The sequence below is a fragment of the Paenarthrobacter sp. 4246 genome (assembly GCF_040546855.1).
Classification (GTDB): domain Bacteria; phylum Actinomycetota; class Actinomycetes; order Actinomycetales; family Micrococcaceae; genus Arthrobacter.
The window spans coordinates 1-57,671 of the sequence record NZ_JBEPOP010000007.1 but is presented as its reverse complement, the minus strand read 5'-3'; the positions used below and the strand labels follow the sequence as shown (position 1 = coordinate 57,671).

48 protein-coding genes and 1 pseudogene (1 of these 49 running past the window's edge) are annotated in these 57,671 nt (G+C 63.6%); 26 read left to right on the top strand and 23 right to left on the bottom strand.

Annotation, left to right across the window (positions count from 1 at the left end):
* Positions 1-1,345, top strand: the 3' portion of a protein-coding gene (locus ABIE35_RS14325) for a SulP family inorganic anion transporter (RefSeq protein WP_354515884.1). 953 nt of this gene lie to the left of the window's left edge; the window shows 1,345 of its 2,298 coding nt (coding positions 954-2,298); its start codon lies beyond the left edge, outside the window; the stop codon is at positions 1,343-1,345.
* Positions 1,346-1,537: 192 nt separating this feature from the next.
* Positions 1,538-2,134: a DnaJ family domain-containing protein gene (locus ABIE35_RS14320; RefSeq protein WP_354515882.1), complete on the top strand. Its 597-nt coding sequence runs from the start codon at positions 1,538-1,540 to the stop codon at positions 2,132-2,134.
* Positions 2,135-2,271: 137 nt separating this feature from the next.
* Here the strand turns inward: ABIE35_RS14320 and ABIE35_RS14315 are convergent, their stop codons facing one another.
* Positions 2,272-3,585, bottom strand: coding sequence for an ammonium transporter (locus ABIE35_RS14315; RefSeq protein WP_354515880.1), 1,314 nt, complete (start codon positions 3,583-3,585; stop codon positions 2,272-2,274).
* A 170-nt stretch (positions 3,586-3,755) separates the two neighbouring features.
* Complete coding sequence (locus ABIE35_RS14310) at positions 3,756-5,006, bottom strand: MFS transporter (protein ID WP_354515878.1); 1,251 nt, start codon at positions 5,004-5,006, stop codon at positions 3,756-3,758.
* A gap of 147 nt (positions 5,007-5,153) precedes the next feature.
* Between ABIE35_RS14310 and ABIE35_RS14305 the strand changes: the two genes are divergently transcribed.
* The gene (locus ABIE35_RS14305; RefSeq protein ID WP_354515876.1) at positions 5,154-5,885 is read left to right on the top strand and encodes a glutamine amidotransferase; all 732 of its coding nucleotides are present in this window, start codon (positions 5,154-5,156) and stop codon (positions 5,883-5,885) included.
* A gap of 199 nt (positions 5,886-6,084) precedes the next feature.
* Here the strand turns inward: ABIE35_RS14305 and ABIE35_RS14300 are convergent, their stop codons facing one another.
* From ABIE35_RS14300 to ABIE35_RS14285, 4 genes are all read right to left on the bottom strand, one after another.
* Positions 6,085-7,713, bottom strand: coding sequence for an FAD-dependent oxidoreductase (locus ABIE35_RS14300; protein ID WP_354515874.1), 1,629 nt, complete (start codon positions 7,711-7,713; stop codon positions 6,085-6,087).
* Positions 7,710-8,780 carry an alcohol dehydrogenase catalytic domain-containing protein gene (locus tag ABIE35_RS14295; protein WP_354515872.1) on the bottom strand — a complete coding sequence of 357 codons (1,071 nt, stop codon included), beginning with the start codon at positions 8,778-8,780 and terminating at the stop codon, positions 7,710-7,712. The genes ABIE35_RS14300 and ABIE35_RS14295 overlap by 4 nt, the downstream gene beginning before the upstream one ends.
* A gap of 9 nt (positions 8,781-8,789) precedes the next feature.
* Entirely contained in the window at positions 8,790-9,098 is a 309-nt protein-coding gene (locus ABIE35_RS14290; protein ID WP_354515870.1) for a YciI family protein, read from the bottom strand.
* Between the two features lie 112 nt (positions 9,099-9,210).
* Complete coding sequence (locus ABIE35_RS14285) at positions 9,211-10,107, bottom strand: LysR family transcriptional regulator (RefSeq protein WP_354515869.1); 897 nt, start codon at positions 10,105-10,107, stop codon at positions 9,211-9,213.
* A gap of 91 nt (positions 10,108-10,198) precedes the next feature.
* Between ABIE35_RS14285 and ABIE35_RS14280 the strand changes: the two genes are divergently transcribed.
* The 5 genes from ABIE35_RS14280 to ABIE35_RS14260 all read left to right on the top strand — a co-directional run bounded on the left by ABIE35_RS14280 (position 10,199) and on the right by ABIE35_RS14260 (position 18,634).
* Positions 10,199-11,002, top strand: coding sequence for an IclR family transcriptional regulator (locus ABIE35_RS14280; protein WP_354515868.1), 804 nt, complete (start codon positions 10,199-10,201; stop codon positions 11,000-11,002).
* A 247-nt stretch (positions 11,003-11,249) separates the two neighbouring features.
* Positions 11,250-12,638 (top strand): MFS transporter, encoded by a 1,389-nt coding sequence (locus ABIE35_RS14275; protein ID WP_354515867.1) that lies wholly within the window; start codon positions 11,250-11,252, stop codon positions 12,636-12,638.
* A 118-nt stretch (positions 12,639-12,756) separates the two neighbouring features.
* On the top strand, positions 12,757-13,896 hold the full coding sequence (locus ABIE35_RS14270; RefSeq protein WP_354515866.1) for a Gfo/Idh/MocA family protein: 1,140 nt from the start codon (positions 12,757-12,759) through the stop codon (positions 13,894-13,896).
* A 2-nt stretch (positions 13,897-13,898) separates the two neighbouring features.
* Positions 13,899-16,874 carry an FAD-dependent oxidoreductase gene (locus ABIE35_RS14265; protein WP_354515864.1) on the top strand — a complete coding sequence of 992 codons (2,976 nt, stop codon included), beginning with the start codon at positions 13,899-13,901 and terminating at the stop codon, positions 16,872-16,874.
* The gene (locus tag ABIE35_RS14260; protein ID WP_354515862.1) at positions 16,871-18,634 is read left to right on the top strand and encodes an FAD-dependent oxidoreductase; all 1,764 of its coding nucleotides are present in this window, start codon (positions 16,871-16,873) and stop codon (positions 18,632-18,634) included. The genes ABIE35_RS14265 and ABIE35_RS14260 overlap by 4 nt, the downstream gene beginning before the upstream one ends.
* A gap of 95 nt (positions 18,635-18,729) precedes the next feature.
* Here the strand turns inward: ABIE35_RS14260 and ABIE35_RS14255 are convergent, their stop codons facing one another.
* From ABIE35_RS14255 to ABIE35_RS14245, 3 genes are all read right to left on the bottom strand, one after another.
* The gene (locus ABIE35_RS14255; RefSeq protein ID WP_354515861.1) at positions 18,730-20,925 is read right to left on the bottom strand and encodes a transglycosylase domain-containing protein; all 2,196 of its coding nucleotides are present in this window, start codon (positions 20,923-20,925) and stop codon (positions 18,730-18,732) included.
* Between the two features lie 106 nt (positions 20,926-21,031).
* Positions 21,032-21,532, bottom strand: a complete 501-nt coding sequence (locus ABIE35_RS14250) for a sensor histidine kinase (RefSeq protein WP_354515859.1) — start codon at positions 21,530-21,532, stop codon at positions 21,032-21,034.
* Positions 21,533-21,730: 198 nt separating this feature from the next.
* Positions 21,731-22,318: a DinB family protein gene (locus ABIE35_RS14245; protein ID WP_354515857.1), complete on the bottom strand. Its 588-nt coding sequence runs from the start codon at positions 22,316-22,318 to the stop codon at positions 21,731-21,733.
* Between the two features lie 240 nt (positions 22,319-22,558).
* On the opposite strand from ABIE35_RS14245, the gene ABIE35_RS14240 reads away from it, so the two are divergent.
* A complete protein-coding gene (locus tag ABIE35_RS14240) occupies positions 22,559-24,931 on the top strand; it encodes a polysaccharide lyase 8 family protein (RefSeq protein ID WP_354515855.1) in 2,373 nt (790 codons plus the stop codon).
* Between the two features lie 49 nt (positions 24,932-24,980).
* Here ABIE35_RS14240 and ABIE35_RS14235 read toward each other — a convergent pair whose 3' ends face one another.
* A complete protein-coding gene (locus ABIE35_RS14235) occupies positions 24,981-26,174 on the bottom strand; it encodes a GntR family transcriptional regulator (protein WP_354515853.1) in 1,194 nt (397 codons plus the stop codon).
* Positions 26,175-26,327: 153 nt separating this feature from the next.
* Between ABIE35_RS14235 and ABIE35_RS14230 the strand changes: the two genes are divergently transcribed.
* Complete coding sequence (locus ABIE35_RS14230) at positions 26,328-27,776, top strand: sulfatase-like hydrolase/transferase (RefSeq protein WP_354515851.1); 1,449 nt, start codon at positions 26,328-26,330, stop codon at positions 27,774-27,776.
* Here ABIE35_RS14230 and ABIE35_RS14225 read toward each other — a convergent pair.
* Complete coding sequence (locus ABIE35_RS14225) at positions 27,773-28,798, bottom strand: Gfo/Idh/MocA family protein (protein ID WP_354515849.1); 1,026 nt, start codon at positions 28,796-28,798, stop codon at positions 27,773-27,775. The genes ABIE35_RS14230 and ABIE35_RS14225 overlap by 4 nt on opposite strands.
* A 244-nt stretch (positions 28,799-29,042) precedes the next feature.
* On the opposite strand from ABIE35_RS14225, the gene ABIE35_RS14220 reads away from it, so the two are divergent.
* The 3 genes from ABIE35_RS14220 to ABIE35_RS14210 are packed head-to-tail and all read left to right on the top strand — an operon-like array spanning position 29,043 to position 32,294.
* Positions 29,043-30,380: a sugar ABC transporter substrate-binding protein gene (locus ABIE35_RS14220; RefSeq protein ID WP_354515847.1), complete on the top strand. Its 1,338-nt coding sequence runs from the start codon at positions 29,043-29,045 to the stop codon at positions 30,378-30,380.
* Positions 30,380-31,378, top strand: a complete 999-nt coding sequence (locus tag ABIE35_RS14215) for a carbohydrate ABC transporter permease (RefSeq protein WP_354515845.1) — start codon at positions 30,380-30,382, stop codon at positions 31,376-31,378. The genes ABIE35_RS14220 and ABIE35_RS14215 overlap by 1 nt, the downstream gene beginning before the upstream one ends.
* Before the next feature lie 10 nt (positions 31,379-31,388).
* Entirely contained in the window at positions 31,389-32,294 is a 906-nt protein-coding gene (locus ABIE35_RS14210) for a carbohydrate ABC transporter permease (RefSeq protein ID WP_354515843.1), read from the top strand.
* 15 nt (positions 32,295-32,309) lie between these two features.
* Here the strand turns inward: ABIE35_RS14210 and ABIE35_RS14205 are convergent, their stop codons facing one another.
* Positions 32,310-32,669 carry a VOC family protein gene (locus ABIE35_RS14205; protein WP_354515841.1) on the bottom strand — a complete coding sequence of 120 codons (360 nt, stop codon included), beginning with the start codon at positions 32,667-32,669 and terminating at the stop codon, positions 32,310-32,312.
* Between the two features lie 64 nt (positions 32,670-32,733).
* On the opposite strand from ABIE35_RS14205, the gene ABIE35_RS14200 reads away from it, so the two are divergent.
* Both ABIE35_RS14200 and ABIE35_RS14195 read left to right on the top strand, forming a co-directional pair.
* Positions 32,734-33,048 (top strand): MmcQ/YjbR family DNA-binding protein, encoded by a 315-nt coding sequence (locus ABIE35_RS14200; RefSeq protein ID WP_354515839.1) that lies wholly within the window; start codon positions 32,734-32,736, stop codon positions 33,046-33,048.
* Between the two features lie 78 nt (positions 33,049-33,126).
* Complete coding sequence (locus ABIE35_RS14195; protein WP_354515837.1) at positions 33,127-33,420, top strand: hypothetical protein; 294 nt, start codon at positions 33,127-33,129, stop codon at positions 33,418-33,420.
* Positions 33,421-33,502: 82 nt separating this feature from the next.
* Here the strand turns inward: ABIE35_RS14195 and ABIE35_RS14190 are convergent, their stop codons facing one another.
* The 4 genes from ABIE35_RS14190 to ABIE35_RS14175 are packed head-to-tail and all read right to left on the bottom strand — an operon-like array spanning position 33,503 to position 38,612.
* Positions 33,503-34,315, bottom strand: a complete 813-nt coding sequence (locus ABIE35_RS14190; RefSeq protein WP_062071654.1) for a bifunctional allantoicase/(S)-ureidoglycine aminohydrolase — start codon at positions 34,313-34,315, stop codon at positions 33,503-33,505.
* A gap of 14 nt (positions 34,316-34,329) precedes the next feature.
* On the bottom strand, positions 34,330-35,592 hold the full coding sequence (locus ABIE35_RS14185; protein WP_354515835.1) for a DUF6986 family protein: 1,263 nt from the start codon (positions 35,590-35,592) through the stop codon (positions 34,330-34,332).
* A gap of 1 nt (position 35,593) precedes the next feature.
* Entirely contained in the window at positions 35,594-37,192 is a 1,599-nt protein-coding gene (gene aceB, locus ABIE35_RS14180; RefSeq protein ID WP_354515833.1) for a malate synthase A, read from the bottom strand.
* 19 nt (positions 37,193-37,211) lie between these two features.
* Positions 37,212-38,612 carry an NAD-dependent malic enzyme gene (locus tag ABIE35_RS14175; RefSeq protein ID WP_159733163.1) on the bottom strand — a complete coding sequence of 467 codons (1,401 nt, stop codon included), beginning with the start codon at positions 38,610-38,612 and terminating at the stop codon, positions 37,212-37,214.
* Positions 38,613-38,833: 221 nt separating this feature from the next.
* Here ABIE35_RS14175 and ABIE35_RS14170 point away from each other — a divergent pair, with 221 nt between their 5' ends.
* A complete protein-coding gene (locus ABIE35_RS14170) occupies positions 38,834-39,589 on the top strand; it encodes an IclR family transcriptional regulator (RefSeq protein WP_011776026.1) in 756 nt (251 codons plus the stop codon).
* Between the two features lie 65 nt (positions 39,590-39,654).
* Here the strand turns inward: ABIE35_RS14170 and ABIE35_RS14165 are convergent, their stop codons facing one another.
* The 3 genes from ABIE35_RS14165 to pucL form a co-directional block, all read right to left on the bottom strand.
* The gene (locus tag ABIE35_RS14165) at positions 39,655-40,122 is read right to left on the bottom strand and encodes a DUF2867 domain-containing protein (protein WP_354515830.1); all 468 of its coding nucleotides are present in this window, start codon (positions 40,120-40,122) and stop codon (positions 39,655-39,657) included.
* Positions 40,123-40,334: 212 nt separating this feature from the next.
* On the bottom strand, positions 40,335-41,843 hold the full coding sequence (locus tag ABIE35_RS14160) for a nucleobase:cation symporter-2 family protein (RefSeq protein ID WP_354515828.1): 1,509 nt from the start codon (positions 41,841-41,843) through the stop codon (positions 40,335-40,337).
* Positions 41,844-42,022: 179 nt separating this feature from the next.
* Positions 42,023-42,937: a factor-independent urate hydroxylase gene (pucL, locus tag ABIE35_RS14155; protein ID WP_261611726.1), complete on the bottom strand. Its 915-nt coding sequence runs from the start codon at positions 42,935-42,937 to the stop codon at positions 42,023-42,025.
* A gap of 370 nt (positions 42,938-43,307) precedes the next feature.
* Here pucL and ABIE35_RS14150 point away from each other — a divergent pair, with 370 nt between their 5' ends.
* From ABIE35_RS14150 to ABIE35_RS14135, 4 genes and pseudogenes are all read left to right on the top strand, one after another.
* A complete protein-coding gene (locus ABIE35_RS14150) occupies positions 43,308-43,484 on the top strand; it encodes a hypothetical protein (RefSeq protein ID WP_014922716.1) in 177 nt (58 codons plus the stop codon).
* A 239-nt stretch (positions 43,485-43,723) separates the two neighbouring features.
* A pseudogene (locus ABIE35_RS14145) lies at positions 43,724-44,658 on the top strand (endonuclease domain-containing protein).
* 427 nt (positions 44,659-45,085) lie between these two features.
* On the top strand, positions 45,086-45,484 hold the full coding sequence (locus tag ABIE35_RS14140; RefSeq protein WP_354515826.1) for a hypothetical protein: 399 nt from the start codon (positions 45,086-45,088) through the stop codon (positions 45,482-45,484).
* A 97-nt stretch (positions 45,485-45,581) separates the two neighbouring features.
* Positions 45,582-46,631: a hypothetical protein gene (locus tag ABIE35_RS14135; RefSeq protein ID WP_354515824.1), complete on the top strand. Its 1,050-nt coding sequence runs from the start codon at positions 45,582-45,584 to the stop codon at positions 46,629-46,631.
* A gap of 16 nt (positions 46,632-46,647) precedes the next feature.
* On the opposite strand, the gene ABIE35_RS14130 is transcribed toward ABIE35_RS14135, so the two are convergent.
* Entirely contained in the window at positions 46,648-47,991 is a 1,344-nt protein-coding gene (locus ABIE35_RS14130; RefSeq protein ID WP_354515822.1) for an 8-oxoguanine deaminase, read from the bottom strand.
* A 412-nt stretch (positions 47,992-48,403) separates the two neighbouring features.
* Between ABIE35_RS14130 and ABIE35_RS14125 the strand changes: the two genes are divergently transcribed.
* From ABIE35_RS14125 to ABIE35_RS14105, 5 genes are all read left to right on the top strand, one after another.
* A complete protein-coding gene (locus ABIE35_RS14125; protein ID WP_017200639.1) occupies positions 48,404-48,898 on the top strand; it encodes a nucleoside deaminase in 495 nt (164 codons plus the stop codon).
* 6 nt (positions 48,899-48,904) lie between these two features.
* Entirely contained in the window at positions 48,905-50,488 is a 1,584-nt protein-coding gene (locus tag ABIE35_RS14120; RefSeq protein WP_089596164.1) for an NCS2 family permease, read from the top strand.
* A 330-nt stretch (positions 50,489-50,818) separates the two neighbouring features.
* On the top strand, positions 50,819-52,087 hold the full coding sequence (locus tag ABIE35_RS14115; RefSeq protein ID WP_354515820.1) for an XdhC family protein: 1,269 nt from the start codon (positions 50,819-50,821) through the stop codon (positions 52,085-52,087).
* The gene (locus ABIE35_RS14110) at positions 52,078-53,016 is read left to right on the top strand and encodes an FAD binding domain-containing protein (protein WP_354515818.1); all 939 of its coding nucleotides are present in this window, start codon (positions 52,078-52,080) and stop codon (positions 53,014-53,016) included. The genes ABIE35_RS14115 and ABIE35_RS14110 overlap by 10 nt, the downstream gene beginning before the upstream one ends.
* Positions 53,006-55,813: a molybdopterin-dependent oxidoreductase gene (locus ABIE35_RS14105; protein ID WP_354515816.1), complete on the top strand. Its 2,808-nt coding sequence runs from the start codon at positions 53,006-53,008 to the stop codon at positions 55,811-55,813. The genes ABIE35_RS14110 and ABIE35_RS14105 overlap by 11 nt, the downstream gene beginning before the upstream one ends.
* Before the next feature lie 62 nt (positions 55,814-55,875).
* Here the strand turns inward: ABIE35_RS14105 and ABIE35_RS14100 are convergent, their stop codons facing one another.
* Both ABIE35_RS14100 and nboR read right to left on the bottom strand, forming a co-directional pair.
* Positions 55,876-56,343: a GNAT family N-acetyltransferase gene (locus ABIE35_RS14100; protein ID WP_354515815.1), complete on the bottom strand. Its 468-nt coding sequence runs from the start codon at positions 56,341-56,343 to the stop codon at positions 55,876-55,878.
* Positions 56,344-56,384: 41 nt separating this feature from the next.
* Positions 56,385-57,023 (bottom strand): nicotine blue oxidoreductase, encoded by a 639-nt coding sequence (gene nboR / locus ABIE35_RS14095; protein WP_354515813.1) that lies wholly within the window; start codon positions 57,021-57,023, stop codon positions 56,385-56,387.
* A 161-nt stretch (positions 57,024-57,184) separates the two neighbouring features.
* On the opposite strand from nboR, the gene ABIE35_RS14090 reads away from it, so the two are divergent.
* Entirely contained in the window at positions 57,185-57,376 is a 192-nt protein-coding gene (locus tag ABIE35_RS14090) for a YegP family protein (protein ID WP_354227971.1), read from the top strand.
* Between the two features lie 85 nt (positions 57,377-57,461).
* Here ABIE35_RS14090 and ABIE35_RS14085 read toward each other — a convergent pair.
* A partial coding sequence (locus ABIE35_RS14085; protein ID WP_354515811.1) for a hypothetical protein occupies positions 57,462-57,671 on the bottom strand: 210 nt, incomplete at its 5' end.

The following is a 57,671-nucleotide window of genomic DNA, read 5'->3' as shown; positions in this document are numbered from 1 at the left end:
TGTCCGCAGCGCCACCAACGTTGAAGCCGGCGCGAAAAGCCGCACCTCCGCCATCCTGCACGGCGTCTGGGTCCTCGTCTTCTCCGCCCTGTTCGCAGGGCTCATCCAACTCATTCCGCTCTCCGTGCTGGCCGGCCTGCTGCTGGTCATCGGCGCGAAGCTCATCAAGGTCGCCGATATCCGGACCAGCCTCCGCACTGGTGAGCTCCTGGTGTATAGCGTCACCTTGGTGTGCGTCGTGGTCCTCAACTTGCTCGAAGGCGTCATGATCGGCCTGGCCCTCGCTGCCCTGTGCGTGCTGTGGCGCGTACTCCGCCCGCAAATCCACGCGCATGCACCAGCCGGCTCGGGCCTGCCGTGGCGCGTCACCATCGCCGGATCGTGCAGCTTCTTCGCTTTGCCCCGGCTCAACCGCGTCCTGCACTCTGTGCCCGAAGGCCAGGACGCCGTGGTGGAACTCAATGCCGACTACCTGGACCACGCCTTCCGCGAAGCCTTGGTCGCCTGGCAGAAGCAGCACCGGAACACCGGTGCCTCGGTAATCCTTGAGGAACACGGCACCACCGCCTTCACCGATGCCGAGGATAACACCCCGCAGCGGCAGGACCCGCGCGAATTCCCGCTGCCCCCGCGCACGTCCTGGCTGCCGTCCGGCGACGGTCCAACAGCGGACGACGACGGCGGGCAGCCGCCGCTGCGGTCCATCCTCCTGGGCATCGACAAATACCATCGCCGGCACGCAGACAAGGTCCGCCCCCTGGTTCAGGGCCTCACCGAAAGACAGAACCCGGACACCCTCTTCGTGGCGTGCGTCGATTCCCGCGTCAACCCCAACCTGATCACCAGCAGCGGACCGGGTGACCTTCTCACGCTCCGCAATATTGGCAACGTGGTGTGCAGCGATGGCCGGGATGCCTCCATCGACTCCGCGCTGTCCTTTGCGGTCAAGGCGCTGTCAGTGGACTCAATCGTCATCTGCGGCCACTCCAATTGCGGCGCCATGAAGGCCGTCATTGCTGATGCTGAGGGCTCTGCACCGGCTCTGGGTTCCGGCTTCGATTCGTGGCTGGAGCACGCTCGGCCCAGCTACTCGGCGTTGCTCGCCGACCACCCCGTTGCCCGTGCGGCCGAGGCCGACGGCTACAGCAAGCTGGACCAGCTGAGCATGGTGAACATTGCGATGCAGCTCCGGAAGTTGGAGGACCACCCCGTCACTGGGCCGGCTCTCGCCTCGGGCAACGTGCGGGCCACCGGGTTGTTCTACGACATCTCAACGGCCCGGGTTGTGCTGGTGACTCCTGAAAGCATCGAACAGCTGGATCCGAGCATGGCGGTTCGTTCGTAGCCGGCGGCGCGTGCCCCCACCACCCACTTTGGGCTCCGCGGCCCCCGACACGCCCTGTTGGCGGCGCGTCGGGGGCCGTCGCCGTTTCAAAGCAGGTGGTGGGGGTACCTCCATTAACCACGCCAATGTGCGGAATACTGGAACCACGATGTCCGGCAGGCGAGGGCTGCCGGGCGAGGAGGTGGCAGATACGTGATTGCCGAGAATAACGCCTTCAGGCGGCGACTTGAGCGAGGTGCCGAACTGCGGGCCGTCCGGTCGTGGGGCGGTAACGCGGAGGAAGACGCAGAGCTCGAGGCCGCCGATGCCGAGGAACGCGAGAAACGCCGGAAGGTGGACGACGCCGCCCGGGTTGAGTACCTCATCCGGGACGCCATGAACCAGGGCAAGTTCGACAACCTCAAATACGCCGGCAAACCAATCCCCGGGTTGGGGGAGCACTACGATCCAGACTGGTGGGTCAAGGGCCTCATCCAACGCGAACGTCTCAGCGGGATCAGTCCGCCGGCCATTCTGCTCCGGATTGAGGACTCCGAACTCGATGCCAAGCTGGACCAGCAGTACACAGAGAAACAGGTCCGGGACATCCTTGAGGACTTCAACAAACGCGTTATCGAGGCCCGGCGACAACTCCAAGGCGGGCCTCCGGTGATCACCCAGCTCCGCGACGTAGACGCTGAACTGGAAAAGTGGCGGGAACGCAGGTCAGCCGCAGCTCCGCCGGAGCCGGAACCCGAGCAGCCGGGCAAGCGGACGTGGTGGCAGCGGATCTGGAACGGCTCCGGCTAGCCCAACTAAGTAACAGCACACGTCCCAGTCAGCCTCAGTGGGGCGTTTGCTGTTACCTACTTGGGTGGGCGCGCACAAACAGCAGCCGACGGCGGGACCCAGGTTCCGCCGTCGGCTGCTGTTTGGTGAGGGTGCCGTCAGGCGAAGCTGTCTTCCTTGGCCTCTTCGGGCTTCCGCCTGATCAAAGCAGACAGGTGCGCCTGCTGCTGGCGGAAGTGGCCGTGGGCGGTGAGGCCGAACTCGTAGGCGGACTCGGCGTGCTGGGTGAGGTCAACGCCGGTGACTTCGTGCTCGTGGGCCACGCGGAAGCCGATGGTCTTGTGGATGGCCCGGCCGATGACCAGCGTTCCCAGGCCGGAGAGCGCAATGGTGACCAGGACGGCCATGGTCTGGGCAATGAGTTGCTGCGGTCCGCCGCCGTAGAGGAGGCCGCCGGCCGTGCCCTCGGTGGGGAAGGCGATGAAGCCGAGGGAGATCGTGCCGATGACGCCGGCACCGAAGTGAACGCCCACAACGTCGAGGGAGTCGTCGAAGCCGAACTTGTACTTCAGGTCAACGAACACTGCGCACGCAGCGCCGGCCACGAGACCCAGGCCAAGAGCTGCGAGCGGGGTGATGTTGGCGCAGGACGGGGTGATGGCCACGAGGCCGGCCACCACGCCGGACGCCGCGCCCAAGGAAGTGGGGTGACCGTGGCGGACCTTCTCGACGACCAGCCAGCTCAGCATCGCCGCGGCCGGGGTGACCAGGGTGTTGACCCAGATGAGGCCCGCCTGCTCCACCGTGGCGGCGGCTCCGCCGTTGAATCCGAACCAGCCGAACCAGAGGATGGCTGCGCCGATCATGATGAACGGCACGTTATGTGGGCGGTGGTTGGGGTCCTTGGCGAATCCGTGACGCTTACCCACGATCAGTGCGAGGACGAAAGCGGCGGTTCCGGAGCTGACCTCAACCACTGCGCCACCGGCGAAGTCGATGACCTGGCCGAAGATCTGGGTGAGGGCACCCCCTGCACTCATCAGGCCGCCGCCCCAGATCATATAAGCCAGCGGGCAGTAAACCACCGTCACCCAGATCGGCACGAACAAGGCCCAAGCGCCGAACTTGGCACGGTCGGCGATGGCCCCGCTGATGAGGGCCACGGTAATGATCGCGAACGTAGCAGCGAAGCCTGCCTTGATGAGGTCCGGTGAACCCATGAGGTCCTGCAGGCCGAAGTGTGCAAATGGGTTGCCGAACAGGCCGAGGAAGCCGTCGCCGGTGGTCATCGAGTAGCCCCACAGGACCCAGACAACACCAACGATGCCTGCCGAGATGAAGCTCATCATGATCATGTTCAGAGCTGCCTTGGCGCGGGTCATGCCGCCGTAGAACAGGCCGAGGCCCGGGGTCATGAAAAGCACCATTGCCGATGACAACATCAGCCAGACGTGTTGCGCAGAGATCTCCACCTGCGTTCCCTTCAAGCTTGTCCGAAACGGGACCGCTGTTGCACGGCCCACACCAACCCCCCGATCAATATTCGGTGAGCTATGTTTCCGACTCAGAAGAGCTAAGTTGCAGGTAAGTTACAGAAATCCACCGTTCGTGAAGATCACGTCACTGGTGTGTTTCGGGAATGTTAACGGCGCTTCTCGCGACCCCCGGCTGGGTAACCGCCGCGACGGCTGGCAATGATGATCGCCAGCGCAATCGCAGTGGGAACCGCGGCCGCCAACGGCACCAGCGGCGCGCCCACGGTGGTGAGGGCGAAGGCTCCGTACACAGCACCGACGGCGATGCCCAGTTGGATGGTTACCACGGTCAGTCCGTTGGCAGCATCCTTGTGCTCACCGCCTGCACGGAGAATCGCCGCCTGGTTGTAGATGCCCACCGCACCGAACGCGATGCCCCAGAGCGTCATCAGTCCAAACGCGCCCACCCAGGTGCCGCCGAGCGCGGGGAGTAAGGCGAAAGCAAGGGTCAAGAGTCCGACGGCGGCAATCACCGAGGTGCGCGGGCGGGTGTCCGCGGTCATGCCGGCAATCCAGATACCCACCAGGCTGGCGATGCCCACCACGGAAAGGGACAGGCTCGTAGCGGATTCCGGCAGCCCGGAGGCGAGGAGGAACGGGGCAACGTAGGTGAAGAGTGTGAAATGGGCCAGCAGCAGGAGCGGCCATGCGATGGCGATGGCGATGACGCCGGGCAGTTTCATGGCTGCCCGGAGGGATGGGGTCTTCTGGCTGGCTTGGTCATGAGCGCCGGGGAGAAGCCAGAAAGCCAACACTGCCAGCAGGACACCGACCCCGGCCAGGACCAGGAACGAGGTGCGCCAGGTCATGAGCGAACCCATCAGCGTCCCGATGGGAGCACCGACGGCCAACGCGATGCTGTTGCCACTGAAGACCACAGCCATGGCTTTGCCCACGGAATGTGCGGGGACGATACGGGCCACATACGGTGCCATGCTGGACCACAACATGCCGTGGGCGATGCCGCCAAGGAGCCTCGCCCCGATCGCCCAACCCAAGGAGGGACTGAAAGCCAGGAGCACGTTGCTGAGGGCGAAGGCCAGCACGGTGGCAATGAGCAGGGTCTTCCGGGGAAGCCGTCCGGCGAGGAACCGGGACAGAGGGAGGGCCGTGAAAACGATGATGGCCGCATAAACCGCGGTCAGTGAACCCACCGCCGACTCGTCCACTCCGAGGTCGCGGCTGATTTGGGGAAGCAAGCCCGAGGGCAGGAGTTCTGTGGTTACAGCCGTGAACCCTGCCGCCGCCAGAACCAGAAGGCCACCCCACGGGATCTTCTTGGGGAGTTGGGCTGCAGCTGCTGACGCGTCGGGCGATTGCGGCGATTGCGTAGCGGCGACCAAAGGGTCCTGCTTCAAAGATTGCTCCTCAAGAGTGAGTCATGGCTGTTCAAGGGATTCCTACCAACGTTATGCAGCCACGGCGATGCAAGGGAGTCTCTGTCAGAAACCCCCTCCGGGCCAACACACTTTGTTCGTCAGGCATTCCTCGCGCAGACTGGGCCTGTGAAGCCCTTCCTTTTGCTGGCCACCCGCGCCGAAGACGCAGCAGCCGATGACGAGTACCAGGCCTACCTCAGGTACTGCGGCCTGAAACCGGAAGAACTTGTCCGTATCCGGCTGGAATCCGGGCCTTTGCCGCCCCTTGAACTGTCGGACTTTTCCGGGGTGATTGTTGGCGGCAGCCCCTACACGTCCAGCGATCCTGTGGAGGAGAAGAGCGCAGCCCAGATCCGGGTTGAGGCTGAACTCTCATCGCTCCTGGACCGAATCGTGGCCGAGGACTTCCCGTTCCTGGGTGCCTGCTACGGCGTCGGGACCCTGGGCGTGCATCAGGGAGCCGTCATCGATCGCCGCTTTGGCGAACCTGTGGGGCCTACGGAGATCACTCTCACCGTTGACGGGGAGCGTGACCCCATGCTCCGGGGTGTCCCGCGCACCTTCGACGCCTTTGTGGGTCACAAGGAAGCGTGCAGCGAATTACCCGATCATGCCGTGCTGTTGGCCAGCTCGGCGGCCTGCCCGGTGCATATGTTCCGCATCAAGAACAACCTCTACGCCACGCAATTCCACCCCGAACTGGACGCCGACGGGCTCATCACGCGCATCAACATCTATAAGAACGCAGGCTATTTCCCGCCCCACGAGGCCGACGAACTCATCGCCGCCGCCCTCGAATCATCCGTGACGGAGCCCATGCGGGTGCTCAGGAACTTCACGGAGCTGTACGCCCGCTAGCCCATCCGTTGTGGGGCCTGCTCTGCGTCCCATTTGGGGCGCGAAGCGGGCAGAGCGGGCCTGGCAACGATGGGGTGGGTGTGTTGTGGGGCCTGCTCTGCGTCCTTCGTTCAAGGGATGCCGCGCAGAGCGGGCCTGGCAACGCAAACGCCCGACGGCGTCAGTCGCCGTCGAGCGTTTCCGTCCCCCCAAGGGTCGGCTACTTCAGCCGGGCCGCGAGATCTTCCCCAACAGCGAAGGCACGGGTGATCGCGGAACCAAGGGTGGCGCCGCCGCCGGGGTAGTTGTTGCGGAAGACCCCGGCCGAGACGTTGCCCGCCGCATAAAGTCCCGGAATGGCCTGCTGCCGATGGTCCAGGACGCGACCACTGAAGTCCGTAGCCAACCCGCCCGACGTGCCGAGTACGCCTGCCCTGATGGGAACCGCGTAAAACGGTGGAACCAGCAAGGGCGCCAGACAAGGATTGGGGGTGTTCCCGGCATCGCCCAGGAATCGGTCCTGGGCAGTGGCGCCCCGGCCGAATTCCGTGTCAACGCCGAGAAGCGCCTCGGCGTTGAACCGGGAAACCGTGGCATCGAGACCGGCTGGGTTGATGCCCACCTCCCTGGCCAGGAGTTCCAGGCTGGGCGCGGACACCATCCACTTTGCGGGTTCGCCCGGCGAGGAGCCCGCCACCGGGTATTTGGCCACAAAGGCGGCATCAAACACCAACCACGCCGGGTTGTTCTGTTGCCTGCCCGTATGCGGGTTGATGGACGCGAAGACCCTGCTGGCGTCGTGATAGTTGAGCGCCTCGTTGACGAAGCGTTTGCCGTCGCTGTTCACGGTGATTGATCCCGGCAACGTCATTTCCACGTTTCCCATGCGGCCGGACTGATGCCCGTCGTACTGATGGGCCGCCGTCGAAATCACCGGAACGCCCCACACTGCCGTCATGTCCTCCACAGCCGCACCGGCCTTGAGCCCGAGTTCCAAGCCGTCGCCCTCGTTGGACGGGGCGCTGATGGGCGTCACCTGATACGGCAAGAACGCGCTGCGAAGCCGCGGATTCCATTCGAACCCACCAGAGGCAAGCACGACGGCGGTCGCGGCCACAGGCGCGTCGGCGGAAACCCCGCCGAGACGCACGCTCCACCCTGCGCCTGATTCGGACAAGTCCTGCACAGGACTGGACACCACAAGGTGCACGCCCCGGTCCGCAGCGCTCGCCACCAGGCTCCCCACCAAGGCGCCGCCCATGGTCCGGATCCCCGTGGACGTTCGGTGTTCCAGCAGCAACGGATCAGCGGCGCGGCCGTTGAGTTCATCGCGTTCGGTCATGGTGAGCAGCGGGAAATACGACGACGGCCGTATCAGCTCCGAAAGACCGGGGTATTCCTGGGGATCGAAAGCATTGTTGTCCAGGCCACGACCGCCGTCCGCGGATCCTTTCCATTCCATGTGGTAATCCGGGCGGGCGATGGGAACCATGGACACTTTGGTGTTCCGGTTCAGGAAGTCCACGGACCGCGGCGCAGTGGCCACGTACCACTCGATTTCCTGGGCCGTCATCACGTGGCCGGCTGCCTCCGTGAGGTAAGCGACGCCGTCGGCATGGCTGTCCTGGTACCCGGCAGCCTTGGCGAGGTGGTTGTTCGGTGCCCACATCACGCCGCCACCGGCAGCCGTGGTGCCGCCCAGCAGCGGCGCCTTCTCCACCACCAGGACGCTCAGTCCGGCATCGGCAGCACGGACGGCGGCCACCAGTCCGGCGGCGCCACTGCCCATGATCACGACGTCGTAGCTTGCCTTGAGTTGTTCGGGCGCGGTGACGATTGAGGTGCTCATGCGACGCTTCCCGCAGGCATCTCGACGACGATCTTGCCGATCTTCCCGGTTCGTCCCTGCATCAGTCGGTACGCCTTTTGCACGTCCGCAAAGGCGAAGCGGTGGGTCATGAGGGCGCGTGCCTGTTCAGGGTGACGGGACAGCAGGGCGAGCCCGTCGGGGATGAGGTTGAGGCTCATCCGGCTGCCCATGAGATCCAGCTCCTTGTAGGGGATGTCCTTCATGGAGACGTTGGCTTGCCGCGGCGAGATGCCCACCTGGACAATCCGGCCAGCGCTGGCGACCAGCCTGATGGCATTCTCCAAGGAGGAAGGAACCCCGGTGGCTTCAATGACCAGTTGCGGCCCGTACCCATCGGTCATGGAGTCCAGGCGCTGTGCTTGCTGTTCATCCGGGAAGTCGCTTCCCGGCCTCACCAGCAGTGTTTCCGCGGCGCCGAACCCGACAGCAAGATCCAGCCGGTGTTGCTCGGTATCGGCGCAGATCACCGTGACTCCACACTCCGTCAGGTACAGCGTGGCCAGCAATCCGATGGGACCGCTTCCCAATACCAGCGCGGTTTCGCCGGACTCGGGCCGGCCACGGTTGACGGCCTGCATGGCGATGGAGGCGGGTTCACCCATGGCGGCGATGTCCAGCGGGAGATCGTCGGGAACGGGGCAGAGCTTCTCCACCGGGACGCTGATCAGTTCTGTTAGAGCCCCGTCCGAGTAGCAGCCCAGGCATCCCACGTTCTGGCAGACGTTGTACCGGCCGGTGAGGCACGGGCGGCACCCGCCGCAATAGACGATGGGGTTGACGGCAACGCGGTCGCCGATGCTGATGTCCTGAACTGCGCCATTCCCGTTGCGGGTGTTCCCCGGTGCGAGGGCCTCCACGATGCCGGAGAACTCATGGCCTTGGACCAAGGGAAGCTCCGTGGGGTAGTCGTCCTCCCAGATATGGAGGTCGGTGCCGCAGAGGGTGACGTTGTGGACCCGGACCAGGGCGTGGCCCGGTTCAAGGATGGGCTCAGGAGAATCCCGAAAAGCAATGGTCTCCTTGGAGACGGTGATCGCGGACAGCACTGGTGGACCTCAGTTCTGCGCGGCCGGCTGCGCGGCCTCAGCGCCGAAGAAGATGTTCCAGAGCCGCACGGTCCGTTCATCAATGAGCCCCGCTTGATGGAACGGGTCCTGGTCCATGAGGGCTTCGACGTCGGCTTTGGTGTCCCCGGCGATGATCAGCAGAGCGCCAGGCGATTCCTCCGGACCGAAAGGGCCGCTCTTGAGAAGGCGGCCGCCGTCGAACTGGGCTTTGAGGAACTCCACGTGAGCGGGGCGGACTGCATCCCTGCCGGCGGACGTCGAGTCGGAATAGGTATATGTAACGGCAAACGTGGCCACGAGGTTGTCCTCTTCATTGAGTGCGTAGGGCTTTTCTCAATGCTGGGCAACGCATTAGCTCTTGTCCAATACTTAGTTGATCTCTCACTATGTGCAGAAAACACATAGTTGACTAGTCGGCGGGTGTTGGCAGTACTTCCTCGGCCAGTTGGATTGCCGCCCGGACGGCTGGCGACATGGAGCCCGGTTTCCAGGCGAGTCCGGAAATCAGGAGGACGTCGTCACCTTGAAGCGGCAGGAAGACGATGCCCGCAGGCATGATCCCTGCAATGGACCCGGGCATCAGGCTGATGCCCACTCCACCGGCCACCAGGGACAGTGCCGTGTAGGGGTCGGAGACCTCCTGGGCGATCCTGGGGCGGAACCCGGCGGCAGCACACGCAGCGAAGGTGACCTCACGCAGCGTGGACCCCTGGGCGGCAGGCATGGTGATGAACGGATCACCGGCCAGCTCGGCCATTTCCACGGAGGCCTGTCCGGCAAGGGGGTGGTCTGCCGGCAGGGTAACCCCCAGGCGCTCAATGGCAATCCGGCGGGTGGCCAGCGACGGAGCGTCGATGGGTAGGCCGATAAAGGCCAGGTCCAGTGCACCGTTGCCCAGTTGGTGAAGTGCTTCCTGGGTCAGCAAGCCTCCCCGCAGCGTCACGTCGAGTTGCGGGTAGTGCTGGCGCAGGGCCCGTGTCAGTGGGGGAAGCGTGGCATGGTTCAGCGCACCCGAGAAACCGATGGCGAGCTTGCCATAGACGGTCCCCGTTCCGGCGCTGACAGCCCTGCGTGCCAGGTCCACTTCGTCCAGGATCCGGCGTGCGTGCGGCAACAGGGAATGCCCGGCCGGGGTCAGCGTGACGGACCGGGTGTTGCGCACAAAGAGCGGTGCGCCCAAGCCCTTTTCGAGCTTCTTGATGGTTTGGCTCAACGGCGACTGGGCCATGCGGAGCCGTTCTGCCGCCCTGCCGAAGTGCAATTCCTCCGCTACTGCCAGGAAGGCCTCAATTTGCCGCAGTTCCACGTTGCCTCCCGGATTCTCGCGCTTCAGTGCAAGGCTATATTGGGTTTGAGGTCCGCGATGCAGCCGACCGGAAAAGCACTACGGAGGCATCATGGCCAACTCGGCGTCGGGGGAGTCCGTGATCGAACGCGTCGTGAAGATCATGGATGCGTTTTCCAAAGGCCAGCCGTGGCTTCCCCTGAAGGACATGATCCGGATTACCGGAATGTCCCGCAGCACGGTGCATCGCCTGGCCATGGACTTGGCAGCCAACGGACTTCTGGAGCGCAACCCGGCCGGCGAGTTCGGCGTTGGAATGAAGATGTGGGAACTGGCCTCCCGCAGTAATCCCCTGGAGGAATTCCGGCGTCGCGGTTTGCCGTTCTTGGAAGGTGTCCACGCGGCCGTTCGTGAACACGTGGCCCTGTCCATTCCGGACGTGGAAACCAACAGTGTTCTTTACCTCGAACGCCTGGACCGGCATGGAACGGTCATGAACCTGGCGGAGGTTGCCGGCCGTCTGGACATCCATACGACGTCGTCGGGAATGGCCATGATGGCGCACATGCCGGGCTGGGTTCAGGACCGGTTCCTGGCGGGAAAGCTGGAGAAGACCACACAGGCAACGGAGGTGGACCCTGCCAGGATCAGGAGCCACCTCGCCCAGATCCGCGAGCGTGGCTATGCCCGTTTGGTGGGTGTCCTGGTGGAGGAAAACACGGCCTATTCCGTACCGGTTTTTGGCCAAGGCCAGGCCGTCATAGGTGCCATTTCCGTCGTCGTGCCTTCTGTGGACGAGGACGCCGGGCTGATACTCCCGGTCCTGGTGGCCGCAGGCCGCGGCTTGTCCCGGACCATGGGTGCTGAACGCCGGCCTTACGGCTCCCGTCCGTGGTTGTCCCACCAGGAGCCATGAGGGGTCAGAAAAGAGACCTGTCCCGTTCAACGGGAAGTTGAGCCGCTGCGTGTGACCTAGGTCCTAAAGTCGGTTCCAGAGGAACAATCGCCTGTGATCTGGAGCACAGCTACGGGAGTCGTTATCAACGGCCACCGGGCGGGCTGCACAACAAAGCAGCAGCCGGCGGTTTGTGCCTCGTCCAATTCTTTGCCGGGCAAGGCACCATGGCGGTGCCTCTTCCCGCGGCACTCAATGAGGAGACAGTATGGGACACGTGCAGCAGCACTCGCCCTCGGACGTCAACAATGCGGCCTCGCCGCTTGGAACAGGGCCGGTTGGAACAGAGCCGGTTGAACACGTCAAAATGCCCAAGAAGGCGGCACTGGCCTCCTTCCTTGGATCCACCCTGGAGTACTACGACTTTTTCATCTACGGCACTGCCGCCGCCCTGATCTTCCCCAAGATCTTCTTCCCCGGCGGCGACCCCGTAGTGGCATTGCTCGGAGCCATGGCGACGTTCGGCGTGGGCTACCTTGCCCGGCCACTCGGTGGCTTGGTGATGAGCCACTACGGTGACAAGATCGGCCGGAAGCAGGCACTGATGGTCACGCTGGTGATCATGGGCGTAGCCTCCATCGGCATCGGATTCCTGCCCACATATGGACAAATCGGCTACTGGGCAACGGCGTTGTTGCTGGTGGGCCGGCTGGCCCAGGGCTTCTCTGCCGGCGCTGAAGCCGCAGGTGCCTCCACCCTCACCATGGAACACTCACCAGAAGGCCGCCGCGCGTTCTTCACCAGCTTCGTGATGACCGGATACGCCTCTGGAATGGTGCTGTCCACGGTCGTCTTTATCCCGTTGGCAGCCCTGCCCGAAGAGCATCTGCTCAGCTGGGGCTGGCGCGTGCCGTTCTGGCTCTCGGTAGTAGTGCTTGCGGTGGCCTACTGGATCCGGACCCGCTTGGATGAGCCCCCGGTGTTCGAGGAAATCGTGGAGCATGACAAGCCCAAGGCCATTCCCGCCGTCGCGGTCATGAAAACCCAGTGGCGAGACGTCCTGCGTGTTGGCGTAGTGATGCTGTTCTCCGTCATGCAGACCACTTTCACCGTGTACGCACTGGCCTACGCCACCGGCCCCGCCGTAGGGATCGACCGCACCCTCATGCTCACCGTGAACGCCGTGACCATCGGCCTGTCCATGGTGACCATCCCCATCTCGGCCATGATCTCGGACCGCGTTGGCCGCAAGAAGGTCCTCCTGGTGGGTGCCGTTGGCTGCGCACTGACCACCATCGGCTACTTCTGGGCCATCAGCGAGCAGAACATCCCCTTGATCTTCCTGTTCGGTTTCCTGAACATGACCGTCTTCTACTCCTGCTGGAACGGCGTGTGGACGGTGTTCTTCCCTGAGATGTTCCCCGCGGCGGTCCGCTACTCCGGCATGGCGATCGGCAGCCAGATTGGCCTGATCCTGGCTGGCTTCGCACCGGCCATCGCAACCCTCTTGGCCCAGTCCGGTCCGAACGGTTGGTGGCCTGTAGCGGGCTTCACCATCCTGTGCCTGGCCGCCTCGGCCATCGCTATAATGACAGCCCGCGAAACCTACAACGTCCCGCTGGAGGACCTTGGCAAGCCGCGGATTTCCGTCAAGTAGCCAGGTCGCAAGCAGAACACAACGCACGACGCCGGGCGGCAGCTCGCGCCGCCCGGCACCGTCCCTTACGTACTCACCCAAGCAACTGACTCATATGTCCCGAAAGTTGGATCACCCCATGACCTCGCAAGCACCGGCAACCCGCACGTTCCGCGTAGGAATCGCAGGTTGCGGGGCCATTTCCCGCAACCATCTGGAAGCTTTCAGCGCCTTGGACAACGTCCAGGTGGTGGGCGTCTGCGATGTGGATCCGGACCGGGCCTCGGCAACAGCCAAGACCTGGGGAGTCCCGAACGCGGTTACCGGCGTGGACGAACTCCTCGCCCTGGACCTGGACATCGTTTCCGTCTGCACGCCGCACCCCACCCACGAAGACGTGGTGCTGCGGGCAGCCGCAGCCGGGGTCAACGTTCTCTGTGAGAAACCCATAGCTACCAAACTGGAGTCTGCCGAACGCATGGTGGAAGTCTGTGAAGAAGCCGGAGTCCAGCTGGGGGTCCTTTTCCAGCGCCGTTTCTGGCCGGCGTCGCAGAAGATCCGCACCGCGATTGACGACGGCACCTTGGGCAAGGCGATCATGGCCCAGTGTTCGGTCATGCTGCACCGCGACCCGGACTACTACAACCGCGACGCCTGGCGTGGCACGTGGGAAAACGATGGCGGCGGGGTCCTGATGTCCCAGGCCGTGCACCAGATCGACCTCCTCCAGTGGTACCTGGGGGACGTGGCCGAGGTCTACGGCAAGGTCAACACCTACCGGCACGGAGACTATGTAGAAGTAGAAGACTCCGCGACAGCGGTGATCACCTTCACTTCCGGAGCCATGGCAACGCTGGAGGCCTCCACCGCCGTATCGCCCAACCTCGGAATCCAGCTCCGCATCACCGGAGAAACGGGCGCCTCGGCTTCCCTGACGGAATTCCCGGAAGGCAGCGATGGCCGACTGGACCTGTGGGCGGTGGGTGAGCGAATCGTCGTCGAGCCTGTACACCCTGAAGGCGTTGAACCGAACGTCGACCTGTCCAGCATCAACGGCCAGCTGATCCCGTTCCACAAACTGCAGGTCAAGGACTTCGTGAAGGCGCTGGAAACCGGCACCGAACCGGCCATTACCGGCAAAGACGCGCTGAAATCCTTGCGGATCCTGCTGGCAGTCTACGAGTCCTCACGCACCGGCCAACCCGTCCGCTTCGCCGCAGTACAGCCCACCCACGCAGCCATTCCCGAGCTGCGTGGTCGCGAGAAGGTGGCTCTCTGACCATGCTTCCCACCACGCCCGCAGCGGCAATGCCACTGACCCTGGGCCGCAACGGCCGCACCCCCTCGACACTCCGCAACCGCCTCGCGTCGGCCCCCATGGAACGTAACTACGGCACCACGGATGGGCACATCACCGAGCAGTACATTGACTACCTCGTGACCCGCGCCAAGGCCGGCCTTGGAATGGTAACCACCGAAGCGACGTATGTCCGCGCCGACGGCAAAGGCCGTACGCACCAGCTCGGCCTGCACGCGGACCACATGATCCCCGGGCTCCGCCGCCTCACTGACGCCCTGCACGCCGAAGGTGCGCTGGCCGCCGTCGAGCTTAACCACGGCGGCCGCACCGCGCAGTCCTCAGTGTCAGGGTTCAGGAACCTCGCGCCGTCGCCGGTTCCATGCCCGACGGCGGGCGGCGAAGTTCCCCGGGAACTCACCGCCGCTGAGTGCTACGAACTCGTGGCCGCATACGCCGCCGCGGCAAAGCGCGCAGTGGCTGCAGGGTTCGACGTCATCAACCTGCACGGTGCCCACGGTTATCTGATCCACCAGTTCATGTCGCCTATTTCCAACCACCGCACGGATGAGTTCGCGGCGCCGGAGTTCTTCATGAACCTGGTGATCGATGCCATTCGCGAGGCGGTGCCGGACACGATCGTGGGCATGCGCGTCTCCGTGCTGGAAGGTCCGGCCGACGGCATCAGCGCTGAACAGCAAGTGGCCATCATCGGAAAAGCCCACCTGGACAAGCTCGACTTCCTGGACCTTTCCGCGGGCAGCTACGACGCCGGCGAATGGATCGTGCAGTCGGGGGAGTGGAAGCCCGGAATCCTGGCCGACTACGCCCAGGCCTACCGCCAGTTCGGTCTCCCTTTGGGCATGGCCGGACGGCTCAACAGCCCGGAGATCATTGAAGAAGTCCTCTCCAACGGCACTTGCGATTTCGTGAGCTTGGCACGTGCCATCCATGCCGATCCCGCCTTTGTGGGCGGCGTGCTGCGCGGTGAACGGTACCGGCCGTGCATCGCGTGCAACGTCTGCATCGACAACCTGGGGCTCGGACAAGTCACCTGCACGGTCAACCCTGCTGTTGGGCGTTCGCGTGTGCCCGTTCCCACTCCCGCAGTCCGCTCCTCCTCGCGCGTGCTGGTGGTGGGCGCCGGTCCCGCCGGGCTCACCGCTGCCCGCGAACTCGCCGAAGCGGGCGCCAGCGTGACGTTGGTGGACGACGGCGCGCGGCCCGGCGGGCAGTTCGCCCTCGCCGAGCGCATGAGGTCCACGCCGGACTTCCACCGCTTCGCCGACTGGTCAGTCTGGGAGAACGAGCGCCTCGACGTGGACGTCCGCTTGGGTACCCACGCTGACACGTCCGACGCCGGCGCGTTGGCCCGCGATTTCGGCGCCGACGCAGTTGTCATCGCTACTGGTGGTGGTCGGCCGACGGCTGGGTTTGTTGGCAGTGATTCACCCCGTGTTACCGATATTCGGGACTGGCTTGCGGCACACCCGGAGATTCTCGACGATGGTTCGCGGGCACCGGAGGCTGTGACCATTTGGGGCGCTGATTCCGTGGCCATGAGCGTTGCCGACACCCTCGCTTCGCAGGGGACCGCTGTGCTGATCATCGGACCACAGGAAGCGCTGGCCCCGGAGTCTGGTCGTCGCGCCAAGATCCTGGCCGTGCCGCGTCTTGAAGCCAACCCGCGAGTGCGGATCTTCCTGTCCAGCACCATCGAGGAGTTCGACCGCGGCCGGGTTCGCGTCCGCCGCTCCGGCAAGAACGACCAGTGGATCGACGCCCCAGGGGAACTGCTTGTTTCCCGCTCCGTGCTGCCGTTGGGCGGACCTCTCACGGTGGAGCAACGCGAAGCGGAGCTCAGCCGGTCAGCGTCCATTCCAGTCGCGATGGCCGGAACCGTCGTCGATACTGCAGCGGCCATTGTGTCCAACGCGGTCAAGAGCGGGTACGACGCCGCTCAGCGGATTGCTGCTGCTTTGGCTGGCAGTGCTGACACTGATGGTGCCGAGCTCGCTGGAAACGCGCCGGTTCGCCGTAGCCTTACGGCGATCTCGCAGCGGACCGGCGATCCCGCTGCTCCCAATGCCTCTGAGCCTGTTGCCATTCCACCCCGCGGCACCCCACTGCGCCGACTCGGACTGGCGCAGCTCTCGCTTGTGGGAACCGCACCCCCGGACCTGGTGACCATCGCCGCTGAGGCCGGGTTCGACTTCATCGGCGTACGCGTGCGTCCAGTGACACCCACTGAGCGACCGTACAACCTCCAGCCCGGCTCACCCATGCTTCGCGAAACCCTGGCTCGAATGGCCGGCACGGGAGTCACCGTTGAAGACATCGAGTTCCTGCTTCTGGACGGAACCGGCCTGCAGAATGGCGCCGATCAACGCGACGCCTGGCTGCGGATGATGGAGGCGGGCCAAGCTCTCGGAGCGTCCACGCTGACAGTTGCCTGCGCGGATCCGGACCTGGACCGTTTCGGGGATCATCTGGCGCAGATGACGCAGGACGGCAAGGCATACGGGATCGTCCCCACGCTGGAACCCATCGCATATCAGACCGTCCGATCGATCCCGCAGGCTGTTGAACTCGCGAACCGGGCAGACTGCAAGATCGTGGTGGATGCACTCCACGTCAACCGCTTCGGCGGCACGTGGGCCCAACTCGAAGAAGCCGCAGGCCTGGTCCCCATGATCCAGCTCTGCGACGGACCGGCCATCCCGCCGCCCAGCAGGGAAGGACTGATCCTTGAGTCACGCTCGGAACGGGGTGTGCCGGGGGAAGGCGAATTCGACCTTCCAGCCATGCTCGCGTCGTTCCCCGCCGACATCCCGGTCAGCGTCGAAACCCCTTCCGAAAGCAGCGTGGGCGCCACCGGCGAACTCGCTTGGGCCAAAAAGCTGAAAACAGCAGCCAACTCAGTCCTTGTCACCCCCGCATTTACCTGGAGCACCACGTGAACAACACCCCATCCCTCCGCACCCTTGACTGCGATGTCCTCGTCATCGGCTCAGGAGCCGGAGGCCTCGCTGCGGCAGTGACAGCGGCCTACCACGGGCTGAAAGTCGTCGTCGTGGAAAAGTCAGGAGTCTGCGGCGGTGCAACCTCGTGGTCCGGCGGCTGGGCGTGGGCCCCTGGAAACCCACTGGCGAAAGCCGAGGGCTTCAACGAAGACAAGGAGACATTCCGGACCTACCTCCGCGCCGTCCTCGGCGACGACTACCGGGAGCAGAACGTAGAGGCATTCCTCGAGGCTGCCCCACACATGGTGGGCTTCTTCCAGGAAAAGACGTCACTGCAGTTCGTCCCGGGCAGCAGGATCAACGACATCTACGGCAAGCTCCCAGGCGCTGGCAAGGGCAACCGCTCTGTAGGGCCCAAACCCCTTAATGCCCGGACCATCAAGCCGGCCCTTCGCGCCAAGATGCGTCATCAGCTGTACGAGACGTCCTTCCTCGGCATGGGCATCATGGCAGGGCCGGACCTCAGCAAGTTCCTCTCAGCAGCACAGGGAAACCTCAAAGGGATCCTCCACGCGGGGTGGCGTTTCGGCTTCCACCTCCTGGACCTGCTGACCCACCGCCGCAACATGCAGTTGGTCAACGGCACAGCCCTCACCGGCAGGCTTATGAAGTCCGCGGATGACCTGGGCGTCGACATCCGCGTCTCCACCCCTGCCACAGCGTTGCTCAGCGACGACAACGGCAAGGTGACCGGCGCCGTCGTGCGTTCTCCGGAAGGCGAGCTGCAGATCAACGCCGGCCGCGGCGTCGTGCTGGCCACCGGAGGCTTCCCCAACGATGTTCAGCGTCGCAAGGAGTTGTTTCCCAAGACGCCCACGGGTCGGGAGCACTGGACGCTTTCCCCACGCGAGACCGCTGGCGATGGCATCAACCTGGCCGAATCAGTGGGAGCCCGTTTCAGGACCGACGTGAAGTCGCCCGCTGCGTGGTGCCCGGTATCGCTGGTGCCGTACCGCAACGGCCGCACCGGGGTGTTTCCGCACATCATGGACCGGGCCAAGCCCGGCAGCATCGGTGTCCGTTCGGATGGGAAGCGGTTCGTGAACGAGGCCAACGGTTACTACGACTACGTTGAGGCACTCATCGCAGCGACGCCGGAAGGGGAGACCGTGGAGTCGTGGCAGATCGCGGACAGCCGGTTTGTGCGTAAATTCCCGCTGGGAATGGCCAAACCGCTGCCCGTCCCGCTGTTCCCCTACTTGCGTTCCGGATACCTCATCAAGGGCCGGACGCTGGAAGAACTTGCCACGAAATGCGGCATCGACCCCGCGGAGTTGTGCCGCACTGTGGCGAGGTTCAACGCCAACGCACGCGACGGCGTCGACCCCGGGTTTGGACGCGGTGGGACAGCCTTCAACCGCTACGGCGGCGATCCCAGCAACCAGCCGAACCCGTCATTGGGGGCCCTCGAGAAGGGGCCGTTCTACGCGGTGAGGGTGGTGCCGGGCAGCTTCGGAACCTTTGCGGGCGTTGACACGGATGGCCGGTCACGGGCGCTCAATGACGACGGCGTCCCCATCGAGGGCCTGTACGTCGCCGGCAACGACCAAGCCAACGTCATGGGCGGGCACTACCCGGCGGGCGGCATCAACCTGGGCCCTGCGCTGACGTTCGGGTACATCGCGGGCCGCCACCTCGCCGGCGTGGACAACTACGAGGACGACGGTACGCGCGCTGACGCGGAGATCGTTCTCTAGCCCGGAGCTGCCCGGCGGGTTCGTTGTGGGGCCTGCTCTGCGCCCCATTTCGGGTGGGAAGCGCGCAGAGCGGGCCCCGCAACGCAGGGCTCCCGCTACCGTCCCGTCAGTCGCGGAACCGCGGGCACCGTGGTGACAGGTGCCGGCGCGGGTGGGGGAGCAGGTGCGGCGAAGGGTCCGCTGGGGTAGAGGGCAGTGGCTTCCACCATGTAGTTGGCCCACTGCGGTCCAGCGATCATGTAGCCGTCCAGGGATTTGTAGAACTTTCCGTTGATGGTGACGTTCTGTCCGGCTCGCTGCTGTCCCGCCGTCGTATCCCCAAAAAACGATGCAGTGGCAAGAGAGGTGGTGTAGCCGGCCACCCACGTGGCCCCGTTGTTGTTGGACGTGCCGGTCTTGGCAGCCACGGGAACCTTGGTGTGGACCTTGGGCTCGATCCATACACCTGAGCCCATCTTGAGTACATCCTGCAGGACGGCGTTAACGCCACGGGCCACCGACGGTTTCACGGCCTCCCGGCATTGGGGTGTTTGGGCTTCGAACTGGCGGCCCTGGGCATCGCTGATCTCAGTAATCGCGATGGGAGCGCAGTACGTTCCGTCGTTGGCGAAGGTTGCGTAGGCGCTCGCCAGTACCAGTGGCGCCACGCCGATGGAGCCCAGCAGATTGCCGATCTGGTGCATGTTCACTGGGGCGTTGTCGAGCCCGCTGTGCAGGCCAACGGTATCCACCATTTTCTGGATGCCGCAGAAGTCCAACTGGGCTGCGGTGGCGAATGTAGCCGTGTTGATGGAGTTGTAGAGGCCGTAGTTGATAGGCATGGCGCGGTAGTAGCCGGCATCGTTGTTTTGCAGGTCGTCGTCGGCGCCCAGGTTCTGTGCCTTCTGGGCGGAGCTGTAGCCACCCAGCACCTTGCCGCAGCTGGAACGCCACGGGAACCCCACGGGGTAGACCCTGCGTGAGGCGTCAACCACGGCGGTGGGGTGCTTGCCTTGGTTGAGCCACTCGGCGTAGATGAACGGTTTCATGGTGGATCCCGGCTGGAAACCACCGGCACCATTGAGGTCATAACCGTTCTCGTCCTTGGCGTCCACGTTGAAGTTCAACTGGGTATCGTATTTTCCTTCCTGCGGCACGAAGACCGTGTTCTGTGCCATTGACAGGATCTTGCCGGTGCCGGGCTGCACCGTGGTCATGGCCGCGCCCCACTTGTCCGGGTTGTCCCCGGCCGAGGCGTCCACTTGGGCCTGGGCAATTGCTTGGAGCCTGCTGTCCAACGTGGTGGTGATGGTGAGGCCACCTCGGTAGAGCAGGCGCTCGCGCTCGTTGACAGTGGAACCATAGGTCTCATCGTTGAGGATCAGGTGGGAGACATAGTCACAGAAGTAGGTGGCAATAGCTGCCCCCGCGCACCCCTGCCGGGAAGGCGTGATGTTCAGCTCTATGGGTGTTGCCACTGCCACGCCGTGGTCTACTGCCGTGATCATGCCTTGTTCCAGCATCCGGTCCAGGACGAGGTTGCGCCGGCTCAACGCCGCATCCGGGTCCACGGTGGGGTCGTAAATGCTGGGCCCGTTGACCAGGCCGGCAAGGAGCGCGGCCTGTGGCAAGGTCAGGTCTTTCGCGGAGGTGCTGAAGAAGTATCGCGATGCGGCTTCAATGCCGTAGGCGTCCCGGTTGAAGAACACGATGTTCAGGTACCCCTCAAGGATCTGTTCCTTGTTGAACCGCTTCTCCAACTCGAGGGCGAGTTTGACCTCACGGAGCTTGTCTCCCATGGTTTTCTGGCCGCTGAGCACCACGTCTTCAGGACGCCCCTCGGACAGCCGCGACTCGTTGAGTACGTTGGTGACGTATTGCTGGGTCAGCGTGGATGCCCCTTGCCGTGTGCCTTTTGTCAGGTTGGAGGTCAACGCCCGGATGATGCCTTGCGCGTCTACGCCGGCGTGATCGTAAAAGCGGCTGTCTTCGATCGCTACGATGGCTTCCCGGATGAACGGCGACATCTCCTCCAGGGGAACCTTGACCCGGTTTTCCGCGTAGAACGTGGCGATGTGTTGGCCGTCCGCGGAGACCACGGTGCTGGAAAGGGAGGGGGAATCGACGTTCAGTTCGCTGGGCAGGTCCTCATAGAACCCGATCGACCCGCCCACGGTGGTGCTGGTGAACGCCACCACGGGAACCACCAGCCCGGAGATCAACACGCCGCAGAGGATACTCACCAGGAAGTACCCGAAGACCCTCAGGAGGACCTTGCCGAGACCGGGTTTTGAACCCTTGTTGCGCGCCATTTTCGTGCCATTCCGTCGGGATGTCAGGCTGAAAAGTAGCTACAGAATACGTCCGGCAACGCGGTTGGGCCATGGCTGGGAGCCCAAATAAGGTCCCAAATCGGACTCAATCCAGCGGCAGCGTTACCCTCACGCTGGTGCCCCGCCCAAGTGCAGAGTCGATGTTCACTGTCCCGCCGGCGTCGTGCACTGCGATGGACATCAGCAACAAGCCAAAACCGTGCCGCCGGCCGCTGGGCGAGGCGTGGATTTCAAAACCGGCGCCGTCGTCCGTGATGGTCAGCTGGATGCCGTGGTAGACGGCGTTGAGGCGGACGGTGAGCTCGCTGGCATCGGCGTAATTGAGGGTGTTGCTGAAGGTCTCCTGCGCCACGTGATAGAGGAGGGCGGCGGCCTTCGACGAGATCTCGATGCCATGATGCGGGGTGTGCCAGTGCACGGTGACGCCGGTGCGGCGGAGCGGCGCGGCGAGCCGGTCAATGCATCCAGCGACGCCCAGCGCGTAGAAATCCACGGGGTGTTGGTCCTGGATGATGCCCTTGACGGCAACTACCTCACTGAGTGCTGATGACTGCTCCATTGCGTCCCCCACATCGATGTCTTTCATACTTGAGATTCGTTGCCGAAACCCCTCGGTATTGGTGTTCCGACTGATTCCAGCGTGGCGCCGCTAGATCAAGGAACCTTTTCGTTTGGCTCAAGTTCGCATCAAGTTTGTGGGGGAGGCTTGCAGGAGTCATGCCTCGCTTCCACAGAGCGAGGCTAAGCCGGAGGTTTGCCCAACATATGCGTGGGCTGTGAAGGTTCACCAGTGGCGACGGTCAGCTTCCCGCGCTGCTTCTTCAATCCGGTACCGGTGGGCTGCCCATTCCTCGGAGTTGCGGCTAGGGATGTTGGGGTCGCCCGGTCGCTGGCCCGCGGAGCCGTCGATGAGCTCGCGAATGATGTCTGCGTGCCCCACGTGCCTGGCGGTTTCCACGCACATGTGGACCAGGATCTGGTGGAGTGTCACGTTCTTCTTCTCCTCCGACCACCACGGCACCACACCCGGGGCATCCAACGGGAGGGACTCAATGGTTTCATCGCTGTGCTTCGCGGAAAAGTGGTGCAGTTCCAGGATTTCTTCACGGCTCTCAGTTGCAGGGACCCACATATCGGAATCCGCTTCGGCGTCCTCCGCCAGCCACGGCATCTCCCTGCCGCTGGGACGTCCGAATGTCACTCCGAAGTAGTCCAGCTCCACGCTGGCCACGTGCTTCACCAAACCCAGCAAATTCGTGCCAGTGGGGGTCAAGGGCCGCCTGGCGTCGTACTCACTGAGGTTCTCCACCTTGCCGAGCAGGTCCGCCCTCCGGAGCCGCAGATACCCGAGCAACATCGCTTTGTCATCCATGGGGAGCACTCTACCCAAGGGCGCTCGCGCCGATGCAGGGCCGCGACACCGAGTTCGTGGGAACAGTGCGGCTTCGCCGGAGAGTTCCGGCGGTCTCGCACGTTTCCGGCGAAGCGGTGGACGTGACCAGGTACTGCTTTATTCCTCCCTTCCCCGTCGCGTTGACTTCAACCCAAGCCAGTGGCGGACCCGGCGAAGGACGCCGGACCCTGTCCAGCCACGAGTGTTAGGAGCAACTCCTTGTCACTTCAATTTCCCCGCAGGACCCTGCTCCAGGGTGCAGGAGCACTATCCCTGGCGGCAATGGTCAGCTCGATGTTCGCTCAGAATGCCTGGGCCGATGCGGAACCGGGCGCAGCGGAGTTCGCAGCGTTGCGGAACCGCTGGGTGGACCAGATCACGGGCCGTAACGTCATCCAAGAGGGCGATCCGGATTTCGCCAAGGCCGTCACAGCCCTGAACAACAAAGCCGCTGACTCCCTGGCAAAACTCAACAAGTCTCCAGGCCGAACCTCGGTGTTCACGGACTTGTCCTTCGCCAAGGACGCGGAAATGGTCACTACCTACACACGCTTGTCCCAGCTCGCCACGGCCTGGGCAACACCTACAGCGGCGGTGTTTGGAGACGCCGGTGTGCTGGCGGATATCAAGGCTGGCCTCGCCGATGCCAATACGCTCTGCTACAACGACAGGAAGGAAGAGGCAGGTAACTGGTGGTCCTGGGAGATCGGTGTACCTCGGGCACTCGCGGACGCAATGGTGCTCCTGCACGCTGAATTGTCCGTTGGGGAGCGCACCGCATATTGCGCTGCGATTGACCATTTTGTGCCGGATCCCTGGCTGCAGTTCCCGCCCAAACGGGGCAAGATCACCTCCGTCGGTGCCAACCGGGTGGACCTGTGCCAGGGAATCATCATCCGCTCCTTGGCCGGAGAAGACCCGGCCAAACTCAACCATGCAGTCGCTGGACTCAGCCAGGTGTGGCAGTACGTGACCAGTGGAGACGGAATTTTCCGCGATGGTTCGTTCATCCAACACAGCACCACCCCGTACACCGGTTCCTACGGGGTTGTCCTGCTCACCGGACTGTCCAAGTTGTTTTCCTTGCTTGGGGGCACGGCGTTTGAAGTTTCCGACCCTTCCCGCAGCATCTTCTTCGACGCCGTGGAGGGTTCGTTTGCGCCCGTCATGATCAACGGAGCCATGGCCGATTCTGTTCGGGGAAGGAGCATCAGCCGCGAGGCCAACACAGGATATGACCTCGGGGCGTCGGCGATCGAGGCCATCCTGCTCCTGGCCCGGGCCATGGATCCAGCTGTTGCCGCTCGATGGAGGGGCTTGTGCGCGGGCTGGATTGCGCGCAATACGTACCGCCCGATCCTTAACAGTGCCAGCGTGCCCAGGACGGCACTGGTGAAGGAGCTCCACGCCACTGGCGTCGCCCCCGTGACAGAGCCGGCAGGCCACAAGCTTTTCCCGGCCATGGACCGCACCATGCACCGGGGACCTGGCTGGGCATTGTCGCTCTCCATGTCCAGCAACCGCATTGCGTGGTACGAATGCGGCAACGGCGAAAATAACCGCGGCTATCACACGGGCTCCGGCATGACCTACATCTACACCTCTGACCTTGGGCAATACGACGACGCGTTCTGGGCCACGGCCAACTACAACCGATTGCCCGGCACCACGGTGGACACCACGCCGTTGCCGGACAAAGTGGAGGGTGAATGGGGCGCCGCCGTCCCCGCGAATGAGTGGAGCGGCGCCACGGCGCTGGGCGAGGTTGCCGCCGTCGGACAGCATCTGGTGGGACCGGGCCGCACGGGCTTGACCGCACGGAAATCCTGGTTCGTCAGCGGCGACGTCATAGTTTGCCTCGGCGCGGAGATCAGCACTGCTTCCGGCGCCAGGGTGGAAACCATCGTCGACCACCGCAACCTCCGCCAAGGCAGCAATGCGCTCACGACGGCGGCAGGCACCATCGCCGGATCAGCCGGAAACGCTGAGGTACTCAGCGACGGGCGATGGGTTCATTTGGAGGGTTTCGGAGGCTATGCCCTGTTGGATGATTCCCCTCTTCACGTCCTGCGGGAAACCCGGTCGGGCAGCTGGTCCGGGGTCAACATCAACGGCAGCGCCACGGTCCATCAGCGCAACTTCGCCACACTTTACCTGGACCACGGTGCCGGACCTGTCGCCGGCAGCTATGCGTACGTGGTGGCGCCGGGGGCATCAGTGAACGTGACCCGGACATTGGTGCAGGGAAACAAGTACAGGGTGATCCGCAACGATGCGACGGCCCAGTCCGTGGAATTCCAGACCGCCAAGACCACCGCCGCCACATTCTGGAAGGCCGGGATGGCAGGGGAACTTGGAGCCTCGGGAGCTGCCTGCGTGGTGTTCTCCAGGCACGGAAATGAGTTGAGCCTGGCCGTCAGCGAGCCAACGCAGGAGGCCGCCAGCCTCACGCTGACTCTGCCGGAGGGAACGTGGTCCGGCGTGCTGGAAGGAGCTGGCACGCTGGGGACAGACGCCGATGGACGGAGCACCTTCACGCTGGACACCACGGGACTCAGTGGGCAGACGCAGGTGGTGAAGCTCCGCCGCTAGACCATTCCTGTGAGGCCTGTTCTGCGCTTTAGGGGGAGCGGAGCAGGCCTCACAAGGCGCGGGAAAGCTGGGGTATCCCGGCGTTCCTGGCCCCACATGAATCACGGATAACAATGCGCGGCCGCAGTCGGATTTGGTACAGCGGGCATGCGTCACCTTCGGTTAGCCGACGCAGCAGGACATCGGCAGCCATGACACCCAGCCGGTGTTTGGCGGGCGAAACCGCCGTGAGCGGTATCCGGGCGAGGTCAGCCATCTCATCGTCATAAGAGATGAGCGCCAGATCCTCCGGCACCCGAACCCCGTGCCTGGACGCGGCGCCTTCCAACAGAGCGGCTTCCCTGTCCCCGAAGACCAATGCCGCTGTGGCGCCACTACCCGCCAGCAGCTCAAACATATGCTCGGCCTGGTCGGCTTCCCACTCAGGCTTCGTTGCGCTGAACGCCATGGTGCGGTGCCCGTCGGTATCCAGTCCCAACGCCGCGATGGCAGCCGCATACCCCGCAATGACCGCAGCCTGCGTTGGATTGCTGCTGCGTGCGGCCTCGTTCGCGCGCGTGAGCAGCCCGATCTTCCGGTGACCCAAGCGGTGGAGGTGCATGACGGCGTCGTACGCTCCGCCTTGGTGATCCGAGCAGACATGCTCTGTGAGGTCTCCCGGCCCCAGGTCGTCCAGGCTCCGTTCCAGGAGGACAACCGGCACGGGCAGGGCCATGAGTTCAGCGACGCGCTGTTGGGGGTTTTCCAGACCCGTCAGCGTTGGCACCAGGATGAGGCCGTCCACTCCGGCATCCAGGAGGAATTGGATGCTGGCATTCTCGCGCGTGAAGTCGTAGTGGTACGTGGACAGTTGCAGGCTCGCACCCCGGGCGGAAAGGTGTTCCTCGATCCCCTGAAGGACGCGCGGGTAATACAGCTGCGTGTCCGGGAGGAGGACGCCGATGACAAACCGGGAGCGCTTTTGCGCACGCTGGGGTGCAGCAACGAAGCTGCCGGCGCCCTGCCGCCTGACCACCAGCCCTTTGGCCACAAGATCCTCGAAGGCCCTCCGCACCGTCGTCAGGGAGAGGCCAGTCTCTGCCGCGAGCTGCTGCTCGGTGGGGAGCTTGGTCCCCACGGCCCAAGTCCCGGCGAGGATGTCCCTCCGGAGGTCGTCACTCAAGTCCTGGAACTTCAAATTGGCTTTGGCGGTGTCGCGAAGTGCCCCGCCGCCGGAGTCCGGTTCCTGTTTCCTCGTTGGCATGATCCATCTCCACCTGTGGACAGACAATTTCTCCTATCATGCACCACGATTTAGAGAGTATTCAGGTAGTAATTGCTGCCGGACTGCGAGTATTCCGTGGCAACGGGGAATGCTTATTGATTCCTCGCTTCCAGGCCCAGTAGCAATGGAAAGGTGTCCAACAAGAAGCCAAACATCCTTTTCATTCTCAGCGACGACCAAGGTGCCTGGGCGCTAGGTTGCGCCGGAAACACCGAGATCCGTACCCCCCATCTGGACGGCCTCGCTGCCCGCGGCGCGCGGTTGGAGAACTTTTTCTGCGCCTCACCTGTCTGCTCCCCGGCACGGGCCAGCCTGATGACCGGGAACGTACCTTCGCGCCACGGCGTCCACGACTACCTGGCGGGCGTCGAAACCGGACCGGAGGCCACGGATTACCTGCACGGGCAGCGGCTGTTCACGGATGACCTCGCCGCTGCCGGGTACCGTTTGGGCCTGTCCGGAAAGTGGCACTTGGGCGCCAACGATGCTCCCCGGAAGGGCTTCAGCCACTGGTTCGCGTTGGAGGGAGGCGGCAGTCCGTATGACAGCTCGGTGATGTACAGGTTCGACGGCGGCACCAGCCGCCGGGAGCCGGTCACCGAATACTTGACGGACGCAATCACCGGCGATGCGCTGGACTTCATCAACGAAGCGTCGCAAGAGGCTGAACCCTTCTTCCTGGCCCTCAATTACACAGCTCCCCACAAGCCATGGAAGGGGCAGCACCCGCCCGAGTACGAGGGACTCTACCGCGACTGTGGGTTTTCCAGCTGTCCGCAGGAAGCCATGCACCCTTGGACTCCCACCGTGGACGGTGTGCCGATTGGCGGCGAGGCGGACGTCCGCGCTGCGCTGGTGGGGTACTTTGCCGCCGTCAGTGCCATGGACGCCGGGATCGGTATGGTCCTTGGCCGGCTGGAGGAGCTCGGAATGCAGGAAAACACCTTGGTGGTCTTCAGCAGTGACAATGGCTTCAATTGCGGCCACCACGGCATTTGGGGGAAGGGCAACGGGACGTTTCCGCAAAACGTCTACGATTCCTCCGTCAAGGTACCGGCGATCTTCGCGCTCCCGGGCAGGATTCGGCAGGGCGTGGTACTGACGGAATTGTTGTCCGCCTACGACCTTGCCGCCACAGTACTGGAGCTCGCGGGCCTGGACCACCGGTGCTTCGAAGACGGGCCGGGACAGTCTTTCGCGGAGCTGCTAGGCGGGCTGCCTCCGGCGGCAGGGGACCGCGCCGTCGTGGTTTTTGACGAGTACGGCCCCGTCCGGATGATCCGCAGCACGGGCTGGAAGTACGTGCACCGGTATCCCCACGGTCCGCATGAACTCTACGATCTTGTGGCCGACCCGGATGAGGGAGTCAACCTTGTGGACCAGCCGGCGCACGCGGCAAGGGTGTCCGGCATGCGTTCCCAGCTGCAAGAGTGGTTCCAGCGGCACTCTGTCCCTGAGTTCGACGGAAGCTGGCTTCCGGTGGCGGGGGCGGGCCAGACTGCGTCCGTGCTGGACGATCCTTTGGGGGCTTTCACCCCACCCAATTGGGACGGCACGGACGCAGCCGGAGGGTCTTACTAGCCGACTTGGGTCAAGGCGCGTCCGGTGCTCACTTCTTCGCCTGTTGCTCCGGGCTGCACGGGCCTGCCGGTCCTGTCGGCCTCATAGGACGCCAGAACCACCTCCACAATGTGGCGGGCGTGCTCAACACTGACTTTGGGTGCGCCGCCGTCGAGCACCGTAATGAAGTCCTGCAGCTGCAGGAAGAAGCCTTCCTGAATGTCCTCGGGTCGCGGTTCCCATACCGTGCGTGTCACGCCGTCGCGGCGGATCAATGTTCCATGGTGCGGGCTGCAGGACAGGGTGCCGAACTCACCCACGATGAGGATCTCGTCCAGGCGTTGGGCAGCATCGGACACCACAGAAATGCTGACGTGGACCCCGTTCCTGAGGGTCAGTGCGATGGCACCGTCGGTTTCCACGGGAACGCCGAAACGTTTGAGGGTGGAGGCACTTACGGATTCAACGGGTGCGCCACCGAACCAGATGGAGCGGTCAAGGCAATGGCCGCCGATGTTCATCAGTGCACCCCCGCCGGCCATGGCTTGGCTGAAGAACCAGTCCGGACGGGTTCCCGGACGATAGTCGGTGGTCCTGTAGTCGCGGATCATCAGGACTTGGCCAAGTTCACCGCTGGCCAGTACATCCTCGGCTGCCAGCTTCTCCGGCAGGAAATGCTGGATCTGCCCGATCACCAATGACACTCCGGCCTCCTGGCACGCCCGGATCATTTGATCACAGTCGGCCACGGTGGTGGCCATAGGCTTCTCCACCAGAACGTGCAATCCGTGGTCTGCGGCGGCCAGCACCATCTCCAGGTGCAGGGCATGCGGGGTATTGATGATGACTGCGTTCAGGCCGGCCTCACGAAACATGGCCAGGTAGTCCCCGTAGACGGAAGCCCCCCATGGCGATGCGACCCTCTCTGCGGCTTCAGGCCGCAGGTCGCAGACGGCGGCCAACTCCACGTTGCTGATCCGCGCTGCGGATGCTGCATGGAAGTGTGCCACGGCGCCGGCGCCAATGATTCCAAGTCGTATCAATTTCCCTCTTTAGCTAGGAGCCGGAGCGCGGGCTCATTCAACCGGAACGCCGCGCAGGTCTCCTCGATTGTTGGGTAGTCCGAAAAGAGGAATAAATGCCTAATTGTGCGGAACCGGCCAGCCGGTGCCCAGCGGTCGTTGAAACTTTCCAAAATACTCATTGAATCCTGCTTTCGGAGGCTGTGAGAGTCGTCTCACTGAACCGCATCCGGCTGGTTCCCCCCTCACTTGAAAGGTGATTCCCATGGGCAAAACAGCCCGTCATCTTCGCCCGCTGGCCGCCCTGTTGGGTGCAGCGCTTGCCTTGTCCACCACTGCCTGCGGCGGAGCCACCGATGCCTCCCCAGCCGCCGATGCAGTGGATATTTCCGGGTCCATTTCGGGCCAGACCATCAACTACTGGTCCATGTGGAAGGACGGCGAGCCCCAACAAAAGGTCATAGCCACTGCCATTGCGGACTTCGAAAAGGAAACCGGAGCCAAAGTCAGCGTCCAATGGCAGGGCCGCAGCAACACCGAAAAGCTGGTCCCTGCGCTGAACACCAACAACGTTCCGGACCTGGTGGACGGAACGTTCGCCAAGCTCGCTCCGGTGATTGGTGAAACCGGGCAGGCGAGCCCTCTGACTTCCGTGTACTCCTACGAGGTAGACGGCAAAGCAGTCAGTTCGCTGATCCCGGAGAAGTTCACCAGCAACGGCGTCTTCAAGGGAGAAGACGGACAGCCCTGGATGGTGCCCTACAGCATCAGCTCCGACGGCATCTGGTTCGATGCCGCCAAGCACCCGGAGCTCAAGGCGAAGCCGCCCGCCACCTGGGATGAATTCATTGCGGTCCTGGACAAGCTGAAGGCCGCTGGGACGGCTCCCATCGCTGCCGACGGTGACATTGCCGGCTACAACTCCACGTGGTTCGTCACCGCGCTGCTCCGGCTCAAGGGCGCAGGCAGTTTCAAGGCCCTCGCTGAAGACAGGTCCGGTGCGGCATGGGACGACCCCGCCGCCCTTGAAGCAGCCGAAAAAGTGGAGACCCTGGTCAAGGGCGGATACCTGGACAGTGGCTATAACGCCAGTAAATTCCCGGCGCAACAGCAGCTCTGGGCAAACGGCGACGCTGCCCTGATCCTCAACGGCTCGTGGACGCCCACCGAAACCGGCTCGTACGCCGCACCTGGCTTCGAGTACTCGTCCTTCCAGTTCCCGGCCATCGACGGCAAGCCGGCAAGTGCCCGCGTGGACTTCATCGGCTTCGCAGTACCGGCGAAGTCGAAGAACCAGGTCCCTGCGCAGCGATTTGCTGCGTACCTGTTGGGCGGCAAGTACCAGGATGCCCTCGGAACGGACGCCAAAGTGCTGCCGGTGAGGCCGGACGCCCCGGTGGATCCCGCCGTCGCAAGCGTCAAGGCCGCCATTGACGCCGCTCCAGCCACGCACCTGCAGAACGACGGCGTGACGTTCCCCGGTTTCACGGAGAAGGTCTTTTTCCCCAGAAGCGATGAACTGTTTCTTGGAAAGGCCACAGCCGCGGAATTCGTGGCCAAGATGAAGGAAGCCCAGATCCAGTACTGGAAGGACAACGGCTGATGTCACTGGGTCTGAAAGAACCGCGCGCCAGCAAGGCGTCACTGCAGAAGCCGGCGGCCCGGAGACCGGCCACCAGGAAGGCGCCCGCTCAAGGCCGCAAGCCGGGAAGTTCCATCGACGTGCAGCGCAAGAAGCTGCTGATTCCGTTTGTGGGTCCGGCGTTCGTCCTCTACACAGTCCTGTTCATTGTTCCCGCCTTGGGTGCAGTGTGGATCAGCCTCCACAAGTGGGCCGGCTCCGGACCCATGAAATTCGTGGGCCTGGATAATTACGGCCGAATCTTCCGGGACCCGCTGTTCCTGTCATCGTTCGGCAACACCCTGCTGTTGCTGTTCGTGGTGGGAACTGCAATCTTCGTCCTCGCCTTTGCCATGACGCTGGTCCTCCGGGACATGGCAGGGAAGAAGGTGGTCCGTAACGTCATCTTCTTCCCGCACCTCATCAACGCGCTCGTGTTCGGCGTCCTGGCAGGATTCATCTTCAACCCTGGCGGCATGGTGAACAGCCTCCTGGCACCCCTTGGGGTAACAGACCCGCCCAAGTGGCTGGCACAGGACAACATCTTCCCGCTCATCATGGTCACCCTGGTGTGCACCACCACCGGCTACTTCACCACCATCCTGATGGCCGGCGTCGACCGTATTCCGCCCTACTACTACGAGGACTGTGCCCTGGCAGGAGCCACCGCGTTCCAGCGGCTGCGGTATGTGATCCTCCCGCTGACCTGGGATGTGTTCGGAACCTGTGCCGTGCTGTGGACCATCTCGTCGGTGAAGATTTTCGAGATCGTGTGGGTCTTCGGCGGCAGCTCCGGGGCCGGGGTGCCGCCGACCCAAAGCTGGACGGCCGCCGTCTACACCTACGTGAACGCCTTCTCCGGACAGTCAACGCCAGCCTATGGAGCCGCAACTGCCTCCGCCGTGTTGTCGCTTGCGCTGATCTCCGTCCTGGTTGTCCTGCTGCGCCGCGCGATGCGTCGCGACGCCGTCGAGTTCTAAAGGAAATGACATGAGCGAATACAAACTGCTGGCACCCGTGACCACCCGCAGGCGGGGACGACGGGGCGTCAGTCCTGCCTTGCGAGGGGAGCGCAGCGTGGTCCGGGGCGTCGGCGTGGCGCTGCTGTGGATGGTGGTGGCGATCAGCATCGCAGCCCTGGTGTGGATGGTGGCGCAGGCATTCCGGGATACCCGGGCCATCCTCGATGACCCTTGGGGTGCGCCTTCCTCCCTGGACTTCGGGAACTTCGTCCGGGCCTGGACCGTGGGAGACTTCGCCGTGGCCACCTGGAACAGCCTGCTGACCACCGTGGTGTCTTCGGTCCTGACTGTCGCCATAGCCGCACCTTGCGCCTATTACCTGAGCCGGGTGGACAACAAGCTCACCCGTGGACTGAGTCTGTACTTCATCCTGGGCCTCGGTATCCCGGCGCAGGTCATCCTGATTCCGCTGTTCGTGATGCTGAACAAGGTGTACCTGACGGACAGCATTATCGGCTTGAACCTTGTCTATATCGGGGTTTCCATGCCGTTCACAGTCTTCCTGCTGACCGCGTTCTTCCGTTCCCTGCCCTTGGAAATGGAAGAGGCAGCGGCACTGGATGGGACTACGGCCTTCGGGACGTTCTGGCGGATCACGTTGCCATTGGCGAAGGGAGGAATCCTGACCGCCTTCATCCTCCAAGTCATCTCGCACTGGAATGAAACCCTGCTGGCCTTGACCCTGCTTCAATCCACCGAGAAATACACGCTCCCCGTGGCTCTGATTTCCTTCGTGCAGCAGCAGACCTACTCAGGAGCCGACTGGGGCGGACTGTTTGCAGGCCTCGTGATCGTGGTCCTGCCGATGCTCATCATCTATGTATGGTTGGGCCGGCGGTTGACGGAGGGACTGACGCTCGGGATGGGCAAATAGCCCCCGACGGCGTTGCTACCGCGGACTTTTGTCGATCACGCAGAAGCGGTTGCCGTCAGGATCTGCAAGAACCACGAAGTCCGGATCCTCGGGGTACAGGTCCCAGTCCACACGTTGGGCGCCGAGCCCGATGAGCCGTTCAATCTCGGCTGCCTGGTCATCCGCGTAGAGATCGAGGTGGGTGCGAGGATGCTCCTGCACAGGGGTTTCGCTCAGCATGAGGGCGAGTTGGGGCCCGGGGCCTGACGCCGGCACCAGGATCACCCAGGTGTCATCGCCGGGCTCTCGGGGGACGTAGCCCACCGCTTCATGCCAGAACCGGGTGGCGCGGCCGATGTCGTTGACGCCCAGTACGGTGCTGCCGATGCTCAACATCCGCCCAGCCTAGCCCGCGTCCGGATCCCTTGTCGTGGGACAAAAACAAATGCCACAGTGAACCATGGCCACAGAAGACGATGTTCGCCGCATCTGCCTTGGCATGCCCGGTGTGACTGAGCGGCCGAGTTGGGGGCAGCCCGCGTGGTTCGCCAAGTCGCTCATGGCACGTATGTGGGAAGAAGGCGTCGGCACGGTCAAAACCGAGGAACGCGAAGCGCTCGCGGCCATGAATCCCGATACCTTCTTCTGGACCCCGCATCACGAGCAGTCCTCGAACCTGATGCTGATCCGGCTGGAAAATATCGACGTGGAGGAGCTCGACGAGCTGCTGCAGGAGTCGTACAGAATCGCCGGCGGCCCGCGCAAGCCCAACTAAAACGTCCCATGGAGCGCTCAGCAGAACATGTGCAGTTACCCGGTTGGGTGCACGCGCACGCAGGTTAGACTCGGCCGCATGGGGGAACACAAACGTGGGGAACAGAACACACCGCAGCCTGCCCGCAAACTGGTAGCCGTCGTCGTGCCTTTGCTGGGACTGATTGCGGTGATTGTGGGCGTGGTCGTGGCATGGAGCAACCTTGAGACGAACGTCGGGTGGTTTGCCTATGCTCCCCTGAGTGACACGGTCTTCCTGGGGGATAACGGCTCATTCGTGAGTAAGGGGACGCAGCTCGGCTTGGCCGTGGCGGGGGTTGGCCTGCTGGTCCTCGCGTTCTGGGCGGGGCTGGCCGTGGGGCGTCGCCGCTGAGTTCGCTGGAAAACGACGAAATCGCCGGAAAGCTCCCTGCGAACTGGCAGCTTTCCGGCGATCTCGGTGTAACGCGCAAAACCTAGGTGAGCTTCACCTGGCGGTTCATGTCCTTGTACAGCAGGTAACGGAACTCGCCCGGACCACCCGCGTAGCAAGCCTGGGGGCAGAACGCGCGCAGCCACATGAAGTCGCCGGCCTCCACCTCAACCCAGTCGTTGTTGAGCAGGTACATGGCCTTGCCCTCAAGCACGTACAGGCCATGCTCCATGACGTGGGTCTCCGGGAAGGGGATCACGCCGCCGGGCTGGAAGGTCACGATGTTGACCTGCATGTCGTGCGCGAGGTCGCTGGAGTCCGTGAAGCGCGTGGTCTTCCAGACGTCGTCCGTGTCCGGCATGGAGGTGGGCTCCACGTCCTTCTCGTTGGTGACGAAGGACTTGGCTTCAAAACCTTCCAGGCGTTCGTAGGCCTTGCGAATCCAGTGGAAGGACACGATGTCGTCGGAAACGTTCTCCAAGCCCCACTCTGCACCGGCAGCGAGGTAGGCGTAGCCGCCCTCTTCGAGGTGGTGCAGTTCGCCGTCGAGGGTCAGGTTGACCTGGCCCTTGGTGACGAAGATGACGCCTTCAACGCCGGACTCGAACTCGGCCTTGGGCGCCCCGCCGCCCGGTGCGATCTCGACGATCAGCTGGGAGAACGTGGTGGCAAAGCCGGAGATCGGCCGTGCAATGATCCACGAGCGCGTGTTGGAGAATCCCGGCAGGTTGCTGGTGACGATGTCCGTCATGACGCCCTTGGGGATCACCGTGTAAGCCTCGGTGACGATGGCCCGTTCGGTGGTCAGCTGGGTCTGCGGCGGCAGGCCGCCCTGCGGGTAGTAGTACTTTCCCATGCGAGATGCTCCTATCAGTGCGAAGTTGGTTGTGCGAGCCGCGGGTGCGCCAGTGCGGTCAGCTGTGAAAGTTCGACGCCGGCAAGCGCCTTGACCTCGTCGGTCCCCACTGCCCCGCACTGGACGCCGCGGAGGACGAAACCGGCAAGCGCGCGGGCCGTGGCAGGCTCGTCCATGACGCCGCCTTCGGTGCGCTCCACGTAGTTGCGGAGGCGCAGCGCCGCTGCGGGCAGGCCTTCGCGGTAGAAAGCGTACGACGCCGAGAAGCGGCTGGGCAGTTGGGCTGCGTGGAGATCCCAACCCTGGTAGTAGCCGTTTTCCAGGGAGCGACGAACCAAGCGGCCGTGCAGCTTCCAAGCGTCCTCCACGCCATCGCCGACGGGGATGATGTTGGTGGAACCGTCGGAGAGGCGGATACCCGTACCGGCGACAGCAAGTTGCATGACTTCCTTGGCGAAGTCGGCCACCGGGTGCTCCATGGACTGGTATTCCGCGGAGATCCCCAGGGAGGCGCTGTAGTCGTAGGTCCCGTAGTGCAGGGCGCTGATGCGGCCCGGAACTACGTGGGGGAGTTGTGCCACAGGCGAGGTTCCGTCAGCGCCGATGATGAGCTGCGGTGTTTCCACCTGGACCTCGAAGCGGAGCCGGCCGGCGGGGAGCCCGTGGACTTCCTCCAAGCGGGACACTGCGAAGTCCATGGCCTGCACCTGGGCCACCGTGGTGACCTTGGGCAGGGTGAGGATCAGTCCAGCGGGGAGCTCGCCGGCCTCAGCCAACGTTGAGACGAACCGGTCCAGGGTTTTCAGGCCTCGCGCCCGGGTGGGGGCTTCGAAGCACTTGAAGCGGATGCCGATGAACGGGGGAGCGGTCCCGGCCGCAACCGCAGTGGCAACAGCCTTGGCGGCAGCAACGGCGTCGGCGTCTTCTGCCTCATCGCCACGGTCGCCGTAGCCGTCTTCGAAGTCCAAGCGGAGGTCTTCGATCGGTTCGGCGGTAAGCTTTTCCGCCACCCGGGATGCCACGGCGGCAGCCAGGTGAGCCTCCTGGCCCAGCAGCTGACCGAGCTTTTCGAGCCCACCGTGAGCCTCCGCCGTCGCCAGCGCCTGTGCGCCCCACTCTGCTGCAAGGGAAGGCGTGAAGCGGTCGGCGGGAATGTAGACGGTGTGGATGGGCTGGCGTGAGCCGTCGTCGCCGGGGTAGTTGCGGTCCAGCAACTGGTCCGTCGCCGCAAGCTGGGATTCGATGTGAGCCAGATCAGATGAAGAGAATGAACCCATCTCAGCCCACCAGCTCATACGCGGGAGTGGTGAGGAAGTCCGTGTAATCGTCGGACAAACAGATGTCCTCGATCAGCTTGGACGCAGGCTCGTAGTACTTCTTGAAGTTCTCGTCGCCGAATTCGATGCGCAGGCGCTCGGTTTCTTCGCCCAGGATCCGGGTCACCAGTTCGCGGGTCACCGTGTTGCCGGTGTCCGCGAGGACGGACTTGTTGCGGATCTGCTGCCACACCTGCGAGCGGGAGATCTCCGCCGTGGCGGCATCTTCCATGAGGTTGTGGATGGCAACGGCACCGCTGCCGGAGATCCAGACGCCCGTGTAGGCGACGGCTACGTAGAGGTTCAGGCGAAGTCCGGCTTCAGTGACGTGGCCTTCGGCGGACGCGACGTCGATCAGCTGTTCGGCCGTGACGTTCACCTCGGGCCGCTGCTTGTCCAGCTGGTTGGGACGGTCGCCCAGCACGGAATCGAACACTTCGCGGCACGTGGGAACCAGGTCCGGGTGGGCAACCCAGGAGCCGTCGAAGCCATCGTTCGCCTCGCGGGTCTTGTCGGCACGGACCTTGTCGAAGGCTGCGGCGGTGACGTCGGGCTGCTTGCGGTTGGGGATGACGGCGGCCATGCCACCCATGGCGAAGGCGCCGCGCTTGTGGCAGGTCTTGACCAGGAGTTCGGTGTAGGCCCGCATGAACGGAGCCGTCATGGCAACGGTGGCGCGGTCCGGGAGGACGAACTCTTCGCCGGCATCACGGAAGTACTTGATGATGCTGAAGAGGTAATCCCAGCGGCCGGCGTTCAGGCCGGAGGCGTGGTCGCGCAGTTCGTAAAGGATCTCGTCCATCTCGAACGCTGCCGGGATGGTCTCGATGAGCACCGTGGCCCGGACGCTGCCCTGCGGGATGCCGAGGAAGTCCTGGGCGAACACGAAGACGTCGTTCCAGAGGCGCGCCTCCAGATGGCTCTCCATCTTGGGCAGGTAGTAGTACGGGCCGTGGCCGTTGAGGAGCAGCTGCTTGGCGATGTGGAAGAAGTGCAGGCCGAAGTCCACCAACGCACCCACGGCGGGTTCGCCGTCGATCAGCAGGTGCCGTTCCTCCATGTGCCAGCCACGGGGGCGGGCCACTACGACGGCCAGGGGAGCATCCGTGCGAAGTCGGTATTCCTTGCCTTCGGGCGAGGTGTAGCTCAGGGTTCCCTGGGCGGCGTCACGAAGGTTCAGGATGGCGTCAATAACGTTGGGCCACGTGGGTGTGCTGGCATCTTCGAGGTCCGCAAGCCATACTTTGGCGCCGGAGTTCAGGGCGTTGATGGCCATCTTGGCCGGGGTTGCCGGGCCGGTCATCTCAACGCGGCGGTCCTGCAAAGCTGCCGGTGCCTCAGCGACCTTCCAGTCGCCGTCGCGGATGTCCTGGGTCTCCGGAAGGAAGTCCAGACGGGACGTGTCGGCAACCTTCTGGCGCTTGACCTGACGCGCCTCCAGCAGTTCGTTGCGGGTGCCGGCGAAGCGCTTGTGCAGCTCCTCGACGAAGGCCAGTGCCTTGGGGCTAAGGATTTCCTCGGCGCGATCGATCGGCCGGGGATCAGTGACTGTGATAGCCATGTGAGCGGATTCCTTTGTTCTAGAGGGCGCTGGCGGCGTTGGCGTGCGCAGCATTGGCTACGGCGGTCGCTACGTCGGCGGCAACATGGGGATCGAAGACGCTGGGGATAATGTAACTCGCGTTGAGCTCATCGTCAGCCACCCGGTTGGCAATTGCCTCGGCGGCGGCCACGAGCATGTTCGGCGTAATGTCCGATGCTCCGGCGTCCAGCAAGCCCCGGAAGAAGCCCGGGAAGGCCAGCACGTTGTTGATCTGGTTGGGGAAGTCACTGCGGCCGGTGGCAACCACGGCTGCATGCTTGGACGCTACAACGGGATCGATTTCCGGAGTGGGGTTTGCCATGGCGAACACGATCGCGTTCTCAGCCATGGAAGCAACCTGCTCTTCGCCGATCACGTGCGGGGCGGAGACGCCGATGAAGACGTCTGCTCCCTTGAGGGCGTCGTGCAAGGTGCCGGAGAAGCCTTCTTCGTTGGTGTTCGCGGCAATCCAGCTGCGGTGCTCATCGCCGTACTCTTCGCCGGAGTGGATCGCGCCGGAGCGGCCGGCGGCGATGATGTGCTGCGCGCCCTGGGCCTTGAGGAGCTGGATGATGGCCGAGCCGGCAGCGCCGACGCCCGAAACCACGATCTTGACCTCGGAGAGCTTCTTGTCCACAACGCGGAGGGCGTTGACCAAGGCAGCGAGCGTGACGATCGCGGTGCCGTGCTGGTCATCGTGGAAGACGGGGATGTCCAGTTCTTCGCGGAGGCGGTTCTCGATTTCGAAGCAGCGCGGCGCGGCAATGTCTTCGAGGTTGATGCCGCCGTAAACCGGGGCCATGGCCTTGGCGATCATGATGATTTCTTCGGTGTCCTGGGTGTCCAGGCAGACCGGCCAGGCATCAACGTTGGCGAACTGCTTGAAGAGCGCAGCCTTGCCCTCCATTACGGGAAGGGCAGCGGCGGGGCCGATGTTGCCCAGGCCCAGTACGGCTGAACCGTCAGTCAGGACGGCGATGGTGTTGCGCTTGACGGTCAGGTTGCGGGCTGCGGCCGGGTCTTCGGCGATGGCCATGCAGACACGGGCGACGCCGGGAGTGTAGGCGCGTGAAAGATCGTCACGGTTGCGCAGGGCTACCTTGGGGACGACCTCCAGCTTGCCGCCGAGGTGCATGAGGAAGGTGCGGTCCGAGACGTGCTGGACGGTGACGCCGTCGAGGGCGTTCAGGGCGTCCTTGACGCGGGCTGCGTGGTCGTCGTCGGTGGTGTTGCAGGTGACGTCAACAACGATCGTCTCGTGGTGGGATTCCGTGACGTCCAGCGCGGTGATTGCTGCACCGGCTGCGCCGACGGCTGCTGCCAGTTCGCTGGTAGCGGTGAAGCTCGACGGTGCGGCGACGCGCAGGGTGATCGAGTTTCCGGGGCTCGGATTCGCCATTGAAATTCCTCCTGTAAGGCCCGTTCCCGGGCCGCCGTTCCAAACTAAATGTTTTCGTATTATGGATATTATTATCTACAAAGTGGAAACACAACCCCTTGCTTGGTCATGTTCGGTGTCATCGCGTAGCTGCGCGCTGTGCTGTATGTTGGGTGTTCTAAGCAATTCTTTTCACGATGCGGATAAGAGTTGTCGGAATCTGAGTCATGGGAGACAAGGGAATGGCTGAAAAAGCCTCCGGAGGCGTGCAGTCCGTTGAGCGCGTCTTTGAACTGCTGGAACTGATCACGGACGCGGGCGGCGACGTTACGCTGAGTGAGCTGTCGTCGTCCACTGACCTGCCCTTGCCCACCATCCATCGGCTGCTTCGCACGCTGGTATCCCTGGGCTACATCCGCCAGTTGCCCAACCGCCGCTACGCCCTGGGCCCCCGGCTCATCCGGCTCGGCGAAGGTGCCAGCAAGCAGCTCGGCGCCGTGGCTCGCCCGCAGCTCAAGACCCTTGTGGAACGGCTCGGCGAAACCTCCAACATGGCCGTCCTGGATTCCGACATGGTCATCTACGTGGCCCAGGTGCCGTCCATGCACTCCATGCGGATGTTTACCGAGGTCGGCCGCCGCGCCCACACGCACGATACCGGCGTTGGCAAAGCCATCCTCGCCCAGTTGGACGACGAGGTTGTCCGCGGCATCGTGGCCCGCACCGGCATGCCCACGCCTACGGCCAAGAGCATCGGCGACATCGACTCCCTGCTTGCTGACCTCAAGCTCATCCGGGAACGCGGCTACTCCATTGACGAGGAAGAGCAGGAGCTCGGCGTCCGCTGCTTCGCCATGGCCGTGCCCAATGCGCCCACTCCCACCGCGATCTCCGTCTCCGGACCGATCACCCGCGTGGACCAGAGCTTCGCCGACCGCGCCGTACCCATGCTGCGCGAGGCTGCCATGGCGATCTCCGCGGAGCTGAATCAGAACTAGCTTCTCCGGTCGCTTTTCGCCTGGTTGGCACTTAACGCCCATGTCCTACGACATGGGCGTTTCTGTTACCTCTGCGCGGGCTTTGAGTGCGTGGCCTTCTTCAGCATCGCGTTAACCACAATCGGGTGGACCGGCCGCACCACGGCAAAGTACAGCTTCCCGCGCCACCCTTTAAGCTCGACGGCGGTAGTCACCCGGATCAGCTGACTCACCGGATCCACCCCGACGGCCGCGGCAAAGTTCAGGTGTTTGTCCCGGACGAAAATCAGCGCTTCCTCGCCCGCCTGGTCCGTCACGTTGAAGGTGTCCCGCGGTGCCTTGGGAACGCCGATCAAGGGGACCAGTGCCTGGCGCAAACCCATGGCGCCGGCAACCCAGCGGGGCATGGAATTTAGGGAGAACAGCCGCTCCGCCCATTCCGTGGGGTCCGTGCTGGCCCCTTTTGGAAGGACCGCCAGACAGACATCCGCGTAGTCCGGCGTCGGGATCTCGCGGAAGGCCAATGAGTGGAAGCAGGGAGCCTGTTCGGTCATGGGCTGATCCTACGGTGTGGCGTGTGGGAAGTGAGCGCCCGCAGTGGCGAGGGTGCCGCGTGAGCGAGTGCCGGCGTCGTACATTCTTTGCCTGGCCGCATGCCCTGCGAGGCGACATGCCCTGCGAGGCGACATACCCCGCGAGGCGACAAAAGGCGGCAGTGTCCCCCAAGGAAACACTGCCGCCTGATGTCATTTGCGCGGGGTGGAAGCTAGTGCTCCGACGCGCTGGAGGTCTTGAGTGGGACTTCCTTGCCATCAGCGTCGATGAGCTTGCCGTTTTCGAAGCGGTCGCCTTCGCTGAGGCATTTGATGTCCTCTTCGCTGACAATCCGGTCCGTACCGGCGACGAACACCGACTGGTTGTCTGAATTGCCGGCTTTGAAGTGGTTGAAGAGGATGTTCAACAGGATGGCCATGACGGCTGCCGAGCTGATGCCGGAGTGGAAGATCGTGGAGAACCAGGACGGGAAGGCGTCGTAGAAGGACGGTGCGGCGATGGGGATCATACCGAAGCCGATGGATGCAGCCACGATGATCAGGTTCATGTTGTTCTTGTACTCGACCTTGGCCAAGGTGCGGATACCGCTGGCTGCCACCGTACCGAACAGCACGACGCCGGCGCCGCCCAGGACGGGCGTCGGAACCGCTGCGACAACGCGGCCCAGGATCGGCAGGAGGCCGAGGATCACCAGGATAAGACCGCCGGCGCTGACCACGAAACGGCTCTTGATGCCCGTGATGGCCACCAGGCCCACGTTCTGGGCGAAGGCGCTCTGCGTGAAGGAGTTGAACAGCGGGGAGATGGCGCTGGAGAGCATGTCTGCGCGAAGGCCGTCGCCGATGCGGCGGGAGTCCACTTTGGTGTCCACGATCTCGCCCACTGCGATGATGTCGGCCGAGGTCTCTGTCAGGGTGACAAGGATGACGATGAGCATGGAGATGATGGCGGCGATTTCAAAGGTCGGAGCGCCGAAGGCGAACGGTGTGGGGAATGCGACGATGTCTCCCTGGCCGACCTTGGAGAAGTCGGCCATGCCTGCCACGAACGCGATGATGGTGCCGATGACCATGGCCAGCAGGATGGAGAGCCGGGAAATAGCTGCGTTGCCGACCTTGCTCAGGAGAAGGACGACGCCCATGGTGGCTGCAGCGAGGCCGATGTTGGCCATGCTGCCGTAGTTGTCAGCCTTGGCGTTGCCGCCCATGGCCCAGTTCGCGGCCACCGGCATCAGCGTCAGGCCGATAGTGGTGATCACTGTGCCCGTGACCACTGGCGGGAAGAATTTGATGATCTTGGAGAACAGGGGAGTGATCGCCAAGCCAATCAGCGACGCCACAATGACCGAGCCGAACACGGCCTGGATCCCGCCACCGCCTTGGACGATCGCCACCATGGTGGAAACACCAGCGAAGGACACGCCCTGCACCAGCGGCAGTTGGGAGCCGAAGAACGGAATGCCTACCGTCTGAAGGATGGTGGCCAGGCCGCCAACGAACAAGCAAGCGGCGATGAGCAGGCCGATGTCCTGCGAGGACATGCCGGCGGCTGCACCGATGATGAGCGGTGGGGCAATGATTCCGCCGTACATGGTGAGGACGTGCTGGAAGCCGTAAGCGAAGGTGCTGCCAATTGACAGGCGCTTGTCCTCGGGGCGTTCCGGCTGATGCTTCCGCGAAGAGGTGGTATTCGCAGGGCGGGACTTCTTTTTGATGTTCATGGCAGACTTTCTGGGTTCATGGCAGACGTCTTCGTCTGGCTAACTGTGTCTGGCTAACAAAATCTCGGGGTTTTGGGGTTGGTTTTGTGTGCAGGTCCGGCCTGACGGGGGCGCCGTTGGCGGGACCTGCACACAAATCCTTGGATGGTGCGGGTCTTTATTGCTCGTTGATCGCAGGTTTAGCAGAAGCCGGCGATGCCGCTCCAGGCAACCGGCGCAGCGTCGATGTTCTCGCGCTGGACGGTTGCTTCGATCAGGCCGTACGGACGGTCCGCGGCGAAGAAGACTTCGTTGGGGTTGTCCAGGCCGAACGGGCTCAGGTCAACCAGGAAGTGGTGCTTGTTGGGCATGGAGAACTTGATCTCGTCCACTTCGCTGTGTGCTTCCAGGACCTTCTTGCCCATGTCGAACAGTGTCTGCTGCAGGGCGTGGGAGTAGTTTTCCGTGAAGCCTTCAAGCAGGAGGGCCTTGATGTCCTCGTAGCTCTTGTTGAAGTCCGTGCCGGCAAAGTCCAGGTTGGTGTTGTAGCGCCAGCGGGCGGATACATCGGTGGCCAGGATTCGGTCGGTGGTTTCCGGCAGGGTGGTGTACTTGTCGCGCGGGTAGCCGACAAAACCGGACTGCGTGGTCTTGAGGACGGTCAGGTCCTTGAGGCCGGAAATCAGGTGCGTGGTTGCGCCATCGCGGACGACGACGGCGGTGCGCACCTCTTGTCCGTTGCGGACGAAGCTGTGGTCGTGTCCCTCCCCGTGGGCCTGGATGCGATCCCAGCTGTAGGCCTCGGCTTCCCAGCGTCCGCCGGTAACCCAGTCGAATCCGCCGGTGAAGTGGTCTGCAAGGCGGAGGAGGAAGGACTCGGGGGAGCCGATGCCTTCACGGGCGAACGCGTAAACGGTGTTCTTCTGGGTGTCGGTGGCGACGACGTGGCCGTTGTCGCCTTCGAGGTGGGCGGCCTGGAAATCGCCGCGCAGCTGCGAGGTGACGTTCAGGTCTTCGATGTGGTGGCGGTCCGTATCCCGAGTGACTTTGACGACGCGGACTTCTGCTTTGCCGTACTGGTTTTCGCCGAGGACGATGTTGTTGCTCATGGTCATATCCCAACTTCTGTGAGGTGGAACCTACGTTCCATCAATGAAATTAAGCGCGTGTTTCCACCGCGTTTCTGGTGGAGCCGACCCAACAAAAAAGAGCCGACATCCATTGATGCCAGCTCATTACGACCCTGCCTGCTGCTCTCAGGTTACGTGACCTACGCCACGAACTCATTCGAGAGTAGCGCATGATTTCGACTTGTGTATATGGGTTCCGAAGGATCGTTATGAACCATCCAAATGTGACCGGGGCAACTCGATTTGCTCCGCAGGGGGTCTTGACGGGTTGTTTCACAACTGCCTACACTTTCCATATAACAATAAAAGATTTCCGAAGAGCGGAAACTTGATGCACTGGAAAGAGGAGGAACAGATGGACTCGAAGGATACGAACAACGTCGTGGAATTCCCTGCACCGGGTCAGGAACTGTACCTGCCCTTCGGTGCAACAGATCCGGACTTCTACATTCCGGCCGACTGTGACCGCAAGGCTGGCGGGTTCTCCCGTTGGTTGCGCGCGCTCCCGGTGTTCGGCCGGCAGCGCCCCTGAGACCCTGCATCAAAGGGGCGCGGACTCTGCGCAACAGAGCCAACGAGGCGGGCGATACCTGGGGAGGTGTCGCCCGCCTTTCCGCTGCCCTGCCAGTTTGCTGTGGCCCCCGTTTCGATGCCTCGCTGCAGATTAGACGGTAGGAGTCATCTAGCCGGCAGGAAGCCATCGAAATGGACTTCTCCACATAGGACGGTGCACGCCTTTCCCGGGCTCGCGGGCGTGGCGAAGCTTGGCTCATGACAAATTCCGCTCCCAGGGAGCTTCCATCCGGCATGGACTTGTGGCGGACGAGCCAGCTCAATGATGCCGGCTTCAATGCCCGGGCCATCTCTGCCCTGGTGCGAAGGGGCGTACTGGTGAGGCTTCGCCGGGGGTGCTACATCCGTGAACGCACCTGGGCGGCGCAGAAACCATGGGTTCGAAGCCGGCAACTGATCGCCGCGCACGCCCACGGGACACTCACGACGTCGGGTGGTGGCTTGGTCTACAGCCATACATCCGCTGCTCGCCTCCATCGCCTGTTCCTGTGGGGTGTTGACGACCGTGTACACATCACGCAGAAGAAGACGCCGGCGCCTAATTCGCATGGCCGCGATGTGGTGGCCCATTCCAGAGTGCTTGGGGAGGGCGAGGTGGTCCTCGTGGACGGGCTGCCGTGTACTTCGCTGGAGCGGACAGTGGTGGACTGTTGCCTGATGTTGGACTACCGGCAGAGCCTTGTCTTGATGGACCATGCCCTCCGAATTGGTGCGGATGCGACGAAGCTGGCGGAATTATGCGCAGCTCTGTCGGGCAGAAACGGAGTGCTTTCGCTGCGACGCGCTGTGAAGAATGCCGATGCCCGCTCCGAGTCTCCGGGCGAGACTCTAAGTCGGGAACTTCTCGTGCGACTCCGCATTGAGCCACCAGAACTTCAGGTGGAAGTTCGAACAACCGAAGGAAAGCATCGCTTGGACTTCGCGTGGCGCGACAAGAAATTGGCCATGGAGTTCGACGGCAGGGTGAAGTACTTCGATTACGCGCCAACGGAAGAGGTCATTTTCGGGAACGGCAGCGCGAAAAGGCGCTAATGGAGGACGGGTGGACGTTCATTCGCATCAAGTGGCGGGACTTGTTCCAGGAGCAGGAGTTTAAGATTCGCGTGCTGCGGGCCCTTCGCGCAGCCGGATAGATGACTCCCTGCGCATTAGATGACTCCTACCGTCTGGTGCGCAGCGAAGCATCGAAATAGTGGAATGTGATCTGCGTAACAATCGGCGGGGTGCTAGGGCTTCACGTAAGCTGGGCTGACGGCCACCCTTTTGGGTCTTCAAGGTCGTTGCAGCCCTGACTGACGGGTTGCGCTTGCTCGCTCGATGGCGCCGGACATATGGCCCGCACGCGTCGCACCGCAGCATGTCGAGTAAAACTGATGCTCGTCATCGAGCTATGCCAGGACGTTCACCCTGGCTAAGATCCCTGCCTTGGCAGGAGACAGACGAGCCGGGCGTGGGGATCCGGCGCCGCAGCAGCCTATGTGTGGCTGCTACCCCAAAGGAACATGTCATGAAACTCAAGGTCTCAATGCTTGGGGCGGTGATTGCGTTGGCCCTCGCCGGGTGCACGACACCGACGCCGACACCGACGACAACCGTCACGGCACCTACGTCGTCGCCTCCCGCGACCACTGCAACCCCGACTCCGACGCCGACGGCCACGTCCGCAAGCCCGACACCGACCCCCACGCCCACCCCGACGGCGACTCCGACACCGAGTGCGACCACCGCAACCCCGACTCCGACGCCGACGGCCACGTCCGCAAGCCCCACACCGACCCCCACGCCCACCCCGACGGCGACTCCGACACCGAGTGCGACCACCGCAACCCCGACTCCCACTCCAACGTCCGCAAGCCCGACGCCGACGGCCACGTCCGCAAGCCCGACACCGACCCCGACGCCGAGTGCGACGAGTGCAAGCCCGACGGCGACGCCCACCGCGACAGCGCCCACGGCTAGCCTCGCAAACCTGGCCCGTGTTCCTTGGGACGGTGGACCGGCATATTGGTCGAAGTTCCCCGGTGCGGCGAAGCTGAACAACCCCAACCTCTTCCCGGTGAGTGTCTACTTTGGAAAACCGGAGCACGCTGCACAGTTAAAGGACATCGGCGTGAATGTCTATCAGGAAGCTGAACACGATGGCTCCACGCTGACGTCCATCACGGATACCGGGATGCTGGTCATTGCAGGCCAGGAGTGGACGCGGGCCGAGGTGGGCTCCAATCCCGGCGTTGTGGGGTGGGCCACCTACGACGAGTGCGACATGGGCCTTGGCTGCATCGGGAGCACTACCGAGGAGAACCTGCAGCAGATGAACACTCTTGTGGCGAAGATCCGCGCCTACGGAGATGGCCGCCCCATCAACGCCAACTATGGCAAGGGCATCCTGGGAACGTGGTGGGCCAACGGGACCATGGATGACTTTATGGCGACTGTCGACTTCGCATCCGCTGACAACTACGCCTATACCAGCCCGTCTGTGGGAGATGCGATCAAGGCATCTCCGGCCTGGCCTGCGGGAGCGAACCCCGGCGTGAGTGCAGCGTACGGGTGGCAGGTTGATCGGATGCGGTCTTTCCAGGCAACCCCTGGGGCTAAGCCGAACTGGGTGTTCGTGGAATCAGCCCGGCCCTATTTGACCGAGTCGAACGCCACGACCATTACCCCTGAGCAGATGGAAGGCGCCATGTGGTCCGGCATCATCCATGAAGCCCGGGGAATCAGTATCTTCCAGCACAACAATGATCCGGCGTACGGAAACTACTCGCTGGTGGACATCCCTGCTGACCGCAAAGCGAAGATCCAAGCTGCCTTGGCCCGGATCCAGGCGCTGGCACCTGTCCTCAACACCCAGAGCTATGTGTGGGATGCCGGGGTTGCTGGAACGGACACCATGCTCAAGGCCAAGGACGGCAGCGCTTACCTCTTCGCGGGCATCGGTGTGAATGGTGCCACCGGCGCGAAGACGTTCACTCTTCCGGCCGGGATCACCGGTACTCAGGTGGAGGTTGTGGGCGAAAACCGCACCATCCCTGTCCAAAACGGAAAGTTCACGGACTCGTTCGCCAACGAGTACACGCATCACGTCTACAAGATCACGATCTAGGACAGGGGGAAGGAACCTACCCAGCCACCAACTTCCGCGCCGCCGCCGAGTGCTCAGCGATCAGCCCGGCGACGTCCAGCCCTGGAATCGCGCCGTCAACCACACGCCACTGACCGCCCACCATCACCCGGTCGGCACGGTCCGCCCCGCAGAGCAGCAATGCAGCGACGGGGTCGTGGCTCCCGGAGAAGCGCAGCTCGTCGGGCTTGAAGAGGGCCAAGTCCGCCTGCAACCCCGGGGCCAGCTGCCCAATATCGGAGCGACCCAACACAGCAGCCGATCCGCGGGTGGCCCAGCCGAGCGCACGTTCCACGGGCACCGAGGCGCCGTAGCGGAGCCGCTGCAAATACAGGGCCTGCCGGGCTTCGAGGATCATGTTGGAGGCATCGTTCGACGCCGATCCGTCCACTCCCAGCCCCACGGGAACTCCGGCTGCCTCGAGTTCCAGGACGCGCGCGGTTCCGGAGGCCAGCCGCATGTTGGACGTGGGGCAGTGCGCGACGGCGGTGCCCGCGGCTCCCAGCCTGGCGATCTCCTCGTCGTTGAAGTGGATGCCGTGTCCCAGCCAGGTGCGGGATCCCAACCAACCCACGGACTCCAGGTAGTCCACGGTCCGCAGTCCAAACATGGACCGGCAGAAGTCTTCTTCATCGATGGTTTCGGCAAGGTGCGTGTGAAGCCGGACATCGAATCGTTCGGCCATGGCGGCACTCTCGGCCATGATTTCCTTGGTCACGGAGAAGGGCGAGCAGGGGGCCAGTGCGATCTGCACAACGGCTCCGTCTCCGGTCTCGTGATACTGACGAATCAGCCGTTCGCTGTCCGCAAGGATCGCCTCAGGTGACTGGACCGTGGTCCTGGGCGGCAGCCCGCCGTCGTCCTCTCCCAGAGTCATGGACCCGCGGGTCAACGTGGCCCGCATGCCCATGGAACGCACGGCTGCGACCTCAATGTCGATGGCGTCTTCCATGCCGTCGGGGAAGAGGTAGTGGTGGTCGGCGGCGGTGGTGCAGCCGGACAGCAGCAGCTCAGCCAGCGCAACCTGTACGGCAAGCTCAAGGCTTCGGGGCGTCAACCGCGCCCACACCGGATACAGGTTCTGGAGCCACGGGAACAAGGGAGCGTTGGCCACGGGACCCCACGCGCGGGTGAGCGTTTGGTAGAAGTGGTGGTGGGTGTTGATGAGGCCGGGCAGGACCACGTGGGAGGAGGCGTCAAAGACGTCTGCCGGAGAAGAAGGCTGCCCGCCCGAAGGCACCAGCTCAATGATTTTTCCGTCGGACACCACCAGGCCGCCGCCGGCATCGAAGTCGTTTGCGGTGAAAATTCCCAGCGGATTCTTGATCCAAAGAGGGGTCATAACAGGTTCCTTGTCTGGTCGGCGTGTACGCGTTCCAGCTCAGTTAGGCCCTGTCTGCTGATCCAGGTTGCCGGACCGTCAGAATGCGGTCCAGTCCAAAAAGCGTAGAATGCACGACGGCGGCAGTCAACGCTTGCGGGCGGGTTCCGGTCACATTCGGGCACCAGCCTTGCCCCATCAGTAATTTCGCATGACGAAATTAAGTTTTCAAAAAACTATGGCGCGGCTCACAAACCTGGTGTTACGCTCTAACTGCCAAAGGCGGGCACCCGGACTTCGGGAAGCTATCTACCAGGCGCAACTTAACCTTCATCGCACATGCTGAAGCCTGGTAACCAAGCTAACTGGAGCTCATCTCTGTAGCGCCCCCAAACAGGTCACCTGGCTTCCTCAGCACTAAGGAAGTCGCAACATGAGTACAACCGTCACGGCCGAGCAATTCCTGGCCACCTCCATTGAGCTGGCAACAGCCAATGTCCTTAACAGTGGGGGCCCTTTCGGCGCCGTCATTGTCACCGCGGACGGACGAGCCTTCGAAGGCGTCAACCGCGTCACCGCCACGAACGATCCCACCGCCCACGCAGAAGTCACGGCCATCCGTAACGCCTGCCGCGAACTGGGAACCTTTGATCTCAGCGGAGCAACCCTCTACACCAGCTGCGAGCCATGCCCCATGTGCCTGGCCTCCGCACTCTGGGCACGCGTTGACCGCGTGTTCTTTGCCGCAGACCGTCACGACGCCGCATCCGTCGGCTTCGATGACGCTGTCTTCTACGAGTACTTCGAGAACGACAACCGGGACGCGCTGATGCCGGTAGCCAAGCTGGAACTGGGCGACCCCCAGGCCCCGGCGGCCCTCCAGCCGTTCAACACCTGGAACACGCTTGATTCCAGGATTGACTACTAGGGCCCGGTGGCTGACATGACAATCCTGGATAATTCCGCTGAGAAGCAGACAGCAGCTGAGAAGCAGGCTGCGCTCTTTCCCCAGGGAGACAGCGCAGAGCCCACAGCGGCAAAGCACACGGCAACCGGCCTGGCAGGTGGCAACAAGAAGCCCCCGGTGTCGAACTCCTTCCTGGACAAGTTCTTCCAGATCTCCAAGCGTGGATCCACGCTGGCCCGCGAATTCCGCGGCGGCCTGGTCACGTTCTTCACCATGGCGTACATCGTCATCCTGAACCCGCTGATCCTTGGCGGCTTCTCGGCCGAAAACGCTCCCACCGACGTCGCCGGCGGCTGGCTCTCAGCTGCACAGGTTGGAGCCGTCACTGGCCTGACCGCCGGCGTCATGACCATTATTTTCGGTCTCGTCGCCAACCTGCCCTTCGGCCTCGCGGCGGGCCTGGGCATTAACTCCTTCCTGGCCGTCGCGGTGATCCAGGAAGTCACGTGGCCTGAAGCCATGGGACTGGTGGTCATCAACGGCATCCTGATTGTCATCTTCGGTGCCACCGGCGCCCGGACGGCAATCTTCAAGGCAGTTCCCAAGGAGCTCAAGGCCGCCATCACCGTTGGCATCGGCTTGTTCATTGCCTTCATCGGCTTTGTCGACTCCGGCTTTGTCCGCGCCACCACGGGCGGCCCACCGGTCCAGCTCGGCGACAACGGCTCCATCACCTCCATCCCCACCCTTGTCTTTATCATCGGACTGCTGACCATGGGCATCCTCGTGGCACGCAAAATCCAAGGCGGCCTCCTGATCGGCATCGTCGCCACCACTGTCCTCGCCGCTGTTGCCGAGGCCGTGTTCCGCATTGGTCCAGGCAGCGCCGACAACCCCGGCGGCTGGCACCTCAATGTACCCATCCTGTCCAGCCAGTTGGTGTCAGTCCCGGACCTTAGCCTGGTGGGCCAGTTCGATCTCTTCGGCTCCTTCGCCAGGATCGGCGGATTGGCGGCAACCATGTTGGTTTTCACTCTGGTGTTCACCAACTTCTTCGACGCCATGGGCACCATGACCGGCCTGGCCAAGAGCGCAGGCGTGGCACACAAGGACGGCACGTTCCCCAAGCTGAAATCGGCCTTCATTGTTGAAGGCATGGGCGCTGTGGTGGGTGGCGCAACATCCGGTTCTTCCAACACCGTGTACATCGACTCCGCTGCCGGCATCGGCGAAGGTGCCCGTACCGGCTTGGCCTCCGTGGTCACCGGCCTGTTGTTCCTGGGGTCGATGTTCTTCACGCCGCTCACCTCGGTGGTGCCGCTGGAAGTTGCAGCAGCAGCCCTGGTGGTAGTGGGTGCAATGATGATGGCGCAGATCCGCGAGATCAAGTTCACCAAGTTTTCCATCGCACTCCCTGCGTTCCTGACCATCGTGACCATGCCGCTGACCTACTCGATCGCCAACGGCATCGGCGTCGGATTCATCTCCTTCGCCGTGATCAGCGCAGCATCGGGCAAGGCCAAGAAAGTCCACCCGCTCATGTGGGTGGTCACGGCAGGCTTCATCATCTACTTCGCCCGCGGCCCCATCAACGCCCTGATGGGCGTCTGACCCGGAGCCGCACCCCGCGCCGGCGGTCAATCCGGCACTCTGATCGGCGGTCCGTCGGTACCCACCGCACGAATAGGCGTCCGCCGTCGTCGTCCCCTTAATACAGGCACGACGGCGGGCGGCGGCTGGGCGGCCGACGCTCCGTCAAGGAACGGGGGCAGGGAGATGAAGCCCTTGCCCCCGTTCCTATGAACTCTGACTGACTGAACTCTTACTGACTTAGCCGCGACTTCCCCTCAACAACCTCTGGAAATGAGAATATGAGGCAAGATCGCGCACTGCTCCGGCCGGGCCACCCGGCCGGGACACCTGGAAAAAGGACGTGTTGCCATGCTGGATCTGATGCCTTCACTGGGCAGCTGGCGGCCTGCGGTCTCCGGCCAGCGATGTGCTGTGGCCACGATCGTAGGGACAGGCGGCTCCGTGCCGCGGCCCATGGGGACCTCCATGATGGTCTCCGAACATGGCGAAATACTGGGCAGCCTGTCCGGAGGCTGCGTGGAAGGTGCCGTGGTGGAAGCGGCCTTGGAAGCAATGCGCGACGGCGGCCCCCGCCTTGAGTCGTTCGGCTACAGTTCCGAGGACGCCTTCGCTGCAGGGCTCACCTGTGGAGGAGAACTGGAAGTCCACATCCAGCCGCTCGGAGCAGGCTCTCCGGAACTTTCCGTTTTCACTGAAGCCCAGCGTCCTGCAGCCCTGATCCGCCGGCTCGATGCCCACGGCGGAGTCATGGTGGTCGATGATCCTGTGAGGTTCCGCGCGATGGAATCGGAGGAACTGGCCAAGCTGGTGGGAGACCATCCCTCCACACTCTTCGCGGCCGCCGCGCAGGTGGAGCCGCTGCTCCAGGGCGGACGTGCCGGATTGGTCCGGCTCGCTCCGCCGGAGGGCTGCATCGATGGTTGGGTCACCACGGACAGGTGGGCAGCTGAGCACCAGGAAGAGGAAACCCAGCCCGAGCCCATCACACTATTCGTTGAAAGCCGCTTGCCGGCCGCGCGGATGCTGATCTTTGGTGCCAACGACTTTGGCGCCGCGTTGCTCCCCGCCGGACAACTCCTCGGCTACAACGTCACCCTCTGCGACGCCAGGCCTGCCTTCGCCCAGCAAAGCCGCTTCGCAGGCGCAGACCAAGTTGTCACTGACTGGCCGCACCGCTATCTGGAAGCCGAAGCAGCGGCCCGCCGCATCGATAACCGGACCGTGGTGTGCGTCCTGACCCACGACCCCAAGTTTGATATTCCCCTGCTGGAGACCGCACTCCGGTTCAACCTGGCGTACGTCGGGGCGATGGGATCCCGCAGAAGCCATCAGCAACGGGTCGACGCCTTGCTCGAGGCAGGCACGCCGCCGGAGTCCTTGGAACGGCTGCATTCGCCCATCGGACTGGACCTTGGCGCCGTGACTCCCGCGGAAGTGGCGGTAGCCATCGTGGCGGAAATCGTGGCGGAACGCGGGGCGGCCGCCTTGGAGCACGGGGGCAGTGCGGCCCGAAAGACCACCGGCTTCCCTTCGCTCAAGGACAGCACCGGCCCGATCCACCCGGCTCCGATCCACCCAGCACCTCAACACCTCACTCAGGAGGACCCATGGACATGAACACCATCGAGGCCGTGGTCCCCACCACGGACCCCGCACAATGGCGCGACGGCGATGCCTGGCTCGCCGGTGGCACGGTCCTTTTCTCCTACGGAAGCACCGTCCTCAAACGGCTCCTTGACCTTGGCGAGTCCGGCTGGCCAGCCGTGACAGTGACGGACAAGGGCATCGAACTTGCCGCCACCTGCACCGTTGCGGAGCTGTACGCCTTGCCGCAAACCGCCGAAACAGCCAGTCGTGAATGGCCTGGCTTGGCCCTGATCCGCCCTTGCTGCGACTCGTTCGTGGCCTCGTTCAAGATTTGGAACATGTCCACGGTGGGCGGCAATATTTGTACCGGCCTGCCGGCAGGGCCCATGACGTCGTTGTGTGCCGGACTGGACGGCGTCGCCACCATCCTCAGCCCGGACGGCGCCAGTCGTAACGTGCCGGTGGCCGACGTCGTGACGGGCGATATGCAGACTGCCCTTGAGCCGGGGGAGCTGCTGCGCAGCATCCACCTCCCCGCCACAGCACTCTCCGCGAGGGTTGCTTTCCGGCGTTTGTCCCTTAGCAACCTCGGGCGTTCAGGCGTGCTGCTGATCGGAAGGCTCGACTCCGACGGCGGCCTGGTCATCACCGTGACCGCGTCAACCAAAAGGCCTGTACAACTGAGGTTCCCCGCCGGGCAGGTTCCCGACGCCGGGACGCTGGCTGACGCCGTCGGCGATTCCATTCCCTGGCCGCTCTACCACGACGACATCCACGGGCTCCCGGCCTGGCGCCGCGACATGACGTTCAAGCTGGCCGAAGAAATCCGCGCCGAGTTGCTGGGCGAGTCCATGACCGTGTCCGGCGATTTCTGGCCGCCACACAACACCTCGCCCCAGCCGTCCACGCAGCCCTCACCATCCACCACCCAGCAGAAGGAGGCCCCGAATGGCAATTGAGATCAACGGAACTGCCTCGCAGGCCACGCCCCGCCCCGGGCAGTGCCTCCGCACGTTCCTCCGTGAAGAGGGCAACTTTGGCGTAAAGAAGGGCTGCGACGGCGGCGACTGCGGAGCCTGCACCGTCCACGTTGACGGTGCACCCGTCCACAGCTGCATCTACCCGGCCGTCCGTGCAGAGGGCAAAGCAGTCACCACCATCGAGGGGCTGGGCACCGCAGTAGGCCTGCATCCTGTGCAGGAGCAATTCCTGGAAGCCCAGGGTTTCCAGTGCGGATTCTGCACCGCCGGCATGATGATGACCGCTGCAACGTTCGACGACGAGCAACGCGCCAACCTGCCCCGCAACCTCAAGGGAAACCTGTGCCGCTGCACGGGGTACCGTTCCATCGCGGACGCTGTATGCGGTCACGGCAACGACCACCAGCACGACGCCGGAGCTGACGTTTCGGGGGCGCAAGCTGCCGCCGTCGTTGAAGCCACGCCCGGCCAGCTCGGTGATAACGTTCCCGCACCCGCCGGTCCTGCTGTGGTCACCGGAACCGCCCGCTACACCCTTGATGTCCCGGCCGGGCAACTTCCGGGCCTCCTGCACATGAAGCTCTTGCGTTCGCCGCATCCACATGCCCGGATTGTGTCCATCAACAAGGCCCCGGCGCTGGCGGTTCCCGGCGTCGTGGCGGTGTTCACGCATGAGGACGCACCCCAGCTGCTGTTCTCCACGGCCCAGCATGAGAATTACACAGATGATCCCGATGACACCCGTGTATTGGACAACGTGGTGCGGTTCATCGGGCAGCGGGTTGCGGCCGTCGTCGCCGAGTCCGTTGGGGCGGCAGAGGCCGGCGCCCGTGCTTTGGCCGTTCAGTACGAACTGCTGGAACCGGTCTTCACTCCCCAGGAGGCCATCCTTCCCGGAGCCCCGGCGATTCACGGAGAAAAGGACGGAGTCTTCTCCCGCATTTCCCGTCCGCTCCAGAATGTGGTGGCCGAGGTTCATGCCGAACTTGGGAGTGTTGCTGATGGGTTCGCGGCTGCGGACTTCATCCACGAGCACACGTACCAAACCCAACGCGTGCAGCACGTGGCCATGGAAACGCATGCTTCCATTGCCTGGCTGGATGAGGAGGGTCGCTTGATGATCCGTTCCTCCACACAGGTTCCCTTCTTGGTGAAGCGGACCTTGAGCCGCGTGTTCAACCTGGCGCCGGAGACCATCCGTGTGGTGGCCGGGCGGGTTGGCGGCGGATTCGGTGGAAAGCAGGAAGTCCTCACCGAGGACCTGGTGGCTCTTGCGGCGCTGGCGCTCCGCAGGCCCGTGCAGTTGGAGTTCACACGCACCGAGCAGTTCACGGCAACTACTACGCGCCACCCCTTCACCATTCACCTCAAGGCGGGCGCCAGCCGTGACGGTTCGCTCACTGCGCTACAGCTGAATGTCCTCACCAACACCGGTGCCTACGGAAACCACGCTCCCGGTGTGATGTTCCACGGCTGCGGCGAGTCCTTGGCCGTGTACAAGTGCGTGAACAAGAAAGTGGACGCCCACGCGGTGTACACCAACACCGTCCCTGCGGGTGCTTTCCGCGGCTATGGGCTGAGCCAGATGATCTTCGCGATCGAGTCGGCCATTGATGAGCTCGCCATTGGCATCGGTATGGATCCGCTGGAGTTCCGGCTCAAGAACATGGTCCGCCCGGGCGATCACATGCTCTCCACCACGCCCGAGCCCGAGGAAGACGTCCACTATGGAAGCTACGGCCTGGATCAGTGCGTGGCTTTGGTGCGGGACGCCCTGGATCGTGGCAAGGAGCGCTACCGGGCCGCTGGCCTGGATGACCTCGGTCCGGACTGGGTGGTGGGGGAGGGCTCAGCCCTGTCCATGATCGACACCGTTCCGCCGCGCGGCCATTTCGCCCACACCCGGGTAAGCCTGGAAGCGGACGGAAGGTTCGCCGTCGACGTCGGTACTGCCGAATTCGGGAACGGCACCACAACTGTTCACGCGCAGCTGGCCGCCACGGCGCTGGCGACCGCAGCGACAAAAGTGACCGTACGGCAGTCCGATACCGACCTCGTGGAACACGACACCGGAGCGTTCGGCTCGGCCGGAACCGTGGTGGCCGGCAAAGCGACGCTCGGCGCGGCGCTGGAACTTGCCACCCGGATCCAGACGGTGGCCGCTTCGCTGACCGGAGCGGCCCTGACGGATTGCCGCCTGGTGGATGGCGCCGTCGAGTGTGGCGACCGCACGGTGACGCTGACGGAAATCGTCGACGCCGCCCTGCTGCAGGGCGTTCGACTCACCACCGACGGCAACTGGGGTGGGACGCCGCGATCTGTCGCGTTCAACGTCCATGGCTTCCGGGTGGCTGTTAATACGGGAACCGGTGAGCTTCGGATCCTGCAGAGTGTCCAGGCCGCCGACGCCGGTGTTGTGGTGAATCCGCGGCAATGCCGTGGGCAGATCGAGGGCGGCATTGCGCAGGCGCTCGGAGCTGTGCTGTACGAGGAAGTGAAAGTGGACGACGCCGGACGGGTCACCACGGACATCCTGCGGCAGTACCACATCCCGTCGTTCGCGGACGTGCCCCGGAGCGAGGTGTACTTCGCCACCACCAACGACTCCACTGGCCCGCTGGGCGCCAAGTCCATGAGCGAGAGCCCGTTCAACCCCGTGGCTCCGGCCCTGGCCAACGCGATCCGCAACGCCACGGGGATCCGCTTCGGCGAACTGCCCATCGCGCGGGACAAGATCTACCTGGCCCTCCGCGATCGCACCCTGATCTCCAACTGATCCGACCCAGCTGAGTAACAGCAAACGTCGGTATGAGCCCTCAGTGCGACGTTTGCTGTTACTCACTTGGGTGAGACGGCGAGTTCCATGAACACGCTGTTCGGGTCCAGGGTGTAATCCCCGAACGGAGGGCACTCGGTAAATCCGTGCCGGGCGTACAACCGGCGGGCCGGAGCAAAATAATCCTCGGTTCCCGTTTCCAGGCTCACGCGCTTGAACCCCCGCCCGCGGGCTTCGGCCACGATGTGCTCCAGCATCAAGGTGGCCACTCCGCGTCCCCGCGCGCTGGCCGTAGTGCGCATGGACTTGATCTCGGCCTGCCCGGTGGAGAGTGTCTTCAACGCACCGCAGCCCAGCAACACCCCATCTTCGCGTGCCGTCCAGAAGGTGATGGACTCGTGCGACAACGCCGAGTGGTCCAGAGCGTGCACGCTCTCGGCGGGCGACGTGGCGAACATATCGGCCAGGTGCTCGCTGAGGAGTTGATGGACATCGGGGCGTGCGGGATCGTCAAGGTCGATGCGGATCATGCGTTCAAAGTTACCCGGGCCCTTGACCCAGGCACCAATACTTACATCTCCAGCAAGTGCAGCTGGTCCTTCGTGTCCAGGTCCTCGCCGGAGCAAAGGTCGCTACAGTCCACCAAGTCCACCAGGCCCGGATGCGCCTTGAGGAACGATCGCGCTCCAGTGTCGCCATGAGCCGCCGCAGCGGCTTCCGCGCGGAGTCCGACGTCGAAAATCACCGGGTGCCTGCGCTTCAGGTGTCCCGACTCATCAGGGTACGCGGCTGCGGTGACCCGGCCGGGACGGTGGCTGCCCAGCAGCCTGCTCACCGCCGTCGGAGTTAATCCGGGCTGGTCTACCAGCGCCACCATGATGCTGTTGCCAGGGGTGGCGGCGTCGATTCCGGCGCGGAAAGAGCCTGCCATGCCTTTGCCCCACTGCTCGTTCTCCACCACTACGTAGCGGCCCAGATCCGTGACGCTTCTGACGCGGTCGGCCTCGGCGCCGAGTACCACCACAACCTCGCGGCAACCGCCGTCGAACAGGGTGTTGGCCAGAACCTCCACCAACGTCCGGCCGCGGAATGGGAGCAGCGCCTTCGGGCCGCGGCCCAAGCGGGTGCCGGCCCCTGCAGCGAGGAGCACGCCCGTGGTGGGGCCCATGCCGGAGTCAGTCATATCCTCACGATACGCGCGGGGGTGCATGCGGTCTCTAGCTCCTTGGATGCTTTCGAAGAGATCTACCGATATCGGTTGTAAATTACCCATCAGTAGGGCTTTTGGCCGTCTGAAATGGCCGATATCGTCTATGGGGGAGTTATGAAGTCAGCTCGAAGACGCAACGACGCGTGAAAGATCAGGGGAAAATGGCTGGCACTTTCGAAATTCTGAAAGCAGGATCCAACTCATTCCGGTTCAGGCTCACCGCCGAGGACGGCACGATTGTGGCAGTGTCGCCACAATTTCCAAACCTGAAGGCCGTGGTGGCCGGCATCAACGCCGTCCGCGAAAATGCGGCAACCGGCTTTGTGGTGGACCGACGGAACCTGGGGACCTAGATCCGGTCCAAAGAAACCAGCGACACAAAAAGTTGGCGGCGGTGTTCTTTACGAACACAGCCGCCAACTTTGTTGGTGCGGGAGGTTAGGCGTCGCCGCCTGCGCCGCCTGTAGTGCCGGCGTTTACGTCCAGCAGTTTGTAACGGTCAATGGCGTACGACGGCGTGCCCTCCTCGACCTCGCCCCTCGCCGCCAGCAACTGCAGGGTTTTGGCGACGATGGAGTGGGTGTCGTTTTTGAAGTAGCGGCGTGCGGCTTGGCGGGTGTCGGAGAAGCCGAAGCCGTCTGCTCCGAG

What these genes read in the sequence shown, in the direction of transcription:
- ABIE35_RS14160 (WP_354515828.1), bottom strand. Translation starts at nt 41,843, where the DNA reads ATGAACATCAAAAAGAAGTCCCGCCCTGCGAATACCACCTCTTCGCGG.
- ABIE35_RS14090 (WP_354227971.1), top strand. Translation starts at nt 57,185, where the DNA reads ATGGCTGGCACTTTCGAAATTCTGAAAGCAGGATCCAACTCATTCCGG.
- ABIE35_RS14165 (WP_354515830.1), bottom strand. Translation starts at nt 40,122, where the DNA reads ATGACCGAACAGGCTCCCTGCTTCCACTCATTGGCCTTCCGCGAGATC.
- ABIE35_RS14250 (WP_354515859.1), bottom strand. Translation starts at nt 21,532, where the DNA reads ATGAAAGACATCGATGTGGGGGACGCAATGGAGCAGTCATCAGCACTC.
- ABIE35_RS14265 (WP_354515864.1), top strand. Translation starts at nt 13,899, where the DNA reads ATGCTTCCCACCACGCCCGCAGCGGCAATGCCACTGACCCTGGGCCGC.
- ABIE35_RS14105 (WP_354515816.1), top strand. Translation starts at nt 53,006, where the DNA reads ATGGCAATTGAGATCAACGGAACTGCCTCGCAGGCCACGCCCCGCCCC.
- ABIE35_RS14220 (WP_354515847.1), top strand. Translation starts at nt 29,043, where the DNA reads ATGGGCAAAACAGCCCGTCATCTTCGCCCGCTGGCCGCCCTGTTGGGT.
- ABIE35_RS14170 (WP_011776026.1), top strand. Translation starts at nt 38,834, where the DNA reads ATGGCTGAAAAAGCCTCCGGAGGCGTGCAGTCCGTTGAGCGCGTCTTT.
- ABIE35_RS14275 (WP_354515867.1), top strand. Translation starts at nt 11,250, where the DNA reads ATGGGACACGTGCAGCAGCACTCGCCCTCGGACGTCAACAATGCGGCC.
- ABIE35_RS14115 (WP_354515820.1), top strand. Translation starts at nt 50,819, where the DNA reads ATGCTGGATCTGATGCCTTCACTGGGCAGCTGGCGGCCTGCGGTCTCC.
- ABIE35_RS14110 (WP_354515818.1), top strand. Translation starts at nt 52,078, where the DNA reads ATGGACATGAACACCATCGAGGCCGTGGTCCCCACCACGGACCCCGCA.
- ABIE35_RS14190 (WP_062071654.1), bottom strand. Translation starts at nt 34,315, where the DNA reads ATGGGAAAGTACTACTACCCGCAGGGCGGCCTGCCGCCGCAGACCCAG.
- ABIE35_RS14130 (WP_354515822.1), bottom strand. Translation starts at nt 47,991, where the DNA reads ATGACCCCTCTTTGGATCAAGAATCCGCTGGGAATTTTCACCGCAAAC.
- aceB (WP_354515833.1), bottom strand. Translation starts at nt 37,192, where the DNA reads ATGGCTATCACAGTCACTGATCCCCGGCCGATCGATCGCGCCGAGGAA.
- ABIE35_RS14210 (WP_354515843.1), top strand. Translation starts at nt 31,389, where the DNA reads ATGAGCGAATACAAACTGCTGGCACCCGTGACCACCCGCAGGCGGGGA.
- ABIE35_RS14185 (WP_354515835.1), bottom strand. Translation starts at nt 35,592, where the DNA reads ATGGGTTCATTCTCTTCATCTGATCTGGCTCACATCGAATCCCAGCTT.
- ABIE35_RS14175 (WP_159733163.1), bottom strand. Translation starts at nt 38,612, where the DNA reads ATGGCGAATCCGAGCCCCGGAAACTCGATCACCCTGCGCGTCGCCGCA.
- ABIE35_RS14280 (WP_354515868.1), top strand. Translation starts at nt 10,199, where the DNA reads ATGGCCAACTCGGCGTCGGGGGAGTCCGTGATCGAACGCGTCGTGAAG.
- ABIE35_RS14270 (WP_354515866.1), top strand. Translation starts at nt 12,757, where the DNA reads ATGACCTCGCAAGCACCGGCAACCCGCACGTTCCGCGTAGGAATCGCA.
- ABIE35_RS14200 (WP_354515839.1), top strand. Translation starts at nt 32,734, where the DNA reads ATGGCCACAGAAGACGATGTTCGCCGCATCTGCCTTGGCATGCCCGGT.
- ABIE35_RS14245 (WP_354515857.1), bottom strand. Translation starts at nt 22,318, where the DNA reads ATGGATGACAAAGCGATGTTGCTCGGGTATCTGCGGCTCCGGAGGGCG.
- pucL (WP_261611726.1), bottom strand. Translation starts at nt 42,937, where the DNA reads ATGACCATGAGCAACAACATCGTCCTCGGCGAAAACCAGTACGGCAAA.
- ABIE35_RS14150 (WP_014922716.1), top strand. Translation starts at nt 43,308, where the DNA reads ATGGACTCGAAGGATACGAACAACGTCGTGGAATTCCCTGCACCGGGT.
- ABIE35_RS14100 (WP_354515815.1), bottom strand. Translation starts at nt 56,343, where the DNA reads ATGATCCGCATCGACCTTGACGATCCCGCACGCCCCGATGTCCATCAA.
- ABIE35_RS14255 (WP_354515861.1), bottom strand. Translation starts at nt 20,925, where the DNA reads ATGGCGCGCAACAAGGGTTCAAAACCCGGTCTCGGCAAGGTCCTCCTG.
- ABIE35_RS14125 (WP_017200639.1), top strand. Translation starts at nt 48,404, where the DNA reads ATGAGTACAACCGTCACGGCCGAGCAATTCCTGGCCACCTCCATTGAG.
- nboR (WP_354515813.1), bottom strand. Translation starts at nt 57,023, where the DNA reads ATGCACCCCCGCGCGTATCGTGAGGATATGACTGACTCCGGCATGGGC.
- ABIE35_RS14215 (WP_354515845.1), top strand. Translation starts at nt 30,380, where the DNA reads ATGTCACTGGGTCTGAAAGAACCGCGCGCCAGCAAGGCGTCACTGCAG.
- ABIE35_RS14205 (WP_354515841.1), bottom strand. Translation starts at nt 32,669, where the DNA reads ATGTTGAGCATCGGCAGCACCGTACTGGGCGTCAACGACATCGGCCGC.
- ABIE35_RS14195 (WP_354515837.1), top strand. Translation starts at nt 33,127, where the DNA reads ATGGGGGAACACAAACGTGGGGAACAGAACACACCGCAGCCTGCCCGC.
- ABIE35_RS14235 (WP_354515853.1), bottom strand. Translation starts at nt 26,174, where the DNA reads ATGCCAACGAGGAAACAGGAACCGGACTCCGGCGGCGGGGCACTTCGC.
- ABIE35_RS14300 (WP_354515874.1), bottom strand. Translation starts at nt 7,713, where the DNA reads ATGAGCACCTCAATCGTCACCGCGCCCGAACAACTCAAGGCAAGCTAC.